The sequence below is a fragment of the Paenalcaligenes sp. Me52 genome, from assembly GCF_050487965.1.
Lineage (GTDB): Bacteria > Pseudomonadota > Gammaproteobacteria > Burkholderiales > Burkholderiaceae_B > Paenalcaligenes.
In genome coordinates, this window is record NZ_JBKQFO010000003.1 from 1 (window position 1) to 57,671 (window position 57,671).

The following is a 57,671-nucleotide window of genomic DNA, read 5'->3' on the forward strand; positions in this document are numbered from 1 at the left end:
CCAGAGAAGTGAAATTATGAAGCAATTTGTTTTTGGTGTCAAGCGTTTATTTTCAAAACATTTAAAACCGAAACTACTTCAAAACCACTCACAAAAATTAACTCTCAAACCTGAAAATTAAGTTTTGCGCTCTTCAGCAAAGAAAGAAACTTTAACATGGTTTTTTAAAACTTGTCAAGATTTATTTTCTTGCCGTTTCACCCTTTCGGATGAATCGCAACCTTCCGTAGAAGACCGCTACCTTGTGAAGCAAACTGCTTTTCAAACAAGGGAGTGAACTATAGTCCTTTTCCCTGCTGCCTGTCAAACGTTTGTTTTACTTGGCTTTCGTTGTTTGAGCTTGGGATCCACCTAGGGAAAACCCGTATGCCTTGCAACGAAGAAACGAAACTATAGCACCATCAATCACGCCCGCACAAGCTCTTTATGACAAATAAATGAAGATTTTATGAAGATATTTTCAAACCCCCATAAATTCAATAGGTTACGGTTTGAAATATTTTCGAGAGACCAGAAGACTCTCACAAAGAACCCGTTTGAAGCCCGCAACTAACTAACTAACTAACTAACTAACTAACTAACTAACTAACTAACTAACTAACTAACTAACTAACTAACTAACTAACTAACTAACTAACTAACTAACTAACTAACTAACGTACAGTACTGACCTGTTCATCTCACTCCTGTCATATCTTCTCTTGGTAGCCAGCGAACAGCAAAGCCGCCTTTCTATATATAGCTAGGTAGATGTGCACACCACAGATCTTGATCACTCACATTTATGACCTGCTCATAGAACGCTCCTCTTATATATCTCTAGTCTCTTCGGTAGAAGTATCGCTGACACACCATTATCAAGTTATAGGAGGAATACTCGAGACACCTACGATGAGATGCAATTCGCTCATTGCTATCTATATAGATATAGTTCAGTTGACCACCGCTCCACTACTAACCAGCCGCACTCGCTAAAGTAAGAGCATAGCGTGCATGGCTAAGGTACCTTGCCCTATAACAACCTTTTGCTATTCCTTATTAAGCGGCAACACCTAAATAGCCAGACTCTGTAAGCCTACGATCTATACATGCCTTTTCTTGCTAGCTACATCTCTCTTATATATAGAGTCCGCAGCACATCTCTGTCGCTAAGATCAAAAATGACTGCTGTAATTGTTCTGTAGGAATGCAGGATCATCTTTTTCCTGTCCGCTCTACTTATCTCACCAAGCGAGCCATCTACCCTCTAGCCAACAACCGCACAAGCGCTCCCCACATACTCTATATAGACATACTCACAGCCAGGCACAAACAATATAGCCCACTCATACCCTGTCGCGAACTTTTCGCTGGTAAATGGTGAATAACATTATTTTTAGAGACAACGAACAAGCTCTAAAAGCCTGATCGATTCCGTTATCTTCTATCTGGCGTGGATTCGCCTACCCTCATCACATGCACAACTCTCTATATTAAGAGGAGCAACAAGCCCCTCATCTAGGTAACAAAATACACAAGCCCGCCTCAGCTAGAACTATCTCTAGCGATTTTTCTGAAGTATTTCTACGGATTCAAGAGGCTCTTACTGTTCTTACTATATAGAATAGAGCACTAGCACCTTCCTAAACTTCGCCCTACACTGGGTTGATTGCAACTTTGTCACTACAAACATGCCTGAAGACATTCTGATTAACATTACCCCCTTTGAAACTCGCGCGGTCGTCGTAGAGCAAGGGGCTGTGCAAGAACTGCACATAGAGCGCAGCATCCAACGTGGCTTCGTAGGCAACATTTATCTTGGCAAGGTAGCTCGTGTGCTGCCTGGTATGCAAAGTGCATTTATAGATATAGGACAAGAACGCGCAGCGTTCGTACATATTTCAGATTTACGCCAGAACCGCACTGAACGCTTAAACGGCAGTAATCCTACTCCCATAGAAAAACTGCTATTTGAAGGCCAATCGTTAATTGTTCAGGTAACCAAAGATCCATTAGGTACAAAAGGGGCCAGGGTTTCCACGCAAGTTAGTATTGCTGGCCGCATGTTGGTCTATTTGCCTTTTGATCCCCACATTGGTGTATCACAACGCATAGAAGACGAAGCTCTGCGTATTTCGCTTAGGGAAAAAATTGAAGCGCTAAATAGCCCTGATGAGAAAGGCGGATTCATCGTACGTACTCAAGCTGAGCAAGCAAGCGACGAAGAGTTACGTGCTGACTGCGAATACTTGCGTAAGCTGTGGAGCATTATCCAACAGCGTTTACGTACCCAACCTTGCCCTTCTACGCTGTACACCGATTTAGATCTAACCCAACGCGTGCTGCGCGATATGGTCACACCGGAAACTCACAACATTATTGTTGATTCGCGTACCGTCACCCAGCAAATGAAAGAGTGGGCTGAGATTTATACGCCTTCAGTACTAGACAGAATTCAACTCTACACCGGTACCCGCCCCCTTTTCGATACCGTGCATGTTGATGAAGAGATTTCACGTGCCCTATCAAGACGAGTAGATTTGAAATCAGGTGGTTATTTAATTATTGACCAAACAGAAGCGCTAACCACAGTAGACGTAAACACTGGCGGTTACGTGGGTGGTCGCAATTTTGGCGATACGATTTTTAAAACCAACTTGGAAGCTGCTGGCACGATTGCCCGTCAACTGCGATTGAGGAACTTAGGTGGCATTATTGTGTTGGACTTCATCGATATGGATAACGATGAACACCGCCAAAGCGTATTAAATGAACTGCAAACAGCGCTGAGTAAAGACCGCACTCGCATCACCGTCAGTAATTTCAGCCAGCTAGGCTTGGTCGAAATGACACGCAAACGCACCAGAGAGTCACTGAATAACTTGCTATGCGAGCCCTGCCCTACCTGCCAATCACGCGGTAGCGTCAAAACCTCTCGCACTATTTGTTATGACATTTTGCGTGAGGTGCTTCGTGAAGCCAGACAATTCAACCCCAAAGAGTTCAGGGTTCTGGCATCACAAGAAGTGGTGGATTTATTCCTAGAGGAAGAAAGTGAGCACTTAGCTCAAACTGGGGACTTCATCGGTAAACCTATTTCCCTGGAAGTAGATCCCCAGCACGCTCAAGAACAGTACGACATCATACTGTTCTAACTACAACCATTAACCTTCTGTACCCCAGCACACTTTAGGGTCTTGCAAAATGCGCAAGGCCCTTGTTGCTTCTTTGCCCGACATTGGGAAATAACTGTAAACCGTAGCTTCTACGTAGCCAGTTCCGTACGACGTCAAATCAAACAAAATGCTTTCTTTGGTTTCTATGCCTGGTTTAGGTTTATAGACGACGGTAGCGTAATGTATTTGATACGGATCCAACGACCACTCGAACTCTGAACCGCAAAGACGTTGGTTAGCAAATAGGTTTTGCTGGATTTCAGCCAGAGAGCTGTAGAAGCGATATGTATCTCGCTGATACTGCTCTTGGCGCAATGTGGACTGATCTTGACTCACTGGCGCCGTTGCCACACAACCAGCCAAACCTACAGCGGCCAATGCCACGATTTTCCCCAACACTTTCATACCTGCTTTCCTTTCTAGAAGTTCTCTGCGGTTTATTTGGTCTTACTAGCTTTACTGCTCACCGTCTGCTTTCTCGGTGAACTCCATGTTATAGAGCGACGCATACATACCGCCCAAATTCAGTAACTCTTGATGTGTGCCTTGCTCTGCAATTTGGCCTTTCTCCAATACCAAAATTGAGTTGGCATTTTGGATGGTTGTGAGCCTATGGGCAATCACCAAGGTAGTACGATTCTCCATCAGCTTATCTAGCGCATTCTGAATCTGCCATTCAGACTCATTATCCAAAGCGGATGTTGCTTCATCCAAAATCAAAATAGGACTATCTTTAATCAACGCTCTAGCAATCGCTAACCGCTGGCGCTGGCCACCCGACAACATGTTTGCTTTCTCACCCACAGGAGCATTTAGCCCTTCTGGTAAAGAACGCACAAAATCAGCCAAGCTTGCCGCCTCAAGCGCCGCCCACACCTCTTCGTCTGTTTTCCCTGAGTAGCCACCATAGGCAACGTTGTCACGGATACTTCCCTCGAACAACACTACATCTTGGCTAACCATAGAAATCTGAGCCCGCAATGTGCGCAAATCTAGATCTTGGATATCGATACCATCAATCAGTACCTGACCGCTGTCTGGCACGATAAAACGCGGCAGCATATTCGCCAAGGTGGTTTTACCGCTACCAGAGCGCCCTACTAACGCAATAGTTTGTCCCGATTTAGCACTGAAGCTTAGGTTATTCACCACAGGGTTATCGGAACCATCAAAAGCGTGTGTCACCTGACGATATTCCACATTGCCTTTCACAGGGGTAGGCAGTGCTGTTTTAGCGCCTTCGGGTTCTACTTCCGCATCAATCAACGAAAACACACTTTCTGCGGCTACCAACATACGCTGCGTAGTTCCAGCCATGCCAGTGAGGCGACGAATAGGGTCAAACAACTGAGCCAACGCACCCAAAAAGGCCGCAAAGCTACCTACTGTTAAGCCGTCTACAGACGACTGGTACAACGCCATCGCAACCACACCCGCAACGGCCAAGGAAATAAAGAATTGAGTAATAGGTGACAGCGCTGCATTAGCGGTAGCGGCACGCATTGCAAACCTACGCAGCCTACCGTTGACGTACACAAAACGTTCAGTTTCGTGCTCATAGCCATTAAACAGCTTAACAACACGCTCGCCTTCAATCGTTTCACTTACCACTCGCACCATCTCGGCGTTCATGTTGATGGTGTCACGATTGATTTTCTTCAAGCGCAACGCCACGATACGGGCGGTGATAAACGAGATGGGCAGCATAATGAACACAATGAGTGTGAGCTGCCACGACATATAAAACAGCACGGCGATCAACGCTACGATCGCAATACTTTCACGCACCAAAACGGTGATCACTTCGGTTGCCACTGTGGCCATCGTATTGGCATCAATGGTGAAGCGGTTTAATAGCCTACCTGTATCGCCACGCTTAAAATACGAGTCAGGCAAGGTTAGCAATTTGGAAAACATATCTGCACGCATGGTGCGCAGCATATTGTTGGCAATCAGTGCCAATAAATAATCACTACCAAATGAGGCCACACCGCGTACGAACATCAGAATCACAATGACCAGCGGGATGCTCCACACATAGTGTGGTTTAACACCAGAGAAACCCTCATCCAGCAACGGTTCCATAATCAGAGCCAGCACAGGTTTAGTAGCGGCAACAATTACCACCAAGATCAGTGCTACAACGGTGAGTTTCCAGTACGGGGCTACGCGCCTATAAATACGCGGCCAAACGTCGGCATCAAATAACTGCTTTTTAAGATCCGATGATAGTTTTTGTGTCTTCAACTGTGGCTCACTTTATACTAAGAGTCTGCGTGCATTTTAACGCTGATATGCACCCAGTACTCAACCCATGACTTGATGCTGTTTGTATGCCTGTTTCCACCACCACTGAATCCCCTGTTATTTACCTACGGATGCCCAATTGGGTGGGTGATTGCCTCATGTGCTTACCCATACTGCATGCACTGCTGCAACAGCGTGCACGAATTGTAGTGTGTGCTCGCCCATGGGCTAAGAATTTATTGTCTGCCTATGCCCCACAACTGGAGGGGATAGTGGTTATGGAAGGCAAAACCGTTGCTGATGCTACTCGGGTACGCCAATTCCGTCAGCAACACAGCCACTCTACCGCATACGGCCTCATTCTACCTGACTCACTATCCAGCGCTTTGGTATTCAAACTAGCGGGACTACGTAGTGCGGGATACCGCGACGAAGGCCGCGCTATCTTGCTGAAATGGCCTGAGAAAAAACCAGAAACGCCTATGCATGCCGTAGAGTTCTGGTATTACTTGGCACATCGTGCCTGCCAACAGTGGCAGATTTCCTTACCGGAACAACCCTCTACAACACTAGCATTGCAACTACGTCCTGAAGCTGAAGCCCTGTGCTTACAAAAGATGCGCGAATCAGGGCTTGAGTCTGGACGCTTTGTTTTGCTCGCCCCTACAGCCAAGGGCATACATAAAGGCCAAATTAAAACATGGGCCTCCTATGAGCAGTTATATGCTGCACTAGAGCCTTTGGGGCTCCCCATCATCATGTGCCCACCGGCGAATGAGGTGGACGCTGCACATCAACAAGCCCCTACCATTCCCATCCTGCCTGCTTTACCATTAGATAGTTTTGCAGCACTATGCCAACACGCTGCCCTTGTGGTGTGTAATGACTCTGGCGTCTCCCACTTAGCAGCAGCAGTGGGCGCTCAACAGCTTAGTCTCTTTGGTGTGACATCTCCTTCTCGCACGGGCCCATGGTCTCCCGTTGCCCATAGCTTGGGTGAACAAGGCAAGTGGCCTACTTTGGAAGAGGTAGTGCAAGCAAGCCAAGCATTGTTAAACGCACACGAGAAAGTCGTAGTATGAACCTGACCTCCTGGCTCCCCCAACTCGTTATTCCTATAAACCTAGCCGGCGCACTCGTTGTCATAGCGCTGTTGTTTTTCTTGATTCGATGGCGCAAGCTTGCCGCCCTGTTAACACTAACAGCAGTCGCATGGGTAGTAGGCTGGTCATTGCCTGGCGTGACCTTATGGGCAGGCGGTTACTTAGAGCAACGTTACCCCCATCAAGCCTTAGAAAAAATCCCTGATGCACAAGCCATTATTGTGTTGGGTGGGCATACAGCCAATAACCGCAAGAACTGGTTTGAAGAGCTAGATACCAACAACACATTATCGCGCGTGGATTATGCAGCCGCGCTCTATGCCGCAGGTAAAGCCCCACAAATTATTGTGTCTGGCGCAGCCTTTGATGGCGGCATGAGCGAAGCTCAAATGATGGCGCGTTCGTTGGAACAATTACATGTACCTAGCAATAAAATCCTACTAGAGCGTGAAAGCCAAAACACTCGCGAAAATGCCCTTTTCAGCATTAACAAGCTACGCACTAACGGCATTACCAAAGTCTTGCTAGTGACCTCTTCTCTACATATGCCACGTTCAATGGCAACATTTGAGAACCGTGGCATAGAGGTGATTCCTGCCCCGGTAGCACCGCAAATTCTATTGCCCGAACACAGTGACGTAGATCTTTGGATACCTTCTTGGCGCACATTACACGCCAGTCGCTCTATCATCAAAGAGTATGTAGGCTTGATCGTTTACTGGACTAGAGGCTGGATTTAATGCAATGCAGACCAGAGTGTGGGGCATGTTGCACCGCCCCCTCTATCAGCAGCCCTATACCGGGCATGCCACACGGCAAACCTGCTGGCACGCCCTGTATACAGTTAGATGAACAATTGCGCTGCAAGATTTTTGGTCAACCAGAAAGACCCAGTTGCTGTGCTGGCTTGCAGCCCTCTGAAGAAATGTGTGGCAGTTCAAGAGAAGAAGCGCTCATTTGGCTAGGCACCTTAGAGCGCCTGACGCTTCCCTCCTAAGCTTTCTCAGTAGGTTTAACGGCTTTTCAGTTTTCTACTGAGTAACTTCCAATTATTAAATACTGGCGCAATCAGCGGATGGTGGCTGGCGCGTATGCGCTTTGCCAATGTTTTTGCTGGACGATTGCGTACCGCAAACCGGTGGATACGAGCACTGTCTGTATCTGATGTATTTCTACCGAATGCCATGGTCGTGTACAGATGACTAAAGCCATTTTTCTGAGCAATGGCAATGTAGTCCTCATCAAAATAACCTTGCGGCCAACACAAGTGCTGAGAGACTTCCCCTAGCTCTTTTTGCAAGCACAAACGGGATTGCTCTAGTTCCCACTGCATACGATCATTCTTGGCTTCTGCGGGCATTAAGTCCCAACGCGTGTGCGTATGGGTGTGGCTATGAAACTCAATCAGGCCACTTTCGCGCATTGCTTCTACTTCGCTCCAGCGAGCAATCACCTCATCACTACGCCCTGCATCAATCAGCTCTTCGCACTCTCGATGTTCGGGGCAGTTTGGTACATTGTCTTGCCCCATGACAGGACGCACAGGACCATGATGCAACCATGAGGTCACCAAAAATATGGTGGCCTTAAACTGGTATTTCTGCAGCAGTGGAAACGCATACACCCAGTTATCCAAGTAACCATCATCAAAGGTAATCAGTACTGCTTTACCTTGATCCTTACCGTCAAGATGCTGAGCAAACTCATCCAGAGTCAGTGATTTGTAGCCCTCTTTTTTCAACCAACGCAGTTGGTCTTCAAAGTTTTCTGGCGTGCAACCTATCATGCCACCACCAGGACGTACGTGGTGGTACATCAACACAGGTACTGAAGACTTAAACATGGTGTAGTTGCTCCAACCAACGGTAATAGCTGCGCTCAGTTTGATCGCACAGTGCCTTTAAGGTGAATCGATTTTCTACAATTCCGTACTGATAGCCGATTTCGCCCATTTCATGACGTAACTCTGGGTTATCCAATAACTGCCCTATGGCTTGTGTTAGTGCTGACGTATCGCCAAACGGCACCACAAAACCACTTTTACCAGGCACCATCATTTCGGACACACCGCCCACATCTGTACCTACTACAGGCACACGTGCCGCAGCAGCCTCAGCAAATGCCGTGCCCGAAGCCTCTATATGTGTAGCCAACGCAAACACATCAAAGTCACCGATTAGCTCAGGGACATCATTACGTGTCCCCATAAAATGCACTTGCTGACTCACACCAGACTGTTTGGCTTGTTCTTGCAAGCGTTGCATCTCGCCGCCATCGCCCACGATGACCAAGTGCACCTTGCTGTTTGTACTCATCAAAGGCACCATCGCATCAATCAGCGTATCCATCCCTTTGGGTCTACGCAACACGGCAATACTGCCCACGATTAAATCGTCAGGCTGCAGCCCTAATTCCGCGCGCAGCTTTTGTGGCGGTAATGGATCAGGTAGATTCACCGCAGGTGGTGCAATATCTACGTGATCCGGATCTATACCTCTATCGGTAATCTGCTTACGCACAAACTCACTAACAGTAATTAACCGATGTGGAATCCATTTGTACGTCAGCAGCGACCCAATAGGTCTGGCTAGATGTCGACTACGTACAACCAACGGCACTCCAGCCAATCTAGCTGGAATACCTACTTGCACGCTATCAATACGGCTAGCCGTGTTCACCACATCGTAGTGATGCGTTTTAAAGAACTTACGCAGGCGGAACAAATTACGCCAGAAATCCATACCTTTTTTCATTCTGACGGTATGCACCACAAACCCATCTTGCTCTAACAACTGGCGCAATTGAGCCTGCGGCTGGCACAGCATTTCTACCTTGTGACCTTTTGCTCTGAGCTCTAGCATCAAACGGTGCACATAGCGCTCTTGACCGCCATAACTGGTGGCAGCTTCTGCAAATAAAATGCTTAATTTACGCATAATTTAGTATTCGATCTCCATGGCTTCCTCGCCAAGCCAATCGGTAATTTGCACAAACATAGAGTCCGCCAAACGTACACGCCACTCTTCGCCCAAACGTACGGTGCAGGAGTAGTCGGGATTATGTATCTGCACATCTACCCACACCCCCGGGATATTGTTTTCAGGCTCTGCTCTAAAAGGATTTAATACCTGACGCAAACGCTGCACATCTTGATTGTCACGCAACACTAAGCTCAGACTGCGAGCCCGTGCCTCACGCGCCCCCTGCAAACTAAGAATCTCATCTGCAGTGACTCGCAAACCACCGGTGTAATCATCATGGCTCACTTTACCTTGAATAATCACCAGTTGGTCTTCACGTAAGTGCTGTTTGTTCGCCTCAAACACTTCATTAAAGATGGATACTTCTACTTGTGCAGAACCATCATCCAATAAGGCATACAGCATTTTCCCTCTACGGGTCATGCGCACTCGTACCGAGGCCAAAACGCCTGCAAACCATTGCGGTGAACGCGATGGTTCTAGCTTTGCTAATGGACGTGGTGCAAAACGTCGTACTTCGTCGCGCCACGCATCGAACAGATGGGCGCTGAAATAAAAACCAATAGCCGTTTTTTCTTCGCGCAGTTTGGTTTGTAAATCCCACGGACGCACACGCGCCAACTCGCTTTCTACAATTTCATCGGTACCGCTGTCGTCAAACAAACTGGCTTGGTTGGCATTACGCGCCACCTGGTCCGCAGCTTCTACGGCATGGCTTAGCGATGTCAGCAAAGCTGCGCGGTTTTCTTCCACGCTATCAAACGCACCAGCACGAATCAGCGCTTCAATGGTACGTTTATTCACTACCTGTCGGTCTACCCTACGGCAGAAATCAAACAAACTCGTGAAATTGCCGCCTGCTTTACGCGCCTCAACGATAGACTCTACTGCCGCTTGGCCCGTACCTTTTACCGCTCCCAAACCGTATCGAATTGTGCGAGGCGGTTTACCTTCTTTGGTGTAACGGTCTTGTACCGGCTCGAAGCGGTAGTTAGACGCGTTAATGTCCGGCGGCAACACCTCAATACCGTTAGCTAGAGCGTCTTGCCAGAAAATCTGTACTTTGTCGGTGTCGTCCATATCAGACAACATCGTCGCCGCCAAAAACTCAGCTGGATGATGCGCTTTCAACCATGCCGTATGGTAGGCAATCAGCGCATACGCCGCCGAGTGACTCTTGTTAAAACCGTAGCCTGCGAATTTTTCCATCAGGTCAAACAGTTTTACCGCCAAGTCGCCATCGTAGCCCTTTGCTACTGCACCTTTCTCAAAGATCTCACGGTGCTTAGCCATTTCTTCGGGTTTTTTCTTACCCATCGCACGGCGCAGTAAGTCAGCGCCACCTAGCGAATAGCCGCCGATGATCTGTGAAATCAGCATCACCTGTTCCTGATACACAATCACCCCGTAGGTGCTGGTCAGTACAGATTCTAGGTCTGGGTGGAAGTAATCTACCTCTGCCCTACCATGCTTACGGTTCACGAAGTCCACCACCATCCCTGACTCTAACGGACCGGGACGATACAACGCCAACATCGCAATAATGTCTTCAAAGTTGCTGGGACGCAGACTGCGCAGCAACTCTTTCATCCCCCGTGATTCGAGCTGGAACACGGCGGTAGTATTACCCTCACACAAGATGCGGTACGCATCTGGATCGTCTAAGGATAAGGACATCAAGTTGAAATCCGTTCTGGATGGGTTAAAAGCACGTACGTACTTTTCTGCCCAGTCCAAAATAGTCAAGTTGCGCAGGCCCAAGAAGTCAAACTTCACCAAGCCGGCTTGTTCAACGTCATCTTTATCGTATTGGGATACTGCATTGGTATCGATGCCAGGCTGTCGGTACAACGGGCAGAAGTCCACCAGTTTCCCGGGAGCAATCAACACGCCCCCAGCGTGCATACCTACACTTCGTGTCAAACCTTCTAAAGGCTTAGCCAAGTCAATGAGCGCGCGTACTTCTTCGTCGTTTTCGTAGCGGTCTTTGAACGCTGGTTCGTCGGACAAGGCACGCGACAACGTCCACGGGTCAGCCGGACTAAAAGGAATCAGCTTAGATAAACCATCACACATGCTATAAGGCAGCTCTAATACACGCCCTACGTCACGCACTACAGCCTTCGCCCCCAAGGTACCAAAGGTGGCAATCTGACTGACCGCCTGCGGGCCGTACTTCTGCTTCACATAGTCAATGACCCGCTCACGGTTATCCTGACAAAAGTCGATATCGAAGTCAGGCATGGATACCCGTTCAGGATTCAGGAATCGCTCGAACAGCAAGTCATAACGCAGAGGATCTAGGTCAGTAATACCCAAACTGTAGGCCACCAACGAACCCGCACCTGAACCACGGCCCGGCCCTACAGGCACACCGTTATTTTTACCCCAGTTAATAAAGTCAGCCACGATCAGGAAGTAGCCAGGGAACCCCATCGTCACAATGGTGTTGCACTCCCAATCTAAGCGCTTACGGTATTCGGGGTACTGCGCGTTGCGTTCCTCTTCATTGGGATACAACTGCTTCATGCGCACATCTAGCCCCGCTATGGCTTCTTGCACCAAGAAGTCATCCAGACTCATACCGTCTGGTGTGGGGAAGTCAGGCAAGCACGCTTTACCCAAGGTCAGCGTCAAGTTACAACGCTTAGCAATCTCTATGGTGTTAGCCAACGCTGAAGGGATATCAGCAAACTTGCTGTACATCGCCTCAGAATCTAAAAAGTACTGCTCGGTAGTAAAGCGTTTAACACGGCGTGGGTTCGCCAACTGTTCGCCTTCTGCAATACACACCCGCACTTCGTGAGCACGGAAATCGTCGGGCTCCATGAACTGAATGGGGTGTGTAGCTACTACAGGAAGTTTTAGCTCAGCCGCCAAACCACATGCGGCGTGCACATATGCATCATCGCCATCGTGGCCTGCACGTTGTAACTCGATATAGAAACGATTGGGATAATGCTCTGCCCAGAAGTTGGCATACTCACGCGCCAAATCGGCATTACCTGCATCAATAGCCTGACCAATATCGCCCATGCGTCCGCCGGACAATAAAATCAGATTTTGTTGGTTCTCTAACCACTCACGACGTACTTCGCCACGCCCTTTGTATTGGTTCTCTAACCATGCTTTGGTCAGCAGATCACACAGGTCTAAATAACCTTGGTGATTCATCACCAATACCAACAGACGGAAAGGTTTTTCTCGGTCGTGCTCGTTTTCCACCCATAAATCAGAACCAGCTATCGCCTTGATACCTTTTTTGCGTGCTTCTTTATAGAACTTGATCAGCCCGAACAAGTTACATAAATCGGTAAGCGCCATTGCGGGCTGCTCTGAAGCTACTGCTCTAGATACCAAGTTTGGTATGCGTGCTATACCATCCACCACCGAAAATTCGGAGTGGCTACGTAAATGCACAAAAGGAAAACTCGTCATCGTTATAGTGCCAACCTGTATTCAATTCGTATTTAGCGTTGCATGGCTGCCCATGCTTTTTCCAACCGCTTGGCGGAAATTGGCATGGGGGTGCGCAACTCTTGCGCAAACAGCGAGACCCGCAACTCTTCCAGCATCCAACGGAACTCTTCCAACTGCTGGTCTTCCGCCCCTTTGGCTGCCACAACCGCTCGCAAAAACTTGGTCTGCAATGGTAGTAATTCTGCCATCCAACGTGCATCTCGCGCTGGATCAGTACGTAACTTATCAATACGTACCTGTGCTGCCTTCAGGTAACGCGGGAAGTGCGCCAACCGCTGAGGACTATTGTCGCTGATAAAGGCCTTATGCATCAAACGGGATTGATGCGCTTGCATGTCTTCGTAGGTTTGCGTATGGCTCTTAATACCCACGATTTTGCGCTGCAATGCTGTCCATTCGGTCAGAACCAATAAGGTCTGACGGGCAATCTCACGCACAATCAATCCTAAGCGTGGTCGAGCTTGCTCCACACGTGCCGCAAACTGCTCGGCATTCACAGGCAATGGATCCATCAAACATACGCTATCAATAGCCGCATCCAAGATTTGATCACGTAGCACATTTTGTGTACCTAATGGCATAAACAACATGCTCATTTTGGTGAGATCAGGAATGTTCTTCTCCTGAAACTTCAGCGGTTCACGCAGCGCGATTCGGAACAGTCTGCGCAGCCCTGCTCTATGCTGACGCATCGCTTGCTCTGGCTCATCAAACACGTCCAGTTCGCAGTACTCGCCTTGATCCACCAAGGCAGGGTAGCCAACCACACTACGCTGGTTCCTACGTATTTCCAGCAGTTCTGGTAGCTCGCCAAAAGACCACTCTGTAATCTGCTCATGATCCAAGGCTTTAGCCACTTCAGTATCTTCTGCCGCCAATCGTTGGAAAGACTCTTGTGCTTTTTTACCGTGTTCCGCTTTCAACTTATCCAGATTGCGACCGCCAGCCAGCATACGCCCATGCTCATCCACCACTTTAAAGTTCATAAACAAGTGGGCTGGCAACGTTTCAGGTTTGAAGTCGGTGGCTTGCAAACGCTGTCTACGTTCTTGCCACACATCCTCAATCAACGCCTGAATCAGCGAAATTTTAGGATCTTGTGCCTGCTCGAACCAACGTTCATGGAAGCCTTCAGCATAGTCAGGAATAGGCACACAATGTCGGCGCAGTCGTTGTGGCAAGGAACGCAACAACCACTGCACTTTCTCTTTCAACATGCCAGGAACTAGCCATTCACAACGCTGGTTATGCAGTCTATTTAACTGAAACACCGGCACTGTCATGGTGACACCATCACGCAATGAGCCTGGCTCAAAGTGATAGTCCAACGCCATCGCCACCCCTTCCCACGTCACACTGCGGGGAAATACATCGGTGGTGATCCCTGCCGCATCGTGACGCATCAGCTCTTCACGATTCAGCAGCAGCGCAGCAGCTTGCTGTTTATCCAGCCCCTTGTACCACTTCTCTAGCGTCGCAGTTTGGTAGATATGCGCAGGAATGTGGCGTTCGTAAAAGGCCTGAATCAAGCTGTCGTCCACCAAAATATCGGGGCGTCGTGCCTGATGTTCCAGCTTTTCAATAGCCTGAACTTGCTGCTTGTTATGGCGCAAAAACGGTAGCGTTGACTGAATTTCACCTGCGACTAACGCATCGCGTATGAATATCTCACGAGACTCTTCTGGATTAATACGACCATAGTGCACACGTCTACCGTTATAGATTTGCAAGCCGTACAACGTTGCCCGTTCGTTCGCTACCACTCTGCCGCTGCGTTTATCCCAGCGTGGGTCCGACCATAGCTTTTTCAGCAAATGATCAGCAACTTTTTCAATCCATTGTGGTTCTATACGCGCCAAGCAACGGGCAAACAGTCGCGTGGTTTCTACCAGCTCGCCGGCCAATACCCAACGCCCTGCTTTTTTACCTAAGGTAGAGCCTGGGTGCAGCACGAATCGTATGTCACGCGTACCTTGATAGACAGATCCCTCTTCTGCTTTGTAGCCTACGTTAGCCACCAAGCCTGTTAACAAAGCGCAATGGATTTGCTCGTAGGTTGCTGGCTCGGTATTCAACCGCCATTCGGCTTCGCGTACCAGATTCAACAACTGCTTGTGCACCTCGCGCCATTCTCTGAAACGCATGGGCGACAAGAATTGATCTTTTAATGCCTTGCTGAGTTTGCGCTGTGACAAACGGCTTTTCACCTGCTCGCCATACCATTCCCACATTTTTAGGAAAGACATGAACTCGGACTGCGCATCCACAAAACGCTGGTGCGCACGTTCAGCTCCGTCCCTATCATTCATAGGGCGTTCGCGCGGATCTTGTACAGACAGGCCTGACGCAATAATCAGCATTTCATGCAAACACTGCTGATCTTGAGCTGCCAAAATCATACGTGCTACGCGAGGATCCACTGGCAAGTGTGCCAATGAACGCCCCACTTTAGTTAGGTGACGCTCATCATCCAACGCCCCCAACTCGTGCAACAGTTGATAGCCGTCGGCAATGGCGCGCCCTGTAGGCTTATCCACAAAGGGAAAGTGCTCAACGTCATCCAGCTTCAGCACCTTCATGCGCAAAATCACCCCTGCTAGGGATGAGCGCAAAATTTCTGGATCACCAAATGCGGGGCGTTGTGCATAGTCTTGCTCCGCATAGAGGCGAATACATACACCGGGACCTATACGACCACACCTACCAGCGCGCTGATTAGCCGATGCTTGGCTAATAGGCTCAATGCGTAATTGCTCTACTTTATTACGCCACGAATAACGTTTGATACGCGCTAAGCCACTATCAATCACATAGCGTATTCCCGGAACCGTCAATGAGGTTTCGGCCACATTGGTCGCCAACACCACTCGGCGTGCATTACCTTGGGGATGGAAAATACGGCTTTGTTCGGCGTTACTTAATCGTGCATACAACGGCAAAATTTCGGTGCCACGCAACTGCGCTTTACGCAGGCTTTCCGCTGCATCACGAATTTCTCGCTCACCAGGCAAAAACACCAAAATATCGCCTTCGCCATAGCGACTGCATTCGTTCACTGCATCGACGATGGCATCATTTAAATCACGCTCATCCTCTTTGTCTTTTTCTTTAGCGCCCTCTTCGGTTTTCTTGTCTTGCAAGACAGGGCGATACAACACCTCTACGGGATATAAGCGTCCAGACACCTCAATCACGGGGGCGGGCTCGCCATCCATCGCGAAATGCTCGGCGAATTTTGCCGCATCAATAGTCGCTGACGTAATAATCAGTTTTAGATCTTTGCGTCGTTGCAACAGCTGCTTCAAAAACCCCAACAAAAAATCGATATTCAGACTGCGTTCGTGCGCCTCATCGATAATCAGGGTATCGTAGCGGCGCAGCAAAGGATCACGCTGGCTTTCCGCTAGCAAAATACCATCCGTCATCAGCTTAATGGCTGAGTTCGGGCCACTACGATCGGCAAAACGAATTTGGTAACCAACCCATTCGCCTATCTCGGTATTCAGCTCCTCAGCAATGCGTTGGGCCACTGAAGTCGCCGCCAAACGGCGCGGCTGGGTATGGCCTATCATTTTTTTCTGGCCGCGCCCAAGCTCTAGACAAATTTTTGGTAGCTGCGTGGTTTTCCCTGAACCGGTTTCACCGCTTACAATAACTACTTGATGCTTTTGTATGGCACGCGCGATTTCCTCGCGGCGGGCACTAACCGGCAACTCTTCTGGGTACTCAATTACTAGGGGAAATGTTGGCTTTCCCGCAACGTCTACAGGCTCTTGCATGAAACTCGCTTCTCTAAATAGTCCCTCATTATAATTTTGTTTTGGTTTTGATCACTGACCCTTTCAGGCAGGCTTATGAGCAACAATGACAGCGATACCCTTTCCGCCCATGATGCACCAGAATTCGCTCCCGCGCAGTTTGTACGCTGGTTCAGGGAAGTCGCTCCGTATGTGCACCGCTTTCGTGGCAAAACCTTTGTAGTCGGCTTTGGCGGAGAACTAATCGCTGACGACTTCTTGTCCACACTGATACCCGATTTATCCTTGTTGTCTGCACTGGGCATACGCTTAGTGCTGGTGCATGGATCACGACCACAAGTTAATGAACAACTGCTGCTCAAAGGCGAGAAAAACACCTTTGGCCGTAGCACCTCACCGACTAGCCCTGCGGCCCTAGAATGCGCCAAAGAAGCAGCAGGTGAAATACGCTTGGATATTGAAGCGGCTTTTAGCCAAGGCTTGCCTAATACCCCTATGTCCCATGCGCAAATACGCGTGATTTCTGGTAATTTTGTGACCGCTCGCCCTGTAGGCGTGATTGATGGTGTGGATTACCAACACGCAGGGGCTGTACGCAAAATGGATACTGAATCCATGCGTAAGATTCTGGACCAAGGCGCTATTGTACTGCTGTCGCCGCTGGGTTTCTCCCCCACTGGTGATGCTTTTGACTTAGGCATGGAAGAGCTAGCCTTGAATGCAGCTGTCGCCTTGCGCGCAGAAAAGCTCATCTACCTCACACCTGCTCCGCTGGCCAATGTAGATGCTAACCAAACCATTGATGGTGAGTTGGCGCGTGCGGATGCAGATCAGTTATTGAAGGCCAATGCGCTCAGCGAAGACTCTAGCGTATTTCTACGCAGTGCTTCTCAAGCCGTGAAACGCGGCATTGCACGTGCTCACATTGTTCCTTACCCCTTAGACGGCAGTATCTTACTGGAAATCTTTACCCACGACGGTGTAGGCACCATGGTGGTAGAAGACACTCTGGACGACCTACGACCAGCCACACTAGATGACGTTGCGTCCATCTTGCAATTAATTGAACCGTTAGAAGCCGATGGTACGTTGGTACCGCGTGGCCGTGCCGTGGTAGAACGAGAGGTTGAGCGTTTCACCGTACTTGAGCACGATGGCATTATTTACGGTTGTGTTTCCGTCACGCCGTATCTAGACGATGGCATGGTCGAAATGGCCTGTTTGATCGTCCATTCGGAATGGCAAGGCAGTGGCGAGGGTGAACTCTTGCTGCGTCACGCAGAAAGTCGCGCCCGCGCTATGGGTGCCAAACGTCTATTCGTACTCACCACACGTACTTCGCATTGGTTTATTAAGCGAGGTTTTGTGCAAGGTGGTGTATCCGATCTTCCCAAAGAAAAACGGGCTTTGTACAACCGCTCGCGCAATAGCCTAGTATTCATCAAAAAACTTTGACGAGGAATTTTTCATGACCCGTATGGTTGACTGTATCAAACTCAAACGCCAAGCCGAAGGGCTTGATTTTCCACCTTACCCCGGTGAGGTTGGTGTCAAAATCTGGCGTTCTATTTCCAAAGAAGCATGGAATAACTGGATGGGCATTCAAACCCGTTTAGTGAATGAAAACCGCCTGAACTTAGCCGATGCACGTGCGCGTCAATATTTGTCTGAACAAATGCAAAACTACTTGTTCGACGATAAAGATGTTGAAGCCCAAGGCTTCGTGCCGCACAACGATTAACGCATAGACTCGCTCGTCATAGGCTCCAGCAGGCGCGTCAGGCTAGCTGAAAAGCGCTTACTACGATGAGCAATGCAATACAGCATACGTTCTAGGGGCGGCAACTCTGTAGTTAATACAGTCAACCGCCCCAGTGCTAACAAATCTTGCACTGAACAGCTGGATAAACACGCAATCCCCAACCCTGCTCCTACCGCTTGCTTGATGGCCTCAGTACTGCCCAATTGCATACTGCTGGAAAAGCCCCCCAAATGCGGCAACAACACGTTATCTACTGACTCTCGCGTTCCGGACCCTGCTTCACGCACTAACCAACGTTGCGAGCGTAATGCCTCAATAGAGCACCGTTGTGAGTCTCTTGCCAACTTATGTTCTGGCGATGCCACCACCACCAAAGCATCAATGCCCCACGGCTGCACGTCTAAATCGTCAGCATGGCAGGGGCCTTCAATCACCCCCGCATCCACATCCAATCGCTGTACGGCATTAATAATCTCTTGTGTGTTGCCTATACGCATCTGTACTTGTGTCAGTGGTTCGGTACGTAGCAACTTAGCAATGCGCTCTGGCATGACGTAATTACCTAGAGTTGTACTAGCTCCAAGTCGTATCCACGCCGGCAAACTACGCCCTTCCCCCATCCCAAAATTACGTTCTATTTCTTCCACACCATTTAAGGTGCCTCGTGCCGCCTCTAGTAAGCTGCGACCCGTTTCATTCAACGACAAGCGTTTACCTATGCGGTCAAACAGGCTAGTGCCCAGCAGTAACTCCAGCTCTGCTAGTGCCGCACTGGTCGCTGATTGTGACAAAGGAATCTGTTCTGCAGCAGCGGTGGTACTGCCATGCTCGGCAATAGCGACAAAGATCTGCAACTGACGCAAGGTAATTTTCATGGCGTTCTATATCTATAGATTAGATCAACTATAACTATATAACCAATTTAACAAATAAGACAAAGACGGTCATGATGTCTATCACTGTTGTATTGCGAGTATTATCATGGCCACATCACACTCTTCCTCTCATCAGGTTACGACCTGGCCCAAATCATTTTCTATGCTCACAGGATTACTGCTTACCGGTGCACTGGGGCTAGTATCCATGTGGTTAGGGCAACAACCTTGGTTTATGGCCAATGGCCTAAGCCCGCTTACCATCGCTATTGTGTTGGGCATGATTTGTGGTCATACCTTCTACCCTAGCGTGCAATCCCATACTTCGGCGGGCGTGGATTTTTCCAAAACACGTTTGCTGCGTACAGGTATTGTGCTGTACGGCCTACGCCTGACCTTTCAAGACATTGCACAAGTAGGTGTGACTGGTGTGGTCATTGATGCCTTGATGTTGGGCTCCACCTTTGCCATCGCCTGCTTCTTAGGTATGCGTCTATTCAAAATGGACCGACACACCACATTGCTGATTGGTACGGGCGCGTCTATTTGTGGTGCTGCGGCGGTAATGGCTGCAGAACCTATTGTGAAAGGCCGCGCTGAACACGTCACCGTCGCGATTGCAACGGTAGTGATTTTCGGTACTATCGCCATGTTCTTGTGGCCAGTGCTCTACAACCTCTTCTTCCAAAAAGGTTGGTTAGCCATGGATGCACAGCAATACGGTGTATTCGTTGGCTCTACCGTGCACGAAGTTGCTCAAGTGGTGGTAGCAGGTCGTGCCGCTGGTGAAGAGGCCGCTGGCGCTGCCGTGATCAGCAAAATGGTGCGCGTGATCATGTTGGCTCCTTTCTTGATGTTACTGGCTTGGGGTTTACTGCGCTACGAGCGTAAACACAATCCACAAGCCGAACAATCCGGTAAGAAAATTGTTATCCCTTGGTTTGCGCTGGGCTTCATCTTGGTGATTGCCATTCACTCCACGTCGGTACTGCCTAGCGCGGTAGTTGAAAATGGCATTGTGTTGGATAACTTACTGCTGGCGATGGCTATGGGTGCATTAGGTTTGAGCACACACGTTTCCGTCTTACGCCGTGCTGGTATACGCCCGTTACTATTAGCGTTGATGTTGTTCGGCTGGTTACTGGGCGGCGGTTTGCTCATTAACTTAGGTGTACATTCTTTGCTAGGCTAACCTCCTCGCTACAACACATAAAAAGTCCCGCTTTGGCGGGATTTTTTATGTGTACTGCAACCCGAGACATTGGCCGCCTATGAGGTCATTGCCTACTCAAGACCGGCTGCCATAGCCTAAGGCTGCGAAAGTTTTTTTATTTGAGACACCAAATAAAAAATACTTCCATCCGCCTTCCTTCATCGCTTGCCACGAGTTTTAGATAGGTCACTGCTGAAGGTATGTCTATTTCTGCAGCAGAAAACACTACAACTAAAGAAAGGGTAGTAAACCTAACCACTTCTGAATCCTCAGGGGGACAGAGAGGAAACTTTTTTGATTTGGTGTACAAATCACAAAAAGCTTTCCTGCAGTTCCCCGGCGTGTGCGATGAATGCGATGCTAAGCGGTAGCTTAAGGCCGCAAAACAAAAAAGCTCTGGCAATACACCAGAGCTTTTTTATAATCTTCGCCCCGCTTTCACGGAACTTGCTAGTACAGCCTTTTACAACCCCTTAGGCTTGTTCAGATGCTGCGCTATCTGTTGCTGCGGCGTCAGCCGTTGCTTCAGGAATAGCATCCATGCTTTCCCCTCTGGCTACACGCTCAGCTGTTTTCACGCCTGCGTGACGCACATCATCACCGTGCACCATGTAAATCACACGCTCGGCCATGTTCTTCGCGTGGTCACCAATACGCTCTAGCGCACGGGCCAAGAAAATCAGGTCAATAGAGCGAGAGATAGTGCGTGGGTCTTCGATCATGAACGTACTAATGTGACGCAAAGAAGCTTTCCACTCACGGTCTACTTCTTTATCGCTACGCACGATTTCAGCAGCACGAATCGCATCTTGGCGGGCAAAAGCATCCAAGGCGTTTTTGATCATGCTCACTACTGACGTGCTCATGTGGCGCAGCTCTACAACTGGCTCGTAGCCGGATTCACTCTCGTACAGGCGGCGTACCATTTTGGCAATACGCTCTGCTTCGTCCCCGCAGCGTTCCATATCGGTCAGCATTTTGGAGATAGACAGCAGCATACGTAAATCGATAGCGGTAGGCTGGTTACGGGCGATTAAGTAAGTAATGCGGCTGTCGATTTCGACTTCCAGTGCATTAACCTCTTTTTCGCGCTCACGCACTTTCTCAACCAAAGTGAGGTCACCGCTGAACAAGGCTTCCATTGCTTCACGCACCATAGACTCCACAATGCCACCCATTTTCAAGAAAAGGGAGCGTGTGTTTTCTAAATCGCTGTGAAATTGTTTGTTGGTGTGTTCAATCATGGATACTACCCTTGATAGACGCTACTGAATAAAAATAAATCTTAGAATACTGTCTCATTATGACAGAGGTGTTACGAGTCCGATAGCTCTCTGCGTAGTACGCCTTCTTGGGTAGCTATCATGGCAATAGTCGCGCCAGACAGGGCAAACAAACCACAACACACTACACCAGGAATATTATTGATACGTTGTTCCAAAGCTTGAGGATCGTGAATCTGCAAACCGTGTACATCCAAAATTTGGCAGCCGTTATCAGTAATGAAATCAGCACGCAATACGGGCTTACCACCCAAGGCAGCTAATTGACGAGCAACCGCTTCGCGTGCCATAGGAATCACTTCTACAGGCAATGGGAAAGCGCCCAGCACAGCAACCTCTTTAGAGGCATCCGCAATGCACAAGAAGTGCTGAGCCACCGAGGCTACTATTTTCTCGCGGGTCAATGCACCGCCACCACCTTTGGTCATGGCAAGGCTAGGATCAAGCTCATCAGCACCATCTACGTACCACACCAACGACTCTACGTCGTTCAGGTCAAATACGCTAATACCCAAATCGCGCATGCGGCGAGTAGAACGCTCAGAGCTAGAAACCGCTCCTTTGAATGCACCTTTGTGCGCAGCTAGCGCATCAATAAATAAATCTACGGTGGATCCGGTTCCTACACCCAGAATGCTATCTGCACGCAATTGGGGGACGACGAAATCCACAGCTGCCTGGGCAACCTGAGCCTTAAGTTCTGTTTGGGTATACATAATCACTTTACTTATTACAACCACGATCATGCCAAAACGCATGACCTACGTGTTGAGTTATAGGCCTAGCCTAAAAACTCTATCATTTTCTTTTCATTAAAACCGGCAATGGCCTTACCATCTGCTTTAACGGTTACTGGACGACGCACTACAGTAGGATGAGCAGCAATAATTGCCAGCCAGTCGGCGTCGGTTTCTGGAGTCTTCAGCGACTCGTCTAGATTGCGCCATGTCATGGAAGCGCGATTCACCAGCTTAGGCCATTCGCCTAATTGCTTAGCCCAATCTAGCAACAGGGTGGGATCAACCGGGTTCGCACGGTAGTCGATAAACTCCACCTTTTGACCTTGTTCTTCCAGCCATTTCAAAGCTTTCACACATGTGCTGCAATTTTTAATGCCATAAACACGTAGCATAGTTACTCCTTACTGTTCTGCTTTATTAACCTGATGCTGCAGTCGGTTCGCCACAATCACAAGCAACCCCACCACCAAGATAAACAGTGTAGCAAGTGCGTTGATTTCTGGCTTCAAGCCCAACCGTACGCGAGAGAACACCTCTACAGGCAATGTGGTATAGCCCGGCCCAGACAAGAAGGACGCAATCACTACATCGTCTAGCGACAAGGTAAAAGCCAGCAACCAAGCCGCCATTAAGGCAGGTGCAATCAGCGGCAAGGTAATCAGGAAAAAAACTTTTACGGGGGTGGCACCCAGATCCATGGCAGCTTCTTCCAATGAACGGTCAAAATCACGAATACGTGATTGCACTACTACCGCCACATACGCCATACACAGCAACACATGCCCCACCCAAATAGTGAAGATACCGTTGCTCTCTGGCCAGCCAAAGAGCTTTGAAAACTCCACAAACATCAACAGCAGCGAAATGCCTAGCACCACTTCAGGAATGACCAAGGGCGCACTTAGCATGCCCACATACATGGCAAAACCACGAAACTTGCCCATGCGTGCTAACACATAGCCTGCCCACGTACCCAAAATAACCGCTGCCGTGGCGGTCATGCCAGCAATAAGAAAAGACAGCTTGGCCGCATCCAATAACGCGTGGTCATTCATTAGCGACTTGTACCAGCGCAATGAAAAACCTGACCACGAGGTCATCAAGGTGGAGTCATTAAATGAAAACACCATCAAAAACAAAATGGGCAGGTACAAAAAGCCAAACCCGATGAACAGAGTAATGCCACGCAACCAGGGATTAGGACGCACCATAGCTATTTCCTCTCATTCTGTAGGTTGCGTATCTGGCTGTACTGGAACAGCACCAACGGGATGATCAACAGCAACACCATGACACACGTCACTGCTGCCGCCATCGGCCAATCCGCATTATTGAAGAACTCATTCCACATAATGCGCCCCATCATCAAGGTGTCAGCACCACCTAGCATTTCAGGGATCACGTACTCCCCTACAGAGGGAATAAAGACCAGCATGGCACCCGCTATGACACCCGGCATAGAAAGCGGCAAGGTCACATGCAAAAAGGTAGACCAGGGACGCGCACCTAAGTCAGATGCCGCCTCTAACAAGCGCACATCCAGCTTCACCAAACTTGCGTACAAAGGCAGGATAAAGAATGGTAGATAGGCATAGACCAGCCCTATGTATACCGCTAGCTCTGTGCGGTATAGCGTTAAGGGACTGTCAATAACCCCTAGCCACATCAACACGTTATTGATTACGCCATCAGTACGTAGCAGCCCTACCCATGCGTAAACCCGCAGTAATAGCGATGTCCAGAATGGCAAAATCACTGCTAACAATAAATAGTGTCGAATACCGGGCTTTGCTCTGGCGATGTAATACGCCATAGGATAGCCAATCAATACACAGAAAAAAGTAGAGACAGCGGCTATTTTGACTGAGCTAAAATAGGTATCCAGATACAAGTTATCGCTAAACAACAGCACGTAACTGCGCAAGTGCAGCAACAGCGATAAGGTATCGTCTTGCATTTCTGCCAGTGGCGTATAAGGCGGCACGCCAAATTTAAGGTCAGCAAAACTGATCTTAAATACCAGCAAAAACGGAATGAATAAAAATAAGAATAGCCAGACAAAAGGCAGGCCTATCACTAACGACCTGCCTGATGGCATGTAGCGACGCCAACTAAAGAGTTTCATGATGGCAACACAATAGCGCTGTCGTCAGACCAACTGACGTAAACCTCGTCTTCCACGCCGGGAGCATCAGCCTGTGCTAGCGTCAAACTAGGCATGTGAGATTCCACCACCTTGCCTGAATCTAGGCGTACCTGGTAGCGCACATAACTGCCCATCCAGGCCATATGACTGACCACGCCGTGGCCCCAGTTTTTCTCCTGCTCAGGTTGTACATGAGACACTGATATCTGCTCTGGGCGTATGGATACATATACTTCCATACCTAGCGGCTCACTAATACCGTGGTTCACATGCAGCACGCGGGACAACTCATCACTGCCTATTTCTACATGATCAGGCTCATCTACAACGATTTCACCTGTGAACAAATTCGTAGAGCCAATAAAGCCCGCCACAAAACGTGAGTTGGGAAAGGCATAGACATCATATGGCGTACCACACTGCTCTATCTGGCCCGCTGTCATCACGGCAATACGATGCGCCATAGTCATGGCTTCTTCTTGATCGTGGGTCACCATAATGCAGGTTACACCCACTTGTTCCAGAATCTTGACCAGCTCTACCTGCGTTTTGGTACGAATCTGTTTATCTAGCGCCGACATAGGCTCGTCTAGCAGCAGCAATTTAGGGCGCTTCACCAAACTACGGGCTAGTGCTACACGCTGTTGTTGACCACCCGATAACTGATGCGGTTTACGACGTGCATAACCGGCCATTTGCACCAAATCTAGCGCTTCAAACACGCGCTCATGGATTTCATGCTTAGGCACACCCTCTTGCTTCAAACCAAAGGCTACGTTCGCTTCCACCGTCATATGGGGAAACAACGCATAAGACTGGAACATCATGTTGACCGGGCGCTTATAAGGCGGCAAGTCGGTGATGTCTTCGTTATCAAGATAAATGCGGCCAGAGGTTACTTCCTCAAAGCCTGCCAACATACGCAGCAACGTGGACTTCCCACAGCCTGAGCTTCCCAATAAAGCAAAAAACTCGTGACGCTGCACCGACAAATTGACAGATTTCACGGCCACGGTATCGCCAAAAATTTTGACGACGTTTTCTACTTTTACGAACTCATCCTCTGCTCCCGCCCACGATGCGGCTGAACGGTTCTCCAACATCGGGCTAGCGTCCTGATTTCAGTTCCGCCCACATACGCGTTTGCAAACGCTGTACAGGCAGTGGTTGAGGCTTAATCACAAACAAAGTTTGTGCGACATCGGCTGGTGGGTAAATCATGACGTTGTCCGCCACTTCTTTCACCACAAACTCACGCGCTGATTTGTTCGCATTGGGGTAGAACATGGTGTTCGTGATTGCCGCATGCACTTCAGGCGTTTCAATGTAGTTGATGAACGCGTGTGCAGCTTCTACGTTAGCGGCATCCTTAGGAATAGCCATGGTGTCAAACCACACCGGTGCGCCACCCTCAGGAATGTAGTAATCCACTTTGTAGGTTTTACCGGCCTCTTTAGCACGGTTGGCCGCAATCATGACGTCGCCAGAAAAGGCATACACCATACACAGATCACCCGTTGCCAGCTCATCAATAAAACCTGAGGAACTGAACTGACGGATGTACGGACGTATTTGCTTCAACAGCGCCAACGCCTCTTTGTAGTCTTCTGGGTCTGAACTGTTGGGATCTTTGCCCAAGTAATGCAGTACTGCTGGAAACACCTGCGCAGCTTCATCCAGCACAGAAATACCGCAGGCTTTCAGCTTTTCGGCGTTTTCAGGCTTGAACAACATATCCCAGTTGCCCAGGTCTACGTCATCGCCAAAAATCTCACGTACTTTGTCGACGTTATAGCCCAAGCCGTTGGTGCCGTAGCCCCATGGGATCAAGTATTCATTACCAGGGTCTACATCGGCCAGCACAGCCATGATGTCGGGGTCCAAGTGCTCCCAGTTGGGCAACTTGCTTTTGTCCAGTTTTTGGAACAACCCACCTTCAATTTGACGTGCTGCATAGTGGGTAGAAGGCACCACTACGTCATAGCCGGATTTACCTGTTAGCAGTTTGGCTTGCAACGTATCATTACTGTCATACACATCATATCGAACCTTAATACCGGTTTTTTCTTCAAAACCCGATAAGGTATCTGGAGCCGTGTATTCTGCCCAGTTGTACACATTCACAACTTTTTCTTGGGCCAAAACAGAAGTAGCTGAAAAAACCAGCGCGGCACCCAACAGGGTGTGTTTTGCGTAACCGAAGTTCATTGGCGAACCCCTTTTGAAAACGTACAAACCAAAAACCGTGATGATAGCGGTTTTACTATGGCAAGGTCATCGTTTATTTGGCCATTGTTGCAGATAAGCCCGATTTAATTCTTCCCACCATAAGCCCCCAGCTGGACCGCACACTTTATGCAGTGATCGCTGTAGGCGCAGCAGGTTTCCTTGCCGCTTTTTATCGTCCATGCTGACGCGTCTGGCTCGGTCAAAATCTATAAGCCAAATCTGGTCAAACGCATCGACTAAGATATTGTAAGCATTGAGATCGGCGTGCCATACACCAACCTCGTGCATTGCCAAAATGGCTTTAGCCACTGCCTGTGGATCAGCCTTCTCTAGGCATGTTGCCAACGGCTGCACATTAGGCACACGTTCCACAATAATAGCGGCCTCGTAAGACCACCCAAAACGCTGATACATAGCCGCCAATGGCATGGGTACATGTTGGGGAATACGTGACTGCAAATACTGCATGACCACGAACTCAGCCCATGAACGCGTATTGCCTGCACCCATCCACGCATAGCGTTGTTGCACCACTTTGCCCACTAGCCCACCACGTCTATAAAAACGCAGCACGCCCTGCATATCTATAGGCAGATCAATAAACCATGCCGCCTGACGCCCACCTTTGCTCACTTTTTCTGCACGCAAATCGGGATTTTCAGGATCGAATAATGTTTCGTCGAATACCCGCCCCAAAGGGTTGGCATACAAAGTGTGATACTGCCCATGATGCACATGGAAGGTACGTGAATCCAGCAATGTCATATCAAATCTTTAGAAGCAAAAGCACCATGATTAACAATAGCATGCAGGCAAAAATCAGCTTTAGCCTAGGCTCAGGCATACCATGCGCCAACCGTACACCTACCGGTACTAAACAAATGCTACCCAGCGCCATGGGAATACCGATGCTCCAATCTACCTGTCCATGGGACGCATACGTTAGTAGTGCCACCATCAGCCCTGGCAGCACCATGGTCAAACCCAGTGCTTGTGCATTGAATTGTGAGAGTTTCAAAAACCGTGTGAGCACAGGGACCGCTATCACTGAACCACCCACACCAAAAATACCGCCTGCAAGCCCTGCCAATACACCCACTACGGCAAATATCCATCGAGGGTAGTCGGCCGCTTGCTTAGTCGCCGGTGCGCGACGACGCCGTAACGCAGCACTCTGTTGAAAATAGTATAGCGCCACCGCCAACACAAACATGGCATAGATCAAACGCAGGGTAGATGAGGGCAAACTCAACGCGAAAAAAGCCCCTATCCACGTAAACAGGCTCGCACTGGCCGCCCCCGCTATCGCGGAACCTCTGTCTATACGTGCATATTGGTTATATTTCCGTATGGTCAAGATGACGGCGGGCAACACCATAATCAATGCTGTGCCCTGCGCTAATTGCTGCTCCATGTTCTGTAGTAACACCAGCAATGGAATGGCAAGCAACCCACCGCCAATACCTAAAACACCGCCAATAAAGCCAATGCCAGCACCGATGAGCATGAATAGCAGAACTTGCAGCACTATATCCATGGCTTATCTGGACCTTACACGGTCTACAGCCTCTTCTATGCGCGACACAGGCCAAACCTCTAAGCCCTCTATAGCTTGACGTGGTGCATTTGCTTGTGGGATCAAAGCAATACTAAAACCGAGTTTAGCTGCTTCTTTCAAACGCTCTTGTCCACGCGGTGCAGGACGAATTTCACCTGACAAGCCTACCTCACCAAAGGCCACCAAGCCTTCAGGCAGCGCTTTGTTATTCAACGACGACATAATTGCCAATAACACGGCCAAGTCAGCGGCAGGTTCGGTAATACGTACACCACCTACCGCGTTCACAAACACATCCTGATCATACGTCACGATACCCGCATGGCGATTCATCACTGCCAGCAGCATGGCCAAACGGTTACCTTCCAAACCTACCGACAAGCGGCGTGGGTTAGGAACGTGGGCCGTATCCACCAACGCTTGTATCTCTACCAATAATGGACGAGTGCCCTCTTGAGTAGCCATTACACACGAACCTGGTACTTTTTGCTGGTGCTGCGACAAGAACAGTGCTGATGGGTTACTCACCCCGCGCAAGCCTCTGTCGGTCATGGCAAACACGCCCAGTTCGTTCACTGCACCAAAACGGTTTTTGAACGCGCGTATCAATCGGTATGAAGAGTGTGTGTCGCCCTCAAAATACAGCACAGTATCCACAATATGCTCTAACACTCGTGGACCTGCCAGCGAACCATCTTTGGTAACGTGACCAACAAACACAATAGAAATGCCATGCTGCTTGGCAACCCGCGTGAGTTGCGCAGCACATTCACGTACTTGAGAAACCGAACCAGGGGCCGCGCTTAGCTCTCCCGAGTACAACGTTTGAATAGAATCAATTACCGCCACAAGCGGGCGGCGTTCTATTAACGTTTCGATAATAGACTCTAAACGTATTTCTGCTAAAAGATCTACGCCTTCGGTATCTACTGCCAACCGGCGAGCACGCAATGCAACTTGCTCAGCAGATTCCTCACCGGTTACGTACAGCACAGGAGCAACCTTGGCTAACGCCGTCATGGCTTGCAGCAATAAGGTGGACTTCCCTATACCTGGATCACCACCAAGCAAAATCACGCCACCCGGCACCAAACCACCACCTAGCACCCTATCGAACTCTTCTATGCCGCTAGGTTGGCGTGGTAGTTCTCGTGCTTGTACTTCTGTGAGTTTTTGTACTGGACTTGCACCCGCCAACGCCGCAAATCGGTTTGTTTCCCCTGCCCCCCCTGAGCTGTCTTTAAACTCTTGCAAAGTATTCCACTCATTACAATGAGGGCACTTACCTTCCCAGCGTGGACTTTCACCCCCACACTCAGTACAAACAAACGTAATTTTTGCTTTTTTTGCCGCGCGGCGCTGTGTCACCATAAAGCTTTATCGTCCTGCCAAACTGCTTCCACCATCTACACCAATTTCTTGCCCAGTGATGTAGCCTGCTTCATCACTTAATAAAAATGCCACTACCGCTGCCACCTCACTGGCTTCGGCAACACGCCCCATAGGAATAGAAGCCAATGCCTTTTTCTCGGCCTCGCCACCATGAGGGTGCCCGGCACGGAACAGCTCTGTTTCTACTGGCCCGGGTGATACCGCATTGACGGTAATACCAAAAGGAGCGAGCTCTAGCGCCCATGTTCGAGAGCACCCTAACAAGGCGCTTTTAGCCGCCGAGTAACTGGTGCGATCATAAGCGCCATTCACTGCACGACTACAAATATTCACGATACGCCCTTCTCGACGCGCTTTCATGGACGGTACAAAGGCCTGTGTGACTTGCACAGCCACACGTACATTCAAATCAAATACTTCATACAACGCAGCAAGGTCTACTTCACCTAAAGGGCTGGGCCGCACAATACCTACATTATTGACGATGGCATCTACAGGGTATTTCTCGCGAATCAATCGCAGCATTTCCTCTGTTTCACCCGCATTGGTCAAGTCACATGCATAGAGATAGCCTGGAAAGTCTATATCTTGCGTATTACGTGCCAACCCCACCACATGCGCCCCCGCATCGGCCAAACGCTGACTGATCGCCCAACCTATACCTTTGGTGGCACCTGTTACCAGTACACATTTATTTTTCATTGTAGACCTCGCGATTATTCTGCTTGAAAGTCTAAACCAGAACGTAGCAATACACTAAGGGGGTGAGTACCTTGCGCCACACTGTGCTTTATACTTGCTACATGTCTGTAGATCACTATGAAAACTTCCCCGTTGCCTCTGTTTTACTGCCCAAAGCTTTGCGCCCGGCCGTACATGCCATCTATAGGTTTGCGCGCAGCGCAGACGATATTGCGGATGAAGGCGATGCGAGTGCTGAAGAACGCTTGACAGCCTTACACAACTATGAAAAGGCATTACAGCAGCTACAAAATGGGCAACCTTTGTCAGCCGAATTGGCTGAGCTAAACCCTATTTTCATGCCCTTGGCGGCACAAATACAGCAACACCAATTGTCGTATCAGCCTTTTCATGATCTGTTGTCTGCTTTTTGCCAAGATGTACAACAAAGTCGCTACACCGAACTGCAAGAGTTGCTGGATTACAGCAGCCGTTCTGCTAACCCTGTAGGACGATTAATGCTAGGGTTATATCGCGCTGATAACGCTGAAAACCTACACTGGTCGGATGCTATCTGTACCGGCCTGCAACTCACGAACTTCTGGCAAGACGTAGCGATTGATTGGCAAAAAGATAGGGCCTATTTGCCGCAAGCCTTAATGCAACAATATGGTTTACCCGAGGACTTTCCTAGTCAGTGCTTACACAATCCCGATGCTTATCTGCATCCTGCGTGGCAACAACTAATGCAGTTTCTTGTAAACCACGCTCGCCACTTATTAGTTAGCGGCGCCCCCCTCATTAAACAGCTTCCTGGGCGCATGGCCTTAGAGCTAAAGTTGGTAATCTTGGGTGGCTTGCGTATACTTGAACGCCTTGAGCAAGTAGGCTTTGATATGTTCCATCAACGTCCCGTTCTGGCCAAAGCCGATTGGGGGCGTTTGCTCTGGCGCAGCCTACAACCACTGCCTTCCCCTACTCTTTGATAGATGCCCGCTACGCAGCATGAGTCCTGACGAATATTGCCAAAACAAAGCCGCCCAGAGTGGCTCCAGCTTTTATTATGCATTCCTGTTTCTACCACAGGAGCGACGCCGCGCCATCACCGCTCTCTACGCTTTCTGTAGAGAAGTAGACGATGTAGTAGATGAAATACGAGAAGCCTCGGTTGCCCGCATGAAACTAGTCTGGTGGCGCGAGCAAGTTGATGCTCTGTATCAAGGCCAAGCGACTCACCCCGTCATGAAAGCATTGTCAGAACATGTGGCCGTCTATGACATTCAGGCCGAAGAACTATTGGCCGTGATTGATGGCATGGAAATGGATCTAGACGAAGTGCGCTATGAAACCTGGGAAGACCTACAACGCTACTGTTGGCATGCTGCTGGCGTAGTCGGCGTGATGTCAGCCAAAATTTTTGGCCAAACCTGCCCAGAAACTACTGAATACGCACAAAAATTGGGGCTCGCTTTCCAGCTCACCAATATTATTCGTGATGTGGGTGATGATGCCCGCCGTGGACGTATCTACCTGCCTATTAACGAACTGGAAAAATTCTCGGTAAAAGGCGTAGATATTTTAGACCGTCGCCACAGCAGCAACTTTGAAGCATTGATGGCGTTTCAAACAGAACGTGCCTATGGCTTGTACCGCGACGCCCTGCAAAGCTTGCCTGAACAAGATCGACGCTCCCAACGCCCTGGTCTATTGATGGCCGCTATTTATCATGCATTGCTGGTGGAAATCGCCCGCGACAAATGGCCAGTACTGGATCAGCGTATTTCGCTCACCCCAATACGCAAATTCTGGCTAGCGTGGAAAACTTGGGTACGTGGCGGACGTAATCTGAAACGACTTTTCGCCCGATGAACATCGCCATTGTTGGTGCAGGCTGGGCAGGCGCAGCAGCAGCCAGCCAACTCAGCGCTCAACACCAGGTTACCGTTTTTGAAGCAGCACGACAGTTGGGTGGCAGAGCCCGCTGCGTGCCACACAGTGTCTTTGGCCATCCTATAGATAATGGCCAGCACTTGATGTTAGGTGCTTACACCCAAACCCTGCAGTTGATGCGCGCATTAGGGTTAGATACGGAACAAGCTTTTCACCGCACCGAGCTTGGCATTATCAGCGCCGATGCTCGCTACCAGTTACGTGCCAAAGCCCTGCCGGCCCCCTTTCATATGGCGGCTGGTTTACTCACCGCCACAGGCTATAGTTGGTCAGACAAATACAAGCTGATTCATCTGCAACTGGCCCTGCAGCGGCAGCACTGGAAAGTGCCTGCCCAACAAACCGTCTTGCAGCTTCTGCAACAGCATCAGCAAAGCCACACACTGATTGAACACTTCTGGCAGCCCCTCTGTTTGGCGGCCATGAACACCCCCATAGACATTGCTTGTGCCCAACTGTTTGCCAACGTGCTGCGCGACAGTTTAGGGGGAAGTCGTGCGGACAGCCAAATGCTGATTCCAAAGCAAGATTTGTCTACGCTATGGGCAAGCCATGCGCTTAAACACTGTGAGTTGCTACTGGGCCATCGTGTTCAGCACATCACGCCCGATACCACAGGAGTGCTCGTCGATGGCCAACACTTTGATGCCTGCATCGTGGCCGTAGCATCTTATGACTGTGCCCGACTACTGGGTCACTTAGTGCACTCAGCTGCTGAGCAGACATGGCTGCAACACATTCAAGCCATACGCCACCGCCCCATCGCTACCCTGTACTGGCAGCCACGTAGCCCCTGGCTAGAGCCTGAACCCTTATTGATGCTGCATGAACAACCACACAAACAACACTACGGCCAATGGTTGTTCAATCATCATGCTATTCCCAATAGCTTTGCTGACAATTTGATTAGTGTAGTGATCAGCAATGCAGATGATGCCAGTTTGTTAGGCCGTGAATCGCTGGTTCAAAAAACGGAAGAACAATTACGCACGCAAACACACTCGCGTAGCCCTCTACCGGCGTTTGAACAACACGAGCTGATTATTGAAAAACGCGCCACCTTTGAGGCCACACCTACTACGTTTAGACCAGAAGAAAATACCTTCTGGCCAGCGATTAAATTAGCCGGTGACTGGTTGTTGAACCCCTATCCCGGGGTATTAGAGGGGGCCGTGCGTAGCGGCATTAAAAGTGCCCAAGCCATACTTCAATCACAACACACATAAAAAAAGCTGAAACGCAAAAAACGTTTCAGCTTTTTTATTCCTACTTGCCCGTACTTACTGAGGCAATGCAGCAATTACTACAATTTCCACGCCCAACTTAGGGTTAGCCAGTTCGACTTTACCCGTTGCACGTGCAGGTGGATTTTGTGGATCAATCCACGCATCCCACACTGCATTCATGGCCGCGAAATCCTTCATGTCGCTAAGCCAGATAGTGGCTTGCAAAATGTTGGACTTGTTGGTGCCGGCCAAGGCTAGAGCACGATCAACCTCGGCCAATGCGGTACGAGTTTGCTCTGTGATATCTTGGCCTTCGTTACCAATCTGACCAGCCAAGTACACGGTATTACCGTGTACCACAGCTTCACTCATTCTGGCGTTTGGTTCAAAACGTTGAATACTCACGCTGTGCTCCTTGATTCGTGTGCGTGATAATTAAATAGCCGCGTGTGTTTCCACATAACGACGGATTTGCTCTACATCAGCATCCAGCACTTCAACTTTCTGTGGCAATGAAGCCAAGTGTTGCAGATGTGCAGGCACTGGTGCAGGTTGGCCAATCGCCTCTTCAATAGTTTCAGAGAACTTGGCTGGTAGTGCAGTTTCCAATACCAACATAGGAATACCGTCTTCCACGTACTGAGCAGCCACTTTAACGCCATCTGCTGTATGCGGATCAATCAGCACACCTGTTTCTTGATGTACGGAACGAATGGTTTCCAAACGATCGGCGTGTGAGCTAGTACCCGCAACAAAACCGTAGGTAGTTTCAAACTCAGCTTTTTTATCGCTCAGATCGAAATAACCTTGTGTACTCAATTGCTCCCACAATGCTGCCAACGCTTTTGGATCACGGCCCAGCAGGTCAAACACAAAGCGCTCAAAGTTAGAGGCTTTGGAAATATCCATGGATGGACTGGATGTCGCGTAGGTGTTTGCAGAACTACGAGGTTTGTACACACCAGTACGGAAGAACTCTTCCAATACGTTGTTTTCGTTAGTCGCCAATACCAGTTTGCGTACAGGCAAGCCCATTTGTCTAGCGATATGGCCCGCCAAAATATTACCGAAGTTACCGGAAGGTACGGCAAAAGATACCTCTTGCCCGGGTTTCTCAGTCGCACGCAACCATGCCCAGAAGTAGTACACCACTTGAGCAGCAATACGCGCCCAGTTAATGGAGTTCACTGCACCCAAGTGCCAACGCGATTTGAAATCCAAATCGCCTGCCAAGGTTTTAACGATGTCTTGACAGTCGTCAAACACACCTTTAACCGACAGGTTATGGATATTTTCGTCTTGCAAGCTGTACATCTGTGCGCGCTGGAATTCACTCATGCGGCCAAACGGTGACAGCATGAATACGTTCACCCCTTTCTTGCCTTTAAGCGCGTACTCAGCAGCAGAGCCGGTATCACCAGAGGTAGCACCCAGAATGTTGATGGTCGTGCCGCGTTTGGTCAGCACGTACTCAAACACTTGGCCCAAAAATTGCATGGCCATGTCTTTGAAGGCCAAGGTTGGGCCTTGAGACAAGCCCACCAAGCTGATCTGACCTTTCAATGGCTTCAGTGGCACCATCACACCGCCATCGTACAATTCAGGGTTGTACGCTGCAGCAGTCAACGCTGCCAAATCAGCACGAGGAATATCAGTCACGAAACGCGACAGAATTTCCAGCGCCAACTCGTTGTAAGGCAGTGCGCGCCAGCTTTCTAGTGTGGCGCTATCAATCTGAGGATATTGCTCAGGAATAGCCAAGCCACCGTCGGGAGCCAAGCCTTCCAGCAAGATATCAGAGAACGCTTGAGGGGCCATGCCCCCGCGAGTAGAAATATAGTTCATTACAAGCTCTCCACGCGCAAGCGGATCAAGTTGGAGCGCACAAATGGCAACTTCTGAATTTGTGCGGTAGCTTGATCGATATCGCCTTCACGAGCAACGTGTGTCAGGAAGATGATATCGGCCTCACCATCTTGAGCCGGCTCTTGGAACATAGACTCAATAGAGATATTACCTTGAGCCAAAATACGCGCTACATCCGCCAATACGCCAGGCTGGTCAGCCACGCGCAAACGCAGGTAGTAAGCGGAACGTACATCGGCCATAGGCAGAATTGGTGTATCAGCCATCGCATCTTGTTGGAAGGCCAAGTATGGTACACGGTGTCCTGGATCAGCCGTCATCAAACGGGCCACATCCACCAAGTCAGCTACCACAGCAGAAGCTGTAGGCAACTCGCCAGCACCAGCGCCGTAATACACGGTAGAACCTACCGCATCACCATGCACCATCACGGCGTTCATTGCGCCTTGTACGTTAGCCAACAAGGAATCAGCAGGCACCAAAGTAGGATGTACGCGCAGCTCAATACCTTCTTCGCGATGACGAGTAATACCCAACAGTTTGACGGTGTAACCCAAGCGCTCAGCGTGACGAATGTCTTCTGCAGCCAATGAGGTAATACCTTCGATGTGTGCGGTACTGAACTGCACAGGAATACCAAACGCCAAGGCCGACAACAATGTCAGTTTGTGCGCGGCATCTACTCCTTCGATGTCAAAAGTAGGATCGGCTTCGGCATAGCCCAATTTCTGTGCATCCGCCAAGGCTGCTTCGAAAGACAGACCACGCGAACGCATTTCGGACAGAATAAAGTTGGTTGTGCCGTTGATGATGCCCGCTACCCATTGAATACGGTTAGCGCTTAACCCTTCACGAATTGCTTTGATGATAGGAATACCACCGGCCACAGCAGCTTCAAACGCTACCATTACACCTTTGTTATGTGCAGCCGCGAAAATTTCGTTGCCGTGCACAGCCAACAGTGCCTTGTTTGCCGTGACCACATGCTTGCCCAATTCAATGGCACGCATGATCCAGTCTTTAGCCAGAGTTTCACCCCCAACCAACTCCACCACCACATCAATGTCTGGATTATTGACTACATCCATACCATTGGTACTGATACTGACGCTGTCGCCCAACAAGTCACGTGCTTTTTGCACATCACGTACGGCTACAGCTACCACTTCAATTCGTCTACCTGCACGTCTGGCGATTTCATCCGCGTTCTGTGTCAGGACTTTCCAGGTGCCACCACCTACTACACCTAAACCTAGCAAACCAACTTTTATTGGACTCATTTCAACAACCCGTCCTTTCGGAACATATCTTTGATACCACGTACCGCTTGTCGTGTACGCTGCTCATTTTCTATCAGTGCGAAACGCACATAATCATCGCCGTACTCGCCGAAACCAATACCGGGGGATACCGCTACTTTGGCGTCTGCCAGCAGGCGTTTGGAAAACTCTAATGAACCTTGAGCACGGTAGAACTCAGGAATACGAGCCCAGATGTACATAGATGCTTTTGGCACATCTACATCCCAACCAATTTCTTTCAAACCTTTGGTCAATACATCGCGGCGGCTACGGTATTGCTCAACCACTTCTTTAACGCAATCTTGTGGACCATCCAACGCGGCAATCGCTGCCACCTGTAACGGTGTAAACGTACCGTAGTCGTGGTAGCTCTTGATACGGGCTAAGGCGGAAACCAGCTCTTTGTTCCCTACCATGAAGCCAATACGCCAGCCTGCCATGTTGTAGCTTTTACTCATGGTGAAAAATTCCACCGCTACATCACGAGCACCCTCTACTTGCATGATGGAAGGCGCTACATAGCCATCAAAGGTGATGTCTGCATAGGCCAAATCGTGCACGACCAAAATGTTGTGTTCTTTAGCCAAAGCCACAATACGCTCAAAGAAGGACAAGTCCACACATTGCGCTGTAGGGTTGCTTGGGAAGCCCAAAATCATCATTTTGGGTTTAGGAATAGTTTCACGTACCGCACGTTCAACTTCTTCAAAGAAGTCTGTACCAGGAATAACTGGAACGGAACGAATGTTGGCACCCGCGATCACCGCACCATAAATATGGATAGGGTAGCTAGGGTTAGGAACCAAAACGGTGTCACCTTGATCCAGCGTAGCCAGCATCAAGTGAGCAAGACCTTCTTTGGAACCAATGGTCACGATGGCTTCATCATCTGGGTCGATTTGCACATCGTAACGACGGCCGTACCAATCAGAGATTGCCTTACGCAAACGAGGAATACCGCGGGAAACTGAGTAGCCGTGAGTGTCTGGACGGGCGGCTGCTTCAACCAGCTTATCCACAATATGCTGTGGTGTGGCCCCATCGGGGTTCCCCATCGACATATCGATAATATCCTCACCGCGACGGCGCGCCGCCATTTTCAATTCGCCAGTGATGTTAAATACATAGGGCGGTAAGCGTTCAATACGGGGAAAACTGGTCATGATCGTCCTTGAGATCAACAAAAGCCTAGAAGGAATACGTGCTAAACCAACAAGTTTAATCTATCGCTGGCAAAGAGGAAAACATCTGCAAAATATTGGCAACACCCTAGTTTGCGCTATGATCATAATTGTTCTCTGGAGATGCACCGTGCTATTGCAAAAAGAAAACAATCCTCACCTAAATACGATTACTGCTTATGGCGATGATTACGTGGAAATTAACCGCGAAAAACATCACCAAAGCATCTGGTTTATGCCTGAAGGCACCGTACAACCATTGGCCATTACATCGGTCAGTCAGATCACGCCAGATACGCTGCGCATGCTGGCTGGCCTAGATAACGTTAAGCAAGATCCTATGGCCTTCCTTGACGGCGCTGCGCAAGTGTTGCCAGATAACGCCCCTGAAGTTGTGCTCATAGGTACTGGCCAGCGCCAACAAATGCTGCACCCATCGCTCTCAGTAGAGCTGCTGCGTTTACGCATTGGCGTGGAAGTCATGGACACCTCTGCTGCTGCGCGTACCTACAATATTTTGATGTCAGAAGGCCGCAGGGTTGTGGCCGCCCTACTTATCTAAGGAGCACCTATGACTACCTTGGCTGTTGGCCAACCCATCCCCGCTTTTACCGCTGAAAGTACCCAAGGCACTCTTTCTGCACAGTCGCTGCAAGGACACGCCTACGTGCTGTACTTCTACCCGCGGGACAACACGCCTGGTTGTACTACTGAAGCACAAGGCTTCAGAGACGCCATTGCCGATTTTGAAAAGCTAGGTGTACGCATTATTGGCGTGTCGCGTGACAGCATGAGCTCGCACGAACGTTTCATCGAAAAACAGACACTACCGTTCGCGTTAATCAGTGACCCCGATGAAACACTATGCGAATTATTTGGTGTCATGAAAATGAAAAACATGTACGGTAAACAGGTACGTGGTATTGAACGCAGTACTTTTTTAGTGAATGCCGAAGGCAAACTGGTACAGGAATGGCGTGGTCTGCGCGTCCCCGGCCATGTTCAAAATGTACTAGAAGCCGCCCAACAACTTTAGTCCTAAGCAGACTGTTCTACTTGGACTGACTCAGTCAGGAGCACTGAATACATGCCTCTACCTCCGCTGCCCAAACGCCTCGGTAGCACTCTGGATGCACAAAGCGTCCGAGCTACGAACTCTAGTAAAAAAACAGCTAGTGCTGCGAAGAAAGCAGCCCCAGCCCCTAAACCAGCGTCAGTGGCCGCCCCTTCAGTACCAACGGTATCTACTCCTCCAGCAGCCGTTGTGGCTGCAGAGGTCAGCACCGCAACCCCTGCACCGGCGAAGCGCACTGCACGTCGCAACACACCGCCTGCTACCACCGCGAAAAAACCCATTCGCAGCAGTAAGCGTAACCAAGCACACAAACTGTTTGTGCTGGATACCAATGTCTTACTGCACGACTCTAACTCGCTATTTAAGTTTGAAGAGCACGACATCTACTTGCCCATGATGGTGCTAGAAGAGCTAGACCATCAGAAAAAAGGCATGTCTGAAGTCGCTCGTAATGCCCGCCAAGTCAGCCGTAATCTTGACGGCTTAGTGGGCGACAACACGCTAGACCATGGCTTACCGCTAAATGCTTTGGGAAACATCGAAGCCAAAGGGCTGCTGTTTTTCCAAACTGAAGCCATGGATGCAGACTTAAACGTCAAACTACCTTTAGGCAAAGCTGACAACCTCATCCTGAATGTCGTCAGTGCGTTGAAAAAAACCATCACAGATAAAGATGTGGTGATGGTGTCTAAAGACATCAACATGCGCTTGAAGGCCAAGTCACTGGGCTTGCTAGCTGAAGACTATCTACACGATCAGGTACTGGATGACTCCGACCTGCTATACGAAGGTGCCCGCGCCCTGCCCGATGATTTCTGGCGTAAACACGGCAAAAAGCTGGAGTCCTGGCAGCAGGCTGGTGCAACCTACTACCGCATCCAAGGCCCTATCTGCAATCAGCTGCACGTTAACGAGTTCGTGTACACCGAAGGTGATCAACCTTTGTATGCACAAGTTAAAGAGGTGGCCGCCAACACTGCTGTACTGGCCACAATTCGTGATTACAGCCATCACAAAAACAATGTCTGGGGCATTACTGCACGTAACCGTGAGCAGAACTTCGCACTGAATCTGCTGATGAATCCCGATTGTGACTTTGTTTCGCTGTTAGGCCCTGCGGGTACAGGTAAAACCTTGTTGGCTGTCGCCACTGCTCTGACTCAAACACTGGAAACCCGCTTGTATAGCGACATTATTATCACGCGTGCCACGGTGCCCGTCGGTGATGATATTGGTTTCTTACCGGGTACCGAAGAAGAGAAGATGGCACCGTGGATGGGCGCTCTGGAAGATAACTTGGAAGTTCTGCACCTTGGTGCCAATAACCAAAAAGGCGGCTCAAGCAACAGCTCTACTGAGAACAGTCGTAATAGCACCATGGAGCTGATTCGTTCCAAGATTCAAATCAAATCCATGAGCTTTATGCGTGGTCGTACCTTCCTCAATAAATTCCTGATTATTGATGAAGCACAGAACCTGACACCCAAACAAATGAAAACACTGGTTACCCGTGCAGGCCCTGGCACCAAAATAGTCTGTTTAGGTAACTTGTCGCAAATCGATACGCCATACCTCACTGAGGGTAGCTCTGGCCTTACCTACGTTGTAGATCGCTTTATGGGATGGCCACACTCTGGTCATATCACGCTGCAACGAGGCGAACGTTCCAGACTGGCCGATTACGCCAACGACGCACTCTAACCTCCTAATCCCGCCCCGGCATACCGCCGGGGCTTTTTTGTTTTTTGCATTATGACAGCACTTAGTTCACTTCCCTTGGGCATTACCATGGGTGACGCCGCAGGCATTGGCCCTGAACTTATTGTGTCCCTAATACACCAAGGCCTTCCACACCCCACCGTGGTATATGGTGATAGCGGCATCTTACGCCGTGCCGCCAAAGCACTAGGTTTAGAGCAGCACGTGACTATCGTGGACGCTGACACCTTACCTGAAGGCAGTGCCATACCCGAACAGACCATTGCGGTACGCAACCGCTGGCAAGCCCTACCCGCTGACCTGCCTTTTGGTGAAATCAATGCTGCCGCAGGCCGTGGTGCTTATGAGTATCTCTGTCATGCCATTGATGATGCTCAAGCAGGCCGTATACGCGGTATTGTGACGGCTCCTTTGCATAAAAAAGCCATGCAAGCAGGCGGTATTGATGCCCCTGGCCATACAGAAATTTTGGCCGAACGATCAAATACCCAAGACTTTGCCATGATGCTGGCTAATCACGAGCTACGTGTGTTGTTGGTCACCATACATATGGCACTGGCCGATGTACCCAGCCACATCACCTTCGAGGCTGAGCTACGCGCTATACGCCTAGCGCACCTAGCCTGTAAGCAAGCTGGTATTGCGGTGCCTCGCATTGCTGTGGCTGGTTTAAACCCTCACGCAGGCGAAGACGGAAAGTTTGGTCTAGAAGAACAGCAGGTAATTACGCCTGCCATCCAAGCTGCCTGTGCTGAAGGTATGCACGTCACTGGCCCATGGCCTGGTGACACCATCTTTATGCGTGCACGCAAAGGGGAGTTTGATGTAGTGGTTGCCCAATACCACGATCAAGGGCTGATCCCAGTGAAGTATTTGGGTGTAGATGAAGGGGTTAACGTGACCGTAGGTCTGCCCTTTGTGCGTACCAGTGTAGACCACGGCACCGCTTTTGATATCGCAGGTAAAGGGATTGCTGACCCTTCATCACTGCGTGAAGCCTTTGAGATGGCACTGCGCATGAGCGCAGCGCCTATAGCTTGACACGCCTTATTCGTTATCGACGTAGGCGTTACCGCTAGTGTAGTTAAGAAAGCGCGTACTGGCTCCTTGGAAGGCTACACGTACCGTACCAATAGGACCATTACGCTGCTTACCAATAATCAGCTCTGCCGTGCCCTTATCGGGTGAATCGGGGTTGTACACCTCGTCACGGTAAATAAACAGAATCAAGTCAGCATCCTGCTCAATAGCACCAGACTCACGCAAGTCACTCATCACCGGACGTTTGTTGGGACGTTGCTCCAGACTTCGGTTCAACTGTGACAAGGCAATCAACGGGCAATCTAGCTCTTTAGCCAAACCTTTTAGGGATCGACTGATCTCAGAAATCTCTGTTGCACGGTTTTCACTGCCGGAATTACCTGACATCAACTGCAAGTAATCGATGATGATCAAACCCAGCTTGCCGCATTGTCTGGCCAAGCGTCGTGCACGCGCGCGCACTTCCATCCCTGACAAACCAGGGGTTTCATCAATATAAATCTGCGCTTCTTGTACCTTCTGTACGGCGTGTGTGAGCTTAGGCCAATCTTCGGCCACCAGCTTACCGGTACGCATACGGTGCTGGTCTAGCAAGCCTACCGAACCCACCATACGCATAGCTAGCTGTACCGCACCCATCTCCATAGAGAACACGGCCACTGGCAAACCTTGCTCAATCGCTACGTGCTCACCGATGTTCATGGATAACGAGGTTTTACCCATGGAAGGACGGCCTGCGACAATCACCAAGTCACCCGGCTGCAAACCCGATGTCATACGGTCTAAGTCTACAAAACCCGTGGGAATACCGGTGATTTCGGAATCGCCTTCGCGATGGTATAGCTCGTCAATACGCTCTACTACCTGAGTCAGCAGCGGTTGAATCTCCAAGAAACCTGCACTACCTCTAGAACCTTCTTGAGCAATTTGGAAAACGCGCGATTCGGCATCATCCAGAATTTGGCGTGCTTCTTTGCCTTGCGGGTTAAAGGCTGCTGAGGAAATTTCATCAGCTACCGTCACCAGCTTACGCAGCATAGAGCGTTCACGCACGATTTCAGCATAACGACGAATGTTCGCTGCTGATGGCGTATTGTGAGCCAACGCGTTTAAATACTGCAATCCACCCACTTCTTCTGCTTTTCCGGCTGTGGATAACGATTCGTATACGGTCACTACGTCGGCCGGTCTACCCAAGCCAATAAGACGCGTAATATGCTGCCAAATAATACGGTGATCGAAACGGTAAAAATCTTCGTCTACCAAAATATCGGCAATACGATCCCAGGCTGCATTATCCAGTAGCAAGCCACCCAACACCGACTGCTCGGCCTCGATGGAATGCGGTGGGACACGCAAGTAATCTAGTTTAGTATCCGTATTAGGAATGTCTTCAGCCAACGCCAAACCCCATGAAAAGCAAAAGAAAAAGCCGGCTAGGTGCCGGCTTTTTTCACACGTGGTACACCAATATAAAATGTACCATGTTCGCGTGCTAATTAGTCGATATCGCCTTCAACGATAACGGCCAAATCAACAACTACGTCTGGGTGCAGAACCACTGCAACGGTGTACTCACCGATTGCTTTCAGTGGGCCGTCAGCCAAACGGATCTGGGAACGCACGATGTCTGCGAAACCAGCAGCAACCAAAGCAGCAGCAATGTCCATGTTGGTTACGGAACCGAACAGACGACCATCAACGCCAGCTTTTTGAGTCAGTTTTACACTGTGCTCAGCCAGTTTGGCGCCAACTGTTTGTGCAGCAGCCAGACGGTCTGCTTGTGCTTTTTCCAATTCAGCACGACGTGCTTCGAATTCTTGGATAGCACTGTCAGTAGCACGACGGGCCATTTTACGAGGCAACAGGAAGTTGCGAGCGTAGCCATTGCGTACGCGCACTACATCGCCCAAATCGCCCAAATTAACAACTTTCTCTAGCAGAATAACTTGCATGACTTAGCTCCCGAATTATTTGTGATTATCGGTGTACGGCAACAACGCCAAGAAGCGAGCACGCTTAATAGCGGTGTCAAGCTGACGCTGATAATGAGCCTTAGTGCCAGTCAAACGTGCAGGAATGATCTTGCCGTTTTCTTGGATGAAGTCACGCAGTGTGTCCAAATCTTTGTAATCGATTTCTTTAACTTCAGCGACTGTGAAGCGGCAGAACTTACGACGTTTGAACAACGGGTTCTGCTGACCAAATCTGCGGCGTTTATCTTTGCCGCCTTTACGACCAAAAGCCATGATATACCTCTGTATTGTTCCGGGTTAGCCGGAAATTTATTTCGTGCGGTACAACCCGCACATTGACTTACACAACAACCGCTGCGCTGCCTGGATAAAGAATTTGTACATCTTGTATGTGCACAATCATTCTTACCGACGCTTTTCGCAACGGGGCGATAAAACCTGTAATTTCTAGTGTTGCCCCTAACGGTACATCGACTAGCAACAAGGCCGTATCACCAAGCGCCACGGCATCAACCTGAAAATCAAGACGGCGTTTAAGACCGGCTTCCATTACCTCAGACTGGTGTTGCAATGTCAGCTCTATGGCTGGCAATCCTGCTGGGGTGTAACGTAACTCCCCGGGACTCGCAACAACAGCTGTAAATGACAGGTGATTCACGTACGCTGTTGGAACCTAATTAGGACTCGGAAACTTCTTCGTCCTGCTCGTCAACTTCATCCTCGTCGTCAGCTTGGCTGTCGGCGCTAGCACGACGGCTGTCTTCACGCTCTACGGACTTCATCATGATGGATGCGCCTTCAGGAGCAGCATCAGTCTTAGCGACCAAGTAACGCAGGATGGCATCGTTGTAACGGAACGAGTGCTCGAGTTCGTCCAAAGTGCTCTGGCCGATTTCGATGTTCAGGCACACGTAGTGAGCCTTAACCAGTTTTTGGATAGGGTAAGCCAATTGGCGACGACCCCAATCTTCGTGACGGTGGATTTTACCGCCTTCAGATGTGATGATCGCTTGATAGCGCTCAACCATGGCGGGCACTTGCTCGCTTTGGTCGGGGTGCACAATAAACACTACTTCGTAGTGACGCATGAAACAACTCCTTGTGGATATCGCCTGAAAAACGTTTTCAGACACGACAGCCCACCCTATACAACTGGGTGAGCAAGAAACCAAGTATTCTACCTCGCGATAAGGCGTCTACACAAGCCTTATCGCGAATAAATGCTAAGTCGCGTTAGCCTTCCACCACAGCGTATGCTGAGTGGTTATGGATGGACTCAAAGTTTTCTGCCTCGATCCGGTAGTTCAATACCGATGGCATATCACGTACCAATACCGCTACATCACGCACCAAATCTTCTACAAATTTGGGGTTTTCGTAGGCTTGTTCGGTCACGTATTTTTCATCCGTACGCTTCAACAACCCCCACAACTGGCAAGAGGCCTGCTCTTCCACTTGTTGGATCAGCGCATTCACATCTACTGCTGCTGGGTCTTCCAACACCAAGTTAACAGTCACGTGGGAGCGCTGGTTGTGCGCACCGTATTTGGAAATTGCTTTAGAGCATGGACACAAGCTGGTTACAGGAACCAACACGCTTAGCTCAAATTCGGTGTCTACGCTGCCATCTTCGGTGCGCATTACGCTAGCAGACCAACCCAGCTCATAATCCAACAAGCTTTGCACACCCGATACTGGTGCAGCTTTGTTGATGAAGTAAGGGAAAGAAACAGTCATTTCACCGGCTTCTGCTTTCAGCAGATCCAGCATTTCTGCAGCGATCTGACAGTACAAAGTCGCAGAAATAGGAGTCTGACGGTATTTTTCCAACAGCTCCATAAATCGGGACATATGTGTGCCTTTTTCTTCAGGCGGCAGCGCAACGGTTAGCTCCCATTCGCCCACGGTAGGCGCAGCATCGCCCGCCATTTGCACAAACAATGGGTAACGCACACCGCGCACACCAACTTTCTGAATAGCAACGTGGCGGGTGTCCACACTGCTTTGCACGTCCGGCATTGTTCCAGCCGCTTTAGTAAGACTAGTCATGATAATTGTCCAAATATGCCCATCTGGACATAGCTGAGAAAATCGTAATGCTTTAATTATGAAATAGATACACGCTACGCTCTCACTATAACCCCACTCACAACAGGCTTATAAGAGAGCGCAGCAAAAAATTAGGCTACTTATTTTCCACAAAGTCGGTCACAGATTGCTGAATACCGGCGGCATCCAAGCCCAACTGTGCATGCAAGACTTTTTGATCCCCGTGATCAATAAATTCGTCGGGGTACCCTAAGTGCAACATTGACCGTACTAGGCGTTGGCTGGCGAAGAACTCGCTCACAGCACTACCTGCACCACCCATAATGGCAGCATCTTCTACCGTGACGAAATGCGTGTGATCAGCAGCTAATTGCAGCAACAAAGCTTCATCCAAGGGCTTCACAAAGCGCATATCTACGACGGTAGCACCACAGGCTTCAGCGGCTTGCATCGCTGCTGGCAGCAACGTACCAAACACCAAAATAGCGGTGTTTTTACCGTGCAAACGTACCACTGCCTTACCGATCTCTACGCCTTCCAAGCTCTCGCTTACTGTAGCTCCTACACCAGTGCCACGAGGGTAGCGTACCGAAGACGGGCCTTCATGCAAATAGCAACTGTTCAACAGCAAGCGTGTTTCATTTTCATCAGAAGGCGTAGCGATCACCATATTGGGGACGCAACGTAAAAAGGCAATGTCGTAATTACCCGCGTGCGTAGCGCCATCCGCCCCCACTAGACCTGCACGGTCTAAGGCAAAGGTCACGTCCAAATCTTGTAACGCCACGTCATGTATCAGTTGATCGTAACCACGCTGCAAGAAGGTGGAGTAAATCGCCACCACTGGCTTTTGTTTCTCACAGGCTATACCTGCCGCAAACGTGACAGCATGCTGCTCGGCAATACCCACATCAAAATAACGCTCAGGAAAACGGGACTCGAACTCCACCATGCCACTACCCTCACGCATAGCCGGCGTAATACCGTACAAACGTTTGTCGTGAGCGGCCATATCACAGAGCCATTTACCAAACACTTGGGTGTACGTTGGCGAGCTAGGTGCTTTGCCTTGACGTATACCGACTTCTGGATCGAACTTACCCGGGCCGTGATACAGCACAGGATCAGCCTCGGCCAACTTGTAACCCTGCCCTTTCCGTGTCACCACATGCAAGAACTGCAAACCACCACGTTCTTGTAGGTTTTCTAGGGTAGGAATCAAGGAATCCAGATCATGGCCATCTATAGGGCCAATGTAGTTGAAGCCTAACTCTTCAAATAGCGTTGCAGGCGCCAATACGCTTTTCGCGTGCCCTTCAAAGCGTCGAGCCAACTCTAGTACAGGCGGTACGTGTTGCAACACGGCTTTGCCCATATGTTTAGCTGCTGCATAAAAACGCCCAGACATCAAACGTGCGAAGTAACGATTCAACGCCCCCACTGGTGGTGAGATAGACATATCGTTGTCGTTCAATATCACCAGCACGTTAACACCGGGTGTCACACCCGCATTGTTCATTGCCTCAAAAGCCATCCCTGCAGTCATCGCACCATCACCAATCACCGCGATATGTTGTCGCGAAACACCTTGGTTGCGGGACGCTACTGCCATGCCTAGCACAGCAGAAATAGAAGTAGATGAATGCGCCGTACCGAAGTCGTCGTACTCAGACTCGCTACGTTTAGGAAAGCCGGATATGCCATCTGCCTGACGCAGGCCGCTCATTTGTTCGCGCCGGCCAGTCAGAATTTTGTGCGCATAAGACTGATGCCCCACATCCCACACAATGCGGTCATGTGGCGTATTGAATACATAGTGCAAGGCTACCGTCAGTTCTACGGTTCCTAAGTTGGACGACAAGTGGCCGCCCGTGCGCGACACAGAGTGCAAGATAAACTGACGAAGCTCCGCCGTCAGCGTGTCCAGATCACCCCGGCTTAGAGCACGTAAATCCTTAGGGGACTGAATTTGTTCAAGTGAAACGGTAGTCATAAAAAAATACTGATCCAGTACGAAGACTTATGCAAGCCTTGATACAAATTGCAGGTAATTGATCATTGTAGACGTAAATAGCGAGCAGCACAGCCGCCCGTTTTCAACAATCAATACGCCCGTCCAACAATGTAATCTGCCATATAGCTCAGATATTGACCACCATTACCTAGCGCTCTAATCGCCATACGAGATTGTTCATGCAGTGAAGCTAGGAACGCTTTAGCTTCTTCCAGCCCCATAACGGACACATAAGTGGGCTTATTATCCTCGGCGTCTTTACCCGCCGTTTTACCCAGTGTCTGGGTATCTGCTGTGACATCTAAAATGTCATCCATCACTTGGAAACCCAAGCCCATGGCATTACCGTAATCATTCAGCATCTGACGTTGTGTGGAGCTAGCACCAGCCACAATACCACCCAACAAAATACTGGTTTTCAACATAGCGCCAGTTTTCAGCCTATGCATTTCTTGCAATTGCTCTAAGCTCAGCGCTACACCTACGCTCTCACAGTCAATGGCTTGACCGCCTGCCATTCCCAACGAACCCGCCGCTTTAGCCAATAATGTCACCGCTTGCACGGTCAACGCTGGCGCAACAGGCATGGATGCCAGCAATTCAAACGCCAATGGTTGCAATGCATCACCAGCCAACATTGCGGTCGCTTCATCAAACTGCACGTGTACAGTAGGACGGCCGCGACGCAAGGTGTCGTCATCCATGCAAGGCAAATCATCATGCACCAACGAGTAGGCGTGAATCAGCTCTACCGATGCAGCAGCCAAATCCAAAGCTTTTTCTTGTGCGGCAGTGGGCGCAGCGCCTTGCAACACCGCCTCACCCGCCGCGTAAACCAATGCGGCACGCACACGCTTACCACCGCCTAATACGGCATAACGCATAGCTTGGTGCAAACTCTGGGGCTTTACATCCTCAGCAGGCAACATACTGGCCAGCACTTGCTCCATATGCTGCACGCGCTCTTGCAACCACTCCTCACCTACACTTTTCTCTACACCCATATCAATCCTCTATGCCGTTATCGCCAAGGGGTTTGAGCAGTTGTCCCTGCAGCACTTTTACCTGTTGTTCCGCTTTTTCTAAGCGCTGCTGACATACCTTAGCCAACTCCACACCACGCTGATACGCGCTGATGGATTGCTCTAGCGATAACTCTCCACTTTCCAAATGTTGAACCAACTGTTCCAACTCGGCTAATGCCCCTTCGTAGTCTTCCGGTAGCGGTGCACCCGCAGCATCTGTGTTTTGTGTATCACTCATCGCATTTTCCTTTGAGGCTTGACGGTCTGAACGACCCAGCCAACCTGCCATATTCATGGCAAACTTCGCCATTTTAACGGCATATCACCAAAGGGTAACAACTCTAAACTAAATCTAGATGGTTTTAGGGGTGTACCCTCATCGTTATCCCTCAGTCTAGGCACAGTGCAGGCCACATCCAGAAACATCACCGGTGTAAAAATCACCCTGCTGCTAGTCATAAAAAAAGCCCGAACTCCAACGAGTTCAGGCCTTTAGGGTCCTAATACTTCTTCAATCAGGCTTCGCCCGCCGCCACTGGCCTAGAGGAGTCACTTACCCACTCACTCCATGAACCTGGATACAGTTTAGAACCATTCATGCCTGCCAACTCCATCGCAAACAGGTTATGGCATGCGGTGATACCTGAGCCACACTGATGCACCACCTGATCCGCAGGACGACCGCCCAACAACGAAGCAAACTCAGCACGTAATGCCAACACGGGCTTAAAACGGCCATCCGCTTGTAGATTGCTACTATTTGGCCGGTTCAAGGCACCCGGAATATGACCCGCTACGGGGTCTATAGGCTCTACTTCACCTCTAAAACGCTCGCCAGCACGCGCATCCACCACGACAAAATGTGGTTGCTCTATATTGGCCAGTACCTCTGTTGCTTGTACTGTAGGCATATCTGGGGTAGCGCTTTCTAACCATTGGCTAGGCACAGGACCTGCTTGTGACACATCGGTTTCTACTTTGCCGTTCTCGGCTAGCCACGCTTGCCAACCGCCATCCAAAATAGCGACTTTCTCGTGCCCTAACCAACGCAACATCCACCACAAACGTGCTGCAAACATGCTGTTGCCAGCATCATAAACCACCACCTGAGTTTGGCTTTCCAACCCCTGCTTACGCATCAAATCAGCAAACTTAGTGCGTTCAGGCAAAGGATGTCTACCATTTTTACCGGTGAGTTTGCCAACCAGGTCTGAATCATTATCTAAGAACCTAGCACCCGGAATATGCCCTTGCAGATAGGCATTACGTCCTGCCTGAGGATTCATCAAATCATGGCGTACATCAAACACCAACCAGTCAGAACGATGCTCTTGTTGTAGCTCAGCTGCGGTAATTAAATAACTAAACATTGCCACTCCTTCCCTTATTTACTTTTTGCTGCCGTTTCACCACGCAACAATTTGGACTCTGTATAGGTACGCCACGATGACAACATGCCTGATGCGATCACCAACGCCATACCCAGCCATGCTAGCAGATCGGGGATATCGCTCCAGATCACAATACTCAGTAATGACGCAAAAATAATAGTGGAGTATTGCAGTGCTGCGGACAACAGCGGTGACCCCGCGCCGAACGCTCTAGTCATGGCCAACTGACCGCCCAATCCAGCGACTCCCACACACAAAAGCGCCAACCACCCTTGCCATGGCAGCTCGTGCCAACCGTGTATACCCAATCCACCTATGCTAGAAACACAGACAAAGACCGAAAACCAAAACACCGTACGCCATTCAGACTCGCCCATTTTGCCGAGTTGGCGAATCTGCATCATCGCCACAGCAGAGCACGCCCCTGAGCTTAGCCCCACAGCGGCTGCAAACCATTGGTCTTCGCTAATACTAGGCCGCAATACGGCAATCACGCCGATAAAACCTAGCAACACAGCAAACACCCGCACAAAGTCACGACGCATGCCGCCCAAGAACACCATCCAGATGCCTATAAATAACGGCCCGGTATAGTTCAAACTAACGGCTGTGGATAAGCTTAAGTTGGTCAGCGCGAAGAAACCTGCCCACATGGAGGTCACGCCAAACAAGTTGCGGAGAATATGTGCTTTCCAGCTCACTGGACGCAAACTACGCTGACGCCATTGCGCCCACGCAAAAATACAGATTACAGACGGCAAGCCCCTAAACAACACAATTTGTGCCAGGCTAGCATCATATTCGGCAGAGATCTTGATACCTGCCCCCATGATGGCAAACATGAAACTGGCCACCAACATCCATAACGATTGCATGCAGAAATCCGCTGGAAGGGAAAATAGTCAAAGATTAAAACTATACTCCCCCTATCTTGCAATAGCAGTCTTCACCCGCATATAACACAGTAAACTACTAGGATGTGGTGTTACTCTCGCAAAATAACCACATCAAGACTTTTGCTGTGAAGCAGCAGTCTATCCATTTTTTCTGATCATCACGGTAATCAACCATGACTCGTATTCTGCTTTTTCTAGCTACCAACTTGGCCGTTATGCTGGTTCTTAGCATCGCTATGAACGTACTAGGCATAGGCCGATTCCTGACCGCTGAAGGTCTAGACCCTACTGCCTTACTCGTATTCTCTGCCATTATTGGTTTTACCGGAGCCATCATCTCGTTACTGACCAGTAAATGGATGGCCAAACGCAGCACAGGCGCACACGTGATTGATCCCCAAGCCCCTCGTAATGCTCAAGAGGCTTGGTTGGTAGACACCGTTCACCAACTGGCTGATCGCGCTGGCATTGGTAGACCGGAAGTCGCCATTTACGATGGTGCTCCTAACGCTTTTGCGACAGGTGCGTTTAAAAATGACTCTTTAGTGGCCGTCTCTACCGGCCTGCTGCAAAGCATGAACGAAGAGGAAGTCATGGCGGTATTGGGTCACGAAGTTGCCCACATTGCCAACGGCGACATGGTGACTCTGACCTTAATCCAAGGGGTAGTGAACACCTTCGTGATTTTCTTTGCTCGCTTGGTAGGCTATTTTGTAGACCGCGTCATCATGAAAAACGAACGTGGTCTGGGTATGGGCTACTACGCTGCATCCATCGTCTGTGAGATCATTTTCGGCATTCTGGCTTCTATTATTGTGGCCTGGTTCTCAAGACGTCGTGAGTACCGTGCCGACGCAGGCTCTGCCTCTTTACTAGGCTCTCGTACTCCGATGATTCGTGCCTTGGCACGTTTAGGCAATGTAGAAGCTGGTGACCTGCCAAAAAGCTTCGAAGCTTCCGGCATTTCCGGTGGCAAAAGCATTGCGGCTCTGTTTGCTTCTCACCCACCTATTGAAGATCGCATTCGCGCACTGCAACAAGGCCAATAATAAAAACAGGATCGCCTTGTTACGAGGTTATCCTGTTTCTACCTAAGCCCTATACAGTCGTGAGTCTACAAAAAACGCCCGATGAAATCATCGGGCGTTTTTTATAGCAGGTTGCTATGTACTAACCAGTGTTGCACAACTATTAGTGCGCTTGCCCCCAGTTATCACCCTCACCCACCTCAGCAACCAGCGGCACATCTAAGCTAGCAATACCACACATCAAGTCTGGTAACGCTGCCTTCAAACGTTCTACTTCATCCAAGGGCACATCAAACACCAGTTCATCGTGCACCTGCATCACCATCAAAGTTTTAAGCTGCTCTTGATCCAACCAGTTCTGCACTGCCACCATCGCTTTCTTGATCAAGTCGGCAGCAGTACCTTGCATAGGCGCGTTAATAGCTGCACGCAAGGCGCCAGCCATACGCGGGCCCTTCGCTGTTTTCAACTCAGGGAACGACAACCTACGGCCAAATACGGTTTCCACGTAGCCTTGTTCTTTAGCCTGCTCTTTGATGCGCTCCATGTACTGCGCCACACCGGGGTAGCGAGTGAAGTAACGATCTATATAGGCTTTAGCGGCTGCCCGAGTAATACCTAAGTTGTTTGCCAACCCAAACTCACCCATGCCGTAAATCAAACCAAAGTTAATGGCTTTGGCTGCATAACGCTGGTCTGGCGTGACCTCTTCGGGCGTCACACTGAAAATTTCGGCTGCCGTCGCTCGGTGCACGTCACCACCATCAACAAACACCTGTTGCAGGTTTTTATCACCCGAAACGTGCGCCATGATACGCAACTCAATCTGCGAATAGTCAGCCGACACCACCTTACCCAGCGACGAAATAAATGCGTCACGCACCTTGCGGCCTTCGGCCGTACGCACAGGGATATTTTGCAAGTTAGGATCAGACGATGCCAAACGCCCTGTCACTACCGCTGCCTGCGCATAACGGGTGTGCACACGATGCGTACGTGGGTTCACCATTTTGGGAAGCTTATCGGTGTACGTTGATTTGAGCTTAGCAATCCCGCGATGCTCAAGCATCAGCTTAGGCAACGGGTAGTCATTAGCCAACTCTGTCAACACACCCTCATCAGTAGACGGTGCACCACTGGCTGTTTTCTTAACTACCGGTATACCTAATTTTTCAAACAGAATTTCACCCACTTGTTTAGGAGAATTCATATTGAAAGGTTGGCCAGCCAATTCGTACGCCTCGGCTTCCAGCTCTAGCAAACGCTGGCCCAATTCGTGGCTTTGTTTATGCAGCACATCGGCATTGATGGCTACACCATTGGCTTCAATGGTGGTCAGTACCGTGGAGGTTGCTAATTCTAGTTGGTAGGTAGCTTCCAAACCTTCATGAGCAGCAATCAACGGACGCATGACCTGATGCAAACGCAGAGTGATGTCAGCATCTTCACACGCGTAGGCAGTAGCCACATCTAACGCTACATCGGCAAAAGCAATCTGCTTGGCCCCTTTGCCACAAATACTTTCATACGGTGTGGTTTGTACATTCAGCCAACGCTGGGCCACATCGTCCATGTTGACGCGCAAATGAGAATCCAACACATAGGCCTGCAACATGCTGTCTTCAGCAATACCACGTAGGTTGATTCCTTCGGTAGCGAACACATGCGCATCATACTTAGCATGATGCAAAATTTTGGCATGCTTATCCGACTCTAACCAAGGTTTTAACGCCCCCAACACCACATCAGCCGTAAGCTGCTCGATGACCTCGCACCCTTGATGCCCTACGGGGATATAGCAGGCCTCGCCAGGCTGCACCGATAACGATAACCCCACCAACCTGGCCTGCATAGGATCCAACGATGTGGTTTCGGTATCTAGGGCAGTGAGTTCGGCCTTTTCAATTTTAGCTACCCAACGCTGCAACTCTGCTTCGCTAGTGATCGTTTCATACGTCACAGCGGCAGGAGCCTCAGGAAACACCAGCTCAACTTGCTCGGCAGCAGGCACCTCAACAGCGGCTTTGCGTGGCGCTGTCCTACCATCTTGAGCGGGAATACGTGTGGCATCACCAGTCAACTCACGCAACCATGTTCTGAAACCGTAATCTTCGTAGATATCCAGCAAGGTGTCTTTATCTACCGGCAGCGGGCGCAACTGATCCAATGACGCATGTAACTCACCCAGATCGCAATCCAGTTTCACGGTGACCAGTTTGCGCGTCATTTCAAAAAGAGGAATAAAGTCGCGCAAGTTCTGACCTGCTACACCTTTGATGTCACCTGCATGCTGGATTAAGGAGTCTAGTGTCTGGTATTCGTTTAACCACTTTGCAGCTGTCTTAGGACCTACTTTTGGTACACCCGGAATATTGTCCGCTGTGTCACCAATCAACATCAAATAATCAATAATTTGTTCAGGCCGTACACCATAGCGATCAATCACCCCTTGTATGTCCTGACGCTCATTATTCATGGTATTAATGAGCTCTACATGTGGGTTCACCAGTTGCGCCAAGTCCTTGTCGCCTGTGGAGATAACACTATGTATACCCTGCGCGGATGCTTGCACCGAGAGTGTGCCAATGATATCGTCTGCCTCTACGCCCGGCACGCAAATCACTGGCCATCCCAGTGCGCGCACAGCGCGGTGAATGGGCTCAATTTGCTGCGCCAGATCTGTTGGCATGGATGGTCGGTTCGCTTTATAGTCGCTAAATAGATCATCCCTAAAGGTTTTACCTTTAGCATCAAACACGCAGGCCATATAATCAGGCTCATAGTCCTGCAAAATTTTACGCATCATTGCGATGACGCCGTAAAGAGCACCAGTTGGCTCGCCACGAGCGTTACGCAGATCCGGCATGGCATGGAATGCCCTGTACAGATAGCTGGATCCATCAACTAATAATAAGGTTTGTTTCATGTCTGACACTAAAAATGTTCATTTACCCGCCACAGAGCAGATTCCCGTTATATCAGCAGAACTAAAACACGCCGCAGAAACACTACAGGAAGTAGGTTTTGGGATCAGTGTATTCGGTAGCGCTCGCATCCCTTCCGACAACAAATATTATGAAATGGCATGTGAGCTTGGCAAGCGCTTAGCTGAAGCAGGGCTAATGCTAATTGCTGGTGGTGGCCCAGGTATTATGGAAGCCGCCAATAAAGGCGCCTATGAAGCAGGCGGTCGCAGCGTAGGTCTTAACATACGCCTACCACGAGAAACCAGCAACAACCCTTACCAAACACACAGTCTGCAATTCGAATACTTCGTATCTAGAAAAGCGACGTTTTTCATGCACAGTTCTGCATACATTGCCTTGCCTGGTGGTTTTGGCACCATGGATGAGCTGTTTGAAGTCATTACACTGGTACAAACACGTAAACTGCCTGCAGCCCCCATTGTACTCGTAGGTACTGCATTCTGGAGTGGCCTACTTGACTGGGTACGCGAGCAGTTGTTGGGTAACAAGCTGATCTCCCCTGGCGATATGGACTTGATTACGCTGACAGACGACTTGGACGAGGTAATGCAGGTCGTAAACGCCTGCTGCTCACAGTTTGCCATTGAGCCAACGTGCGAGCCTACGCTTCCTCATTAAAGTGCAGCACCGATTTTCTGCCAACTAGCTCTATAACCTCTTGTAATATACAGGGTTTATACGTGTTGGCAGACATAGCCTGACCGCTATGATTTCTACTACATCCTATAGACTATTACTGCTTATTCCCACAAGGAGAGCATCTTGAAAAAGAATTTGCTGCGCTTTCTGACCCTGGCTATTTTTAGCACCGCGACTGCTACTGCAGCAGCGCAGGATTTTACCGAAATCCGTATTGCTACCGAAGCGGGCTACCCCCCATTTGAATACCTGAATCCCTCTGGCGAAATTGTTGGCTATAACATCGAGATCGGTAACGAGATCTGTAAGCGCCTACAAGCCGAGTGCGTTTGGATTGACCAATCCTTCGACAGCTTGATTCCTGGTTTGCAAGCTCGCAAATTTGACTTGGCTCACTCCACCATGACAGCCACTGACGCACGCCGCAAAGTGATTGATTTCAGTGCGCCGCTGTACGTTGTAGCCTCTCGTCTGGTTGCCAACAAAGACAAAACACTGGAACCCACGGCCGACTCACTAAAAGGTATGCGCATTGGCGTGCAACAAGGCACCACCATGGAAGCCCACGCACGCAAAGAATGGGCTCCAAACGGCGTAGAAGTCATTGCCTACCCAAGCTACACCAACGCCTACATTGACTTGGCATCTGGCCGTATCGACGCGTCTTTCCAAGAAGCTCCTAATGCCGTACAAGGTTTCTTAACCAAACCCGAAGGTGCAAACTTCACCCTAATGGGTGACACCGTTAAAGATAGCGCTATCCTGAACGAACCCATTGCTATTGGTGTACGTAAAGGCAATAAAAAGCTGAAAGATGCAGTAGATCAAGCCATCATTGATATGCAAGCTGATGGTACACTTGCTGCCATTACTGCAAAGTACTTTGAACCCGGTAACGTTGAGCTACCAAGCACACAACCGTAACCCTATTCTTTCTTAACCCGTACGAAGCAACAATGCTTGCTTCGTACTTAGCGCGATCTTTTTTATGTTCCTGATGGGCTATGGTCCCCAGTTGCTGGCAGGCACACTGGAAACCATCCAATTAGCCGTTCTGTCTTTGGCGGTTTCACTAGTGCTTGGACTGTGCGCGGCAAGTTGCAAGCTATTTGCACCTAGCCGCCTTTTGCGTTTTAGCGCAGCAGTCTATACCACTGTCATACGTGGCATTCCCGATCTGGTTCTGTTACTGCTGATTTTCTTCAGCCTACAACTCTACCTTAACGATCTGACTGACGCTCTATCTTTACCCTATATAGATATTGAGCCTTTCAGTGCAGGTGTAGCCACACTAGGCTTCATCTATGGCGCTTACTTTACCGAGACCTTTAGAGGGGCTTTCATGGCTGTACCACGTGGGCAGCTAGAAGCCGGTATCGCTTATGGTATGTCTCGCTGGCAAGTATTTAGCCGCATCCTGTTCCCACAGATGATGCGTCACGCCCTACCCGGTTTAGAAAATAACTGGCTGGTACTACTCAAAGCTACCGCCTTGGTATCACTTATTGGGCTGAATGACTTGGTAAAAGTCGCCCAGAATGCTGGTAATGTAACCTTCCACATGTTCCTGTTCATTTCCATCACAGGTTTGATCTACCTTGCGTTGACCACCCTGTCGAACAGCGTGTTTTACTTTCTGAATCGTCGTTATTCTGTAGGCATTAAAAAGGCAGAGCTATGGTAACGGTGATTGACGAATTTTGG

General features: G+C 49.5%; 53 protein-coding genes (1 of these 53 running past the window's edge). 19 read left to right on the forward strand and 34 right to left on the reverse strand.

Going from position 1 to position 57,671, the window contains the following annotated elements; all coding sequences use genetic code 11:
* The first annotated feature begins 1,670 nt into the window (after positions 1 to 1,670).
* Positions 1,671 to 3,134, forward strand: coding sequence for a ribonuclease G (gene rng, locus ACLO87_RS14375; protein WP_135866467.1), 1,464 nt, complete (start codon positions 1,671 to 1,673; stop codon positions 3,132 to 3,134).
* Positions 3,135 to 3,143: 9 nt separating this feature from the next.
* Here the strand turns inward: rng and ACLO87_RS14380 are convergent, their stop codons facing one another.
* Both ACLO87_RS14380 and msbA read right to left on the reverse strand, forming a co-directional pair.
* Positions 3,144 to 3,560 (reverse strand): hypothetical protein, encoded by a 417-nt coding sequence (locus ACLO87_RS14380; RefSeq protein WP_135866468.1) that lies wholly within the window; start codon positions 3,558 to 3,560, stop codon positions 3,144 to 3,146.
* Between the two features lie 51 nt (positions 3,561 to 3,611).
* On the reverse strand, positions 3,612 to 5,402 hold the full coding sequence (gene msbA / locus ACLO87_RS14385) for a lipid A export permease/ATP-binding protein MsbA (RefSeq protein WP_430224077.1): 1,791 nt from the start codon (positions 5,400 to 5,402) through the stop codon (positions 3,612 to 3,614).
* A gap of 158 nt (positions 5,403 to 5,560) precedes the next feature.
* Between msbA and ACLO87_RS14390 the strand changes: the two genes are divergently transcribed.
* From ACLO87_RS14390 to ACLO87_RS14400, 3 genes are read left to right on the forward strand one after another with little or no spacing between them, the layout of a single operon-like run.
* Complete coding sequence (locus ACLO87_RS14390) at positions 5,561 to 6,484, forward strand: glycosyltransferase family 9 protein (protein ID WP_430224078.1); 924 nt, start codon at positions 5,561 to 5,563, stop codon at positions 6,482 to 6,484.
* Complete coding sequence (locus tag ACLO87_RS14395) at positions 6,481 to 7,245, forward strand: YdcF family protein (RefSeq protein ID WP_135866755.1); 765 nt, start codon at positions 6,481 to 6,483, stop codon at positions 7,243 to 7,245. The genes ACLO87_RS14390 and ACLO87_RS14395 overlap by 4 nt, the downstream gene beginning before the upstream one ends.
* Positions 7,245 to 7,502, forward strand: a complete 258-nt coding sequence (locus ACLO87_RS14400; RefSeq protein ID WP_135866757.1) for a YkgJ family cysteine cluster protein — start codon at positions 7,245 to 7,247, stop codon at positions 7,500 to 7,502. Before ACLO87_RS14395 ends, ACLO87_RS14400 begins: the two co-directional genes overlap by 1 nt.
* Before the next feature lie 15 nt (positions 7,503 to 7,517).
* Here the strand turns inward: ACLO87_RS14400 and ACLO87_RS14405 are convergent, their stop codons facing one another.
* Genes ACLO87_RS14405 through hrpA form a run of 4 tightly spaced genes read right to left on the reverse strand, consistent with a single transcriptional unit; the run spans position 7,518 to position 16,745 of the window.
* A complete protein-coding gene (locus ACLO87_RS14405; RefSeq protein WP_135866759.1) occupies positions 7,518 to 8,348 on the reverse strand; it encodes a polysaccharide deacetylase family protein in 831 nt (276 codons plus the stop codon).
* Complete coding sequence (locus ACLO87_RS14410) at positions 8,341 to 9,441, reverse strand: glycosyltransferase family 4 protein (RefSeq protein ID WP_430224079.1); 1,101 nt, start codon at positions 9,439 to 9,441, stop codon at positions 8,341 to 8,343. Before ACLO87_RS14410 ends, ACLO87_RS14405 begins: the two co-directional genes overlap by 8 nt.
* 3 nt (positions 9,442 to 9,444) lie before the next feature.
* A complete protein-coding gene (gene dnaE / locus ACLO87_RS14415) occupies positions 9,445 to 12,924 on the reverse strand; it encodes a DNA polymerase III subunit alpha (RefSeq protein WP_430224080.1) in 3,480 nt (1,159 codons plus the stop codon).
* A 32-nt stretch (positions 12,925 to 12,956) separates the two neighbouring features.
* The gene (gene hrpA, locus ACLO87_RS14420) at positions 12,957 to 16,745 is read right to left on the reverse strand and encodes an ATP-dependent RNA helicase HrpA (protein WP_430224081.1); all 3,789 of its coding nucleotides are present in this window, start codon (positions 16,743 to 16,745) and stop codon (positions 12,957 to 12,959) included.
* A 75-nt stretch (positions 16,746 to 16,820) separates the two neighbouring features.
* Here hrpA and argA point away from each other — a divergent pair, with 75 nt between their 5' ends.
* Positions 16,821 to 18,179, forward strand: a complete 1,359-nt coding sequence (gene argA, locus ACLO87_RS14425) for an amino-acid N-acetyltransferase (protein WP_135866840.1) — start codon at positions 16,821 to 16,823, stop codon at positions 18,177 to 18,179.
* Between the two features lie 13 nt (positions 18,180 to 18,192).
* Positions 18,193 to 18,465 (forward strand): oxidative damage protection protein, encoded by a 273-nt coding sequence (locus ACLO87_RS14430; RefSeq protein WP_135866842.1) that lies wholly within the window; start codon positions 18,193 to 18,195, stop codon positions 18,463 to 18,465.
* Here ACLO87_RS14430 and ACLO87_RS14435 read toward each other — a convergent pair.
* Positions 18,462 to 19,361 (reverse strand): LysR family transcriptional regulator, encoded by a 900-nt coding sequence (locus ACLO87_RS14435; protein WP_135866844.1) that lies wholly within the window; start codon positions 19,359 to 19,361, stop codon positions 18,462 to 18,464. The genes ACLO87_RS14430 and ACLO87_RS14435 overlap by 4 nt on opposite strands.
* A 163-nt stretch (positions 19,362 to 19,524) precedes the next feature.
* On the opposite strand from ACLO87_RS14435, the gene ACLO87_RS14440 reads away from it, so the two are divergent.
* Positions 19,525 to 20,553, forward strand: a complete 1,029-nt coding sequence (locus ACLO87_RS14440; protein ID WP_430224082.1) for a YeiH family protein — start codon at positions 19,525 to 19,527, stop codon at positions 20,551 to 20,553.
* 494 nt (positions 20,554 to 21,047) lie between these two features.
* On the opposite strand, the gene phoU is transcribed toward ACLO87_RS14440, so the two are convergent.
* From phoU to ACLO87_RS14495, 11 genes are all read right to left on the reverse strand, one after another.
* Complete coding sequence (gene phoU / locus ACLO87_RS14445; RefSeq protein ID WP_135866690.1) at positions 21,048 to 21,818, reverse strand: phosphate signaling complex protein PhoU; 771 nt, start codon at positions 21,816 to 21,818, stop codon at positions 21,048 to 21,050.
* Positions 21,819 to 21,889: 71 nt separating this feature from the next.
* On the reverse strand, positions 21,890 to 22,573 hold the full coding sequence (gene rpiA, locus ACLO87_RS14450; RefSeq protein WP_135866692.1) for a ribose-5-phosphate isomerase RpiA: 684 nt from the start codon (positions 22,571 to 22,573) through the stop codon (positions 21,890 to 21,892).
* 65 nt (positions 22,574 to 22,638) lie between these two features.
* The gene (locus ACLO87_RS14455; RefSeq protein WP_430224083.1) at positions 22,639 to 22,989 is read right to left on the reverse strand and encodes a Spx/MgsR family RNA polymerase-binding regulatory protein; all 351 of its coding nucleotides are present in this window, start codon (positions 22,987 to 22,989) and stop codon (positions 22,639 to 22,641) included.
* A gap of 9 nt (positions 22,990 to 22,998) precedes the next feature.
* Entirely contained in the window at positions 22,999 to 23,808 is an 810-nt protein-coding gene (locus tag ACLO87_RS14460) for an ABC transporter permease subunit (protein WP_430224084.1), read from the reverse strand.
* A gap of 2 nt (positions 23,809 to 23,810) precedes the next feature.
* On the reverse strand, positions 23,811 to 24,722 hold the full coding sequence (locus ACLO87_RS14465; protein ID WP_135866346.1) for an ABC transporter permease subunit: 912 nt from the start codon (positions 24,720 to 24,722) through the stop codon (positions 23,811 to 23,813).
* Positions 24,719 to 25,846, reverse strand: coding sequence for an ABC transporter ATP-binding protein (locus ACLO87_RS14470; protein WP_135866345.1), 1,128 nt, complete (start codon positions 25,844 to 25,846; stop codon positions 24,719 to 24,721). The genes ACLO87_RS14465 and ACLO87_RS14470 overlap by 4 nt, the downstream gene beginning before the upstream one ends.
* Before the next feature lie 4 nt (positions 25,847 to 25,850).
* Positions 25,851 to 26,951: a polyamine ABC transporter substrate-binding protein gene (locus ACLO87_RS14475; RefSeq protein ID WP_135866343.1), complete on the reverse strand. Its 1,101-nt coding sequence runs from the start codon at positions 26,949 to 26,951 to the stop codon at positions 25,851 to 25,853.
* Positions 26,952 to 27,017: 66 nt separating this feature from the next.
* On the reverse strand, positions 27,018 to 27,737 hold the full coding sequence (locus ACLO87_RS14480) for a 3-deoxy-D-manno-octulosonic acid kinase (protein ID WP_135866341.1): 720 nt from the start codon (positions 27,735 to 27,737) through the stop codon (positions 27,018 to 27,020).
* A gap of 1 nt (position 27,738) precedes the next feature.
* On the reverse strand, positions 27,739 to 28,509 hold the full coding sequence (locus ACLO87_RS14485) for a sulfite exporter TauE/SafE family protein (RefSeq protein WP_430224085.1): 771 nt from the start codon (positions 28,507 to 28,509) through the stop codon (positions 27,739 to 27,741).
* A gap of 3 nt (positions 28,510 to 28,512) precedes the next feature.
* Positions 28,513 to 29,901 (reverse strand): DNA repair protein RadA, encoded by a 1,389-nt coding sequence (gene radA, locus ACLO87_RS14490; RefSeq protein ID WP_430222303.1) that lies wholly within the window; start codon positions 29,899 to 29,901, stop codon positions 28,513 to 28,515.
* A 6-nt stretch (positions 29,902 to 29,907) separates the two neighbouring features.
* Positions 29,908 to 30,624, reverse strand: coding sequence for an SDR family oxidoreductase (locus tag ACLO87_RS14495; RefSeq protein ID WP_430224086.1), 717 nt, complete (start codon positions 30,622 to 30,624; stop codon positions 29,908 to 29,910).
* Positions 30,625 to 30,725: 101 nt separating this feature from the next.
* Here ACLO87_RS14495 and hpnC point away from each other — a divergent pair, with 101 nt between their 5' ends.
* The 3 genes from hpnC to hpnE are packed head-to-tail and all read left to right on the forward strand — an operon-like array spanning position 30,726 to position 33,779.
* Positions 30,726 to 31,589, forward strand: a complete 864-nt coding sequence (gene hpnC, locus ACLO87_RS14500; protein WP_135866184.1) for a squalene synthase HpnC — start codon at positions 30,726 to 30,728, stop codon at positions 31,587 to 31,589.
* Positions 31,590 to 31,608: 19 nt separating this feature from the next.
* On the forward strand, positions 31,609 to 32,472 hold the full coding sequence (hpnD, locus tag ACLO87_RS14505) for a presqualene diphosphate synthase HpnD (protein WP_135866182.1): 864 nt from the start codon (positions 31,609 to 31,611) through the stop codon (positions 32,470 to 32,472).
* Entirely contained in the window at positions 32,469 to 33,779 is a 1,311-nt protein-coding gene (gene hpnE / locus ACLO87_RS14510) for a hydroxysqualene dehydroxylase HpnE (protein WP_135866180.1), read from the forward strand. The genes hpnD and hpnE overlap by 4 nt, the downstream gene beginning before the upstream one ends.
* A 54-nt stretch (positions 33,780 to 33,833) precedes the next feature.
* Here the strand turns inward: hpnE and ACLO87_RS14515 are convergent, their stop codons facing one another.
* From ACLO87_RS14515 to alaC, 4 genes are read right to left on the reverse strand one after another with little or no spacing between them, the layout of a single operon-like run.
* Positions 33,834 to 34,184, reverse strand: a complete 351-nt coding sequence (locus ACLO87_RS14515) for a RidA family protein (RefSeq protein ID WP_135866178.1) — start codon at positions 34,182 to 34,184, stop codon at positions 33,834 to 33,836.
* 30 nt (positions 34,185 to 34,214) lie between these two features.
* On the reverse strand, positions 34,215 to 35,624 hold the full coding sequence (gene thrC, locus ACLO87_RS14520; RefSeq protein WP_430224087.1) for a threonine synthase: 1,410 nt from the start codon (positions 35,622 to 35,624) through the stop codon (positions 34,215 to 34,217).
* A complete protein-coding gene (locus ACLO87_RS14525; RefSeq protein WP_430224088.1) occupies positions 35,624 to 36,925 on the reverse strand; it encodes a homoserine dehydrogenase in 1,302 nt (433 codons plus the stop codon). Before ACLO87_RS14525 ends, thrC begins: the two co-directional genes overlap by 1 nt.
* Positions 36,922 to 38,109, reverse strand: a complete 1,188-nt coding sequence (gene alaC, locus ACLO87_RS14530) for an alanine transaminase (RefSeq protein WP_135862635.1) — start codon at positions 38,107 to 38,109, stop codon at positions 36,922 to 36,924. The genes ACLO87_RS14525 and alaC overlap by 4 nt, the downstream gene beginning before the upstream one ends.
* Positions 38,110 to 38,257: 148 nt before the next feature.
* Between alaC and ACLO87_RS14535 the strand changes: the two genes are divergently transcribed.
* From ACLO87_RS14535 to pdxA, 4 genes are read left to right on the forward strand one after another with little or no spacing between them, the layout of a single operon-like run.
* Positions 38,258 to 38,689, forward strand: coding sequence for an Mth938-like domain-containing protein (locus tag ACLO87_RS14535; protein WP_135862637.1), 432 nt, complete (start codon positions 38,258 to 38,260; stop codon positions 38,687 to 38,689).
* 9 nt (positions 38,690 to 38,698) lie between these two features.
* The gene (locus ACLO87_RS14540) at positions 38,699 to 39,163 is read left to right on the forward strand and encodes a peroxiredoxin (RefSeq protein ID WP_135862639.1); all 465 of its coding nucleotides are present in this window, start codon (positions 38,699 to 38,701) and stop codon (positions 39,161 to 39,163) included.
* 51 nt (positions 39,164 to 39,214) lie between these two features.
* Positions 39,215 to 40,903, forward strand: a complete 1,689-nt coding sequence (locus tag ACLO87_RS14545; RefSeq protein WP_135862641.1) for a PhoH family protein — start codon at positions 39,215 to 39,217, stop codon at positions 40,901 to 40,903.
* A 51-nt stretch (positions 40,904 to 40,954) separates the two neighbouring features.
* Positions 40,955 to 41,962, forward strand: coding sequence for a 4-hydroxythreonine-4-phosphate dehydrogenase PdxA (pdxA, locus tag ACLO87_RS14550; protein ID WP_135862643.1), 1,008 nt, complete (start codon positions 40,955 to 40,957; stop codon positions 41,960 to 41,962).
* A gap of 6 nt (positions 41,963 to 41,968) precedes the next feature.
* Here the strand turns inward: pdxA and ACLO87_RS14555 are convergent, their stop codons facing one another.
* From ACLO87_RS14555 to ACLO87_RS14605, 11 genes are all read right to left on the reverse strand, one after another.
* Complete coding sequence (locus ACLO87_RS14555) at positions 41,969 to 43,363, reverse strand: replicative DNA helicase (RefSeq protein WP_430224089.1); 1,395 nt, start codon at positions 43,361 to 43,363, stop codon at positions 41,969 to 41,971.
* Positions 43,364 to 43,461: 98 nt separating this feature from the next.
* Complete coding sequence (gene rplI / locus ACLO87_RS14560; RefSeq protein WP_135862645.1) at positions 43,462 to 43,917, reverse strand: 50S ribosomal protein L9; 456 nt, start codon at positions 43,915 to 43,917, stop codon at positions 43,462 to 43,464.
* Between the two features lie 15 nt (positions 43,918 to 43,932).
* Positions 43,933 to 44,211: a 30S ribosomal protein S18 gene (rpsR, locus tag ACLO87_RS14565; RefSeq protein ID WP_135862647.1), complete on the reverse strand. Its 279-nt coding sequence runs from the start codon at positions 44,209 to 44,211 to the stop codon at positions 43,933 to 43,935.
* Between the two features lie 67 nt (positions 44,212 to 44,278).
* Complete coding sequence (gene priB / locus ACLO87_RS14570) at positions 44,279 to 44,596, reverse strand: primosomal replication protein N (protein WP_135862648.1); 318 nt, start codon at positions 44,594 to 44,596, stop codon at positions 44,279 to 44,281.
* Positions 44,597 to 44,615: 19 nt separating this feature from the next.
* The gene (gene rpsF / locus ACLO87_RS14575; RefSeq protein ID WP_135862649.1) at positions 44,616 to 45,026 is read right to left on the reverse strand and encodes a 30S ribosomal protein S6; all 411 of its coding nucleotides are present in this window, start codon (positions 45,024 to 45,026) and stop codon (positions 44,616 to 44,618) included.
* 145 nt (positions 45,027 to 45,171) lie between these two features.
* Positions 45,172 to 45,987 (reverse strand): GTP cyclohydrolase FolE2, encoded by an 816-nt coding sequence (gene folE2 / locus ACLO87_RS14580; protein ID WP_135862651.1) that lies wholly within the window; start codon positions 45,985 to 45,987, stop codon positions 45,172 to 45,174.
* A 136-nt stretch (positions 45,988 to 46,123) separates the two neighbouring features.
* Positions 46,124 to 47,980 carry a 1-deoxy-D-xylulose-5-phosphate synthase gene (dxs, locus tag ACLO87_RS14585; RefSeq protein WP_135862653.1) on the reverse strand — a complete coding sequence of 619 codons (1,857 nt, stop codon included), beginning with the start codon at positions 47,978 to 47,980 and terminating at the stop codon, positions 46,124 to 46,126.
* Positions 47,981 to 48,090: 110 nt separating this feature from the next.
* The gene (locus tag ACLO87_RS14590) at positions 48,091 to 49,005 is read right to left on the reverse strand and encodes a polyprenyl synthetase family protein (protein WP_430224090.1); all 915 of its coding nucleotides are present in this window, start codon (positions 49,003 to 49,005) and stop codon (positions 48,091 to 48,093) included.
* A 1-nt stretch (position 49,006) separates the two neighbouring features.
* Positions 49,007 to 49,264, reverse strand: coding sequence for an exodeoxyribonuclease VII small subunit (locus ACLO87_RS14595; protein WP_135862655.1), 258 nt, complete (start codon positions 49,262 to 49,264; stop codon positions 49,007 to 49,009).
* A 277-nt stretch (positions 49,265 to 49,541) separates the two neighbouring features.
* Positions 49,542 to 50,396 carry a sulfurtransferase gene (locus ACLO87_RS14600; protein ID WP_430224091.1) on the reverse strand — a complete coding sequence of 285 codons (855 nt, stop codon included), beginning with the start codon at positions 50,394 to 50,396 and terminating at the stop codon, positions 49,542 to 49,544.
* Positions 50,397 to 50,410: 14 nt separating this feature from the next.
* Positions 50,411 to 51,292: a DMT family transporter gene (locus ACLO87_RS14605; protein WP_135862659.1), complete on the reverse strand. Its 882-nt coding sequence runs from the start codon at positions 51,290 to 51,292 to the stop codon at positions 50,411 to 50,413.
* Positions 51,293 to 51,486: 194 nt separating this feature from the next.
* Between ACLO87_RS14605 and htpX the strand changes: the two genes are divergently transcribed.
* Positions 51,487 to 52,362, forward strand: a complete 876-nt coding sequence (htpX, locus tag ACLO87_RS14610; RefSeq protein WP_430224092.1) for a protease HtpX — start codon at positions 51,487 to 51,489, stop codon at positions 52,360 to 52,362.
* Positions 52,363 to 52,504: 142 nt separating this feature from the next.
* Here htpX and polA read toward each other — a convergent pair whose 3' ends face one another.
* Positions 52,505 to 55,267, reverse strand: a complete 2,763-nt coding sequence (gene polA / locus ACLO87_RS14615) for a DNA polymerase I (protein ID WP_430224093.1) — start codon at positions 55,265 to 55,267, stop codon at positions 52,505 to 52,507.
* On the opposite strand from polA, the gene ACLO87_RS14620 reads away from it, so the two are divergent.
* From ACLO87_RS14620 to hisM, 4 genes are all read left to right on the forward strand, one after another.
* Positions 55,266 to 55,946: an LOG family protein gene (locus ACLO87_RS14620; protein WP_135862664.1), complete on the forward strand. Its 681-nt coding sequence runs from the start codon at positions 55,266 to 55,268 to the stop codon at positions 55,944 to 55,946. The two genes, polA and ACLO87_RS14620, sit on opposite strands and share 2 nt — an antisense overlap.
* A 144-nt stretch (positions 55,947 to 56,090) precedes the next feature.
* Entirely contained in the window at positions 56,091 to 56,891 is an 801-nt protein-coding gene (locus ACLO87_RS14625) for a transporter substrate-binding domain-containing protein (RefSeq protein ID WP_135862666.1), read from the forward strand.
* A 64-nt stretch (positions 56,892 to 56,955) separates the two neighbouring features.
* The gene (locus ACLO87_RS14630) at positions 56,956 to 57,651 is read left to right on the forward strand and encodes an ABC transporter permease (protein WP_135862669.1); all 696 of its coding nucleotides are present in this window, start codon (positions 56,956 to 56,958) and stop codon (positions 57,649 to 57,651) included.
* On the forward strand, positions 57,645 to 57,671 hold the 5' end (the start) of the coding sequence (gene hisM, locus ACLO87_RS14635; protein WP_135862670.1) for a histidine ABC transporter permease HisM. Its footprint extends 687 nt past the window's final position; 27 of the gene's 714 nt are visible here — the first part of the coding sequence; its start codon is at positions 57,645 to 57,647; its stop codon lies off the right edge, out of view. The genes ACLO87_RS14630 and hisM overlap by 7 nt, the downstream gene beginning before the upstream one ends.

Coding starts and splice junctions, on each gene's coding strand:
- rng (WP_135866467.1), top strand. CDS start 1,671: ATGCCTGAAGACATTCTGATTAACATTACCCCCTTTGAAACTCGCGCG.
- ACLO87_RS14380 (WP_135866468.1), bottom strand. CDS start 3,560: ATGAAAGTGTTGGGGAAAATCGTGGCATTGGCCGCTGTAGGTTTGGCT.
- ACLO87_RS14390 (WP_430224078.1), top strand. CDS start 5,561: ATGTGCTTACCCATACTGCATGCACTGCTGCAACAGCGTGCACGAATT.
- ACLO87_RS14395 (WP_135866755.1), top strand. CDS start 6,481: ATGAACCTGACCTCCTGGCTCCCCCAACTCGTTATTCCTATAAACCTA.
- ACLO87_RS14400 (WP_135866757.1), top strand. CDS start 7,245: ATGCAATGCAGACCAGAGTGTGGGGCATGTTGCACCGCCCCCTCTATC.
- ACLO87_RS14405 (WP_135866759.1), bottom strand. CDS start 8,348: ATGTTTAAGTCTTCAGTACCTGTGTTGATGTACCACCACGTACGTCCT.
- ACLO87_RS14410 (WP_430224079.1), bottom strand. CDS start 9,441: ATGCGTAAATTAAGCATTTTATTTGCAGAAGCTGCCACCAGTTATGGC.
- dnaE (WP_430224080.1), bottom strand. CDS start 12,924: ATGACGAGTTTTCCTTTTGTGCATTTACGTAGCCACTCCGAATTTTCG.
- hrpA (WP_430224081.1), bottom strand. CDS start 16,745: ATGCAAGAGCCTGTAGACGTTGCGGGAAAGCCAACATTTCCCCTAGTA.
- argA (WP_135866840.1), top strand. CDS start 16,821: ATGAGCAACAATGACAGCGATACCCTTTCCGCCCATGATGCACCAGAA.
- ACLO87_RS14430 (WP_135866842.1), top strand. CDS start 18,193: ATGACCCGTATGGTTGACTGTATCAAACTCAAACGCCAAGCCGAAGGG.
- ACLO87_RS14435 (WP_135866844.1), bottom strand. CDS start 19,361: ATGAAAATTACCTTGCGTCAGTTGCAGATCTTTGTCGCTATTGCCGAG.
- ACLO87_RS14440 (WP_430224082.1), top strand. CDS start 19,525: ATGCTCACAGGATTACTGCTTACCGGTGCACTGGGGCTAGTATCCATG.
- phoU (WP_135866690.1), bottom strand. CDS start 21,818: ATGATTGAACACACCAACAAACAATTTCACAGCGATTTAGAAAACACA.
- rpiA (WP_135866692.1), bottom strand. CDS start 22,573: ATGTATACCCAAACAGAACTTAAGGCTCAGGTTGCCCAGGCAGCTGTG.
- ACLO87_RS14455 (WP_430224083.1), bottom strand. CDS start 22,989: ATGCTACGTGTTTATGGCATTAAAAATTGCAGCACATGTGTGAAAGCT.
- ACLO87_RS14460 (WP_430224084.1), bottom strand. CDS start 23,808: ATGGTGCGTCCTAATCCCTGGTTGCGTGGCATTACTCTGTTCATCGGG.
- ACLO87_RS14465 (WP_135866346.1), bottom strand. CDS start 24,722: ATGAAACTCTTTAGTTGGCGTCGCTACATGCCATCAGGCAGGTCGTTA.
- ACLO87_RS14470 (WP_135866345.1), bottom strand. CDS start 25,846: ATGTTGGAGAACCGTTCAGCCGCATCGTGGGCGGGAGCAGAGGATGAG.
- ACLO87_RS14475 (WP_135866343.1), bottom strand. CDS start 26,951: ATGAACTTCGGTTACGCAAAACACACCCTGTTGGGTGCCGCGCTGGTT.
- ACLO87_RS14480 (WP_135866341.1), bottom strand. CDS start 27,737: ATGACATTGCTGGATTCACGTACCTTCCATGTGCATCATGGGCAGTAT.
- ACLO87_RS14485 (WP_430224085.1), bottom strand. CDS start 28,509: ATGGATATAGTGCTGCAAGTTCTGCTATTCATGCTCATCGGTGCTGGC.
- radA (WP_430222303.1), bottom strand. CDS start 29,901: ATGGTGACACAGCGCCGCGCGGCAAAAAAAGCAAAAATTACGTTTGTT.
- ACLO87_RS14495 (WP_430224086.1), bottom strand. CDS start 30,624: ATGAAAAATAAATGTGTACTGGTAACAGGTGCCACCAAAGGTATAGGT.
- hpnC (WP_135866184.1), top strand. CDS start 30,726: ATGTCTGTAGATCACTATGAAAACTTCCCCGTTGCCTCTGTTTTACTG.
- hpnD (WP_135866182.1), top strand. CDS start 31,609: ATGAGTCCTGACGAATATTGCCAAAACAAAGCCGCCCAGAGTGGCTCC.
- hpnE (WP_135866180.1), top strand. CDS start 32,469: ATGAACATCGCCATTGTTGGTGCAGGCTGGGCAGGCGCAGCAGCAGCC.
- thrC (WP_430224087.1), bottom strand. CDS start 35,624: ATGAACTATATTTCTACTCGCGGGGGCATGGCCCCTCAAGCGTTCTCT.
- ACLO87_RS14525 (WP_430224088.1), bottom strand. CDS start 36,925: ATGAGTCCAATAAAAGTTGGTTTGCTAGGTTTAGGTGTAGTAGGTGGT.
- alaC (WP_135862635.1), bottom strand. CDS start 38,109: ATGACCAGTTTTCCCCGTATTGAACGCTTACCGCCCTATGTATTTAAC.
- ACLO87_RS14540 (WP_135862639.1), top strand. CDS start 38,699: ATGACTACCTTGGCTGTTGGCCAACCCATCCCCGCTTTTACCGCTGAA.
- ACLO87_RS14545 (WP_135862641.1), top strand. CDS start 39,215: ATGCCTCTACCTCCGCTGCCCAAACGCCTCGGTAGCACTCTGGATGCA.
- pdxA (WP_135862643.1), top strand. CDS start 40,955: ATGACAGCACTTAGTTCACTTCCCTTGGGCATTACCATGGGTGACGCC.
- rplI (WP_135862645.1), bottom strand. CDS start 43,917: ATGCAAGTTATTCTGCTAGAGAAAGTTGTTAATTTGGGCGATTTGGGC.
- rpsR (WP_135862647.1), bottom strand. CDS start 44,211: ATGGCTTTTGGTCGTAAAGGCGGCAAAGATAAACGCCGCAGATTTGGT.
- rpsF (WP_135862649.1), bottom strand. CDS start 45,026: ATGCGTCACTACGAAGTAGTGTTTATTGTGCACCCCGACCAAAGCGAG.
- folE2 (WP_135862651.1), bottom strand. CDS start 45,987: ATGACTAGTCTTACTAAAGCGGCTGGAACAATGCCGGACGTGCAAAGC.
- dxs (WP_135862653.1), bottom strand. CDS start 47,980: ATGACTACCGTTTCACTTGAACAAATTCAGTCCCCTAAGGATTTACGT.
- ACLO87_RS14590 (WP_430224090.1), bottom strand. CDS start 49,005: ATGGGTGTAGAGAAAAGTGTAGGTGAGGAGTGGTTGCAAGAGCGCGTG.
- ACLO87_RS14595 (WP_135862655.1), bottom strand. CDS start 49,264: ATGAGTGATACACAAAACACAGATGCTGCGGGTGCACCGCTACCGGAA.
- ACLO87_RS14600 (WP_430224091.1), bottom strand. CDS start 50,396: ATGTTTAGTTATTTAATTACCGCAGCTGAGCTACAACAAGAGCATCGT.
- ACLO87_RS14605 (WP_135862659.1), bottom strand. CDS start 51,292: ATGCAATCGTTATGGATGTTGGTGGCCAGTTTCATGTTTGCCATCATG.
- htpX (WP_430224092.1), top strand. CDS start 51,487: ATGACTCGTATTCTGCTTTTTCTAGCTACCAACTTGGCCGTTATGCTG.
- ACLO87_RS14620 (WP_135862664.1), top strand. CDS start 55,266: ATGTCTGACACTAAAAATGTTCATTTACCCGCCACAGAGCAGATTCCC.
- polA (WP_430224093.1), bottom strand. CDS start 55,267: ATGAAACAAACCTTATTATTAGTTGATGGATCCAGCTATCTGTACAGG.
- ACLO87_RS14630 (WP_135862669.1), top strand. CDS start 56,956: ATGTTCCTGATGGGCTATGGTCCCCAGTTGCTGGCAGGCACACTGGAA.